The sequence below is a fragment of the Weizmannia sp. FSL W8-0676 genome (assembly GCF_038593015.1).
Taxonomy (GTDB): domain Bacteria; phylum Bacillota; class Bacilli; order Bacillales; family Bacillaceae_C; genus Weizmannia; species Weizmannia coagulans.
On record NZ_CP151954.1, the window covers coordinates 922741 to 980411 of the forward strand.

The following is a 57671-nucleotide window of genomic DNA, read 5'->3' on the forward strand; positions in this document are numbered from 1 at the left end:
CTCATATTGCCGAAGTTCAGCCCGAAAGAAGTGTTCCGGGTGGCAAGCCGGTACAAAGCAACGATATTTGCCGGCGTGCCGACGATGTACAATTATTTGTTCCAATATGAAGGCGGGGATCCGAAAGACTTCGCCACGCTCAGGCTGTGTATATCCGGCGGCGCTTCGATGCCGGTTGCGCTTCTGAAAAACTTTGAAAAAAAATTCAATGTGCTCATTTCGGAAGGATACGGATTGTCGGAAGCCTCCCCGGTTACCTGCTTCAATCCGCTTGACCGCCCGCGCAAACCGGGATCGATCGGCACCAATATTGTCCATGTTGAAAATAAAGTCGTGGATGAGCTTGGAAATGAGGTGCCTGTCGGCGAAGTCGGCGAACTCGTAGTACGCGGTCCGAACGTGATGAAAGGGTACTATAAAATGCCGGAAGAAACGGCGGCTGCGATCCGGAACGGCTGGCTGCATACCGGCGACATGGCGAAGATGGATGAAGAGGGTTACTTTTATATCGTGGACCGCAAGAAAGATATGGTTATTGTCGGCGGTTTTAATGTGTATCCGCGCGAAGTGGAAGAAGTGCTTTACGACCATCCGGATGTCGTGGAGGTAGCTGCAGTGGGCATCCCTGACCCAAATCAGGGGGAAGCCGTGAAAGTATACGTCGTATCGAAAAACAAAAATCTGACGGAACAGGAATTGCTCGATTACTGCAAAGAACGGCTTGCCAAATACAAAGTCCCGAAAGAAATTGAATTTCTGGAAGAGCTTCCGAAAAACACAACCGGGAAAATTTTGCGCAGGTCTTTAAAAGAACAGCTGCAAAAACAATCGGCCCGGCCATAAAAAACGGAGATACAGAAACTCGTGATTGGAAAACCGCGGCTTAACACTTGCTTCCCGGGAAAATCGCAATATGGAAGCAGGGATTGCAAAAACCCTTTTTAAACCTTCAGTAACCGGCAAAGAACGCTTGAAAGCCAATCAGATAAAATCCGCTCTCGGAGCGGGAAGCCGTTCGAAAGCCCGAAAGAAACGGCGGGACACCACCATCCATCGTGTCCCGCCGTTTTTTTATCCTGTATCTAAACACAACTTTATGAGTGCCCTCCGGAACGAATGGCGGGTTTTTGGCATCTTGTTAGAAAAACAGACAAGGCGTATAATAGGAAAATATAAGAATATTGATAATCATTTCAAAGCTGGGGGGATAAAAGTTGGAAGCAGCATCCATGGCGGAGGAAAAAACAGGCAGTTTCAAACCCGGGCTGCAGGCAGGCGCAAGCATTGCGATCGGATACTTTCCCATTGCGCTCACATTCGGCCTGTTGTCTAAAACAACCGGCCTGACATTGGTAGAGACTGTGCTGATGAGCCTGATTGTCTATGCCGGCGCCAGCCAGTATATGGGTTTAAGTTTGATTGCTGCCGGCACAAGCCCGTTTGTCATTATCCTGACCACCTTTGTCGTCAACATCCGCCATTTTCTCATGACTGCCGCTTTGAGCCAAAAAGTGGAAGAACAAAGCAAATGGAAACGCGGATTGTTTGCGTTCGGCATTACGGATGAAACTTTCTCGGTGCTCGCCACACGGAACGGAAAAATACCGATCGGTTACGGATTTGGCGTCACTTTTATCGCTTATGCCAGTTGGGTAGTGAGCTCCGGGATCGGGTATGTGATCGGAGCCAACCTGCCGCAATTTTTGCAGGCAAGCATGACGGTTGCCCTGTATGCGATGTTTATTGGCCTCCTTGTCCCGTCTTTGAAAAAAAGTGTGAAAGTCCTTTTCCTTGCCGCTCTTTCAGCAGTGTCAAACAGCATTTTTACCGGTTACGGCGTCATGGAGGAAGGCTGGTCCATCATCGTCTCCACTTTGTTGTCGGCTGTTTTGGTTGAAATAGCGGAAACATACAAACGGAAAAAGCGGGTGGAAGAAAAATGAGCACCATTATCCTCGTCATTATCGGCATGGGCATCGTGACGTTTTTGCCGCGGATACTGCCCCTCGTCCTCTTGCAAAACAAAACGCTGCCGCCCTTTTTGGAAGGCATTTTAAAAAATGTTCCGTATGCGATTTTAGGCGCCTTGATTTTTCCAAAAGTGTTTTTGATTCAAAAAGATCCGCTGTTCGGAGTGATCGGCGCGGGAACGGCCATCATCCTCGCGTTCATCGGCGCGAATGTCATCATTGTCGTGCTCGGGGCGATTGCGGTGTTGAGCTTTTATTCTTTTCTGTTTTGAAGGAGCAAAGCCGTATTGGCTGTTCTAAATGCCTTTTTCCTTGGCTACATATATAGAAGAGGACAAGGAAGGAGTGCATGTGGAGTGAAGATGAAGTGGGCGCTGCGGGCGATTGCGGCATACGTTTTGTTCGGCCTTTTGATGTACTGGTATTTGTTTCATTACGCCGATGCCGCCATTCCCGCCCAATATAAAGGGACAGCCGCCGATCCAGCTACTTTTATGAGCGGCCGCCAATTGTTTCTAAGCGAAGCATACTCAAAAATCAGGAATCTGCTTTTTTTCCTGTCCGTGCCATATGAGTGGTTGTTTTATTTTTTGGTGCTTGTGCTTGGTATTTCCAAAATGTTTGAAAAATGGGCAGCGGCAGTTTCACACATCCGCCTCATTCAAACCGCGGTTTATTTCTTTTGGTTTTCGCTTGCAGCCTTTTTGTTTACCTTTCCGTTCGATTATTTGTCCCATCGTTTTTCAAAAGCGTACGGCATTTCCGCCCAAAATTTTGCAGGATGGATGAAAGATGAACTGACCGATTTCTGGGTGAATTTTGCCATCATGTTTGCTGTCGTCGCAGTATTGTACGCCCTGATGAAAAAATTCCGGCGGAAATGGTGGCTCCCGGCCTGGCTGCTTTCCATTCCTTTTACGGTGTTTATGATGTTTATCCAGCCGGTCGTGATTGATCCGCTGTATAACGATTTTTATCCGTTAAAAGACAAGGCACTGGAGGCGAAAATTCTGGCGCTTGCGGAAAAAGCACAAATTCCTGCTGACCATGTGTACGAAGTGAATATGTCGGAAAAAACAAACGCCCTGAATGCTTACGTCACCGGCATCGGCTCCAACTCAAGAATCGTGCTCTGGGACACGACCCTCAACCGTATGGATGATAAAGAAATTTTATTCGTGATGGCACACGAGATGGGGCATTATGTGGAAAAACATATATATTTCGGCATCGCGGGTTATATGTTGATGATGCTCATCGGGCTGTGGCTGATTGCCAGATGGATGAATGCGGTTGGGCGTTGGAAAGGAAGCGGGCGGTGGATGTCCGGGGTTTCCAGCATCAGCTCGCTGCCTTTATTTCTGCTTATTTCCTCAGTTCTGCTCTTTGCGTCGAGCCCGCTTACCAATTGGGCATCGCGCTATCAGGAAATGCGGGCGGACCGTTATGCCGTACAGATGACGCATGATAAAAAGTCCGGCATTGAAACGTTCCAAATTTTAACAAAAGCAGGTTTAAGCGAAGTCAATCCGCCGCTTCTCGTCAAAATATTTCGCTATGACCATCCGACAATACTGGAGCGGATCCGCATGCTGGAAGAATAAGGAATACTGAAAGTGCAGCAGGCGCGGCCTGTTCCGGGCAAAAATCTTTTGGCCGCGCTCTGCACCTGCCATTTTTATGCAAAAGAAAAGCCATGCAAACGGGCCGAGCCTGTTTGCATGGCCTGTATTTATCCAAATTGCAGGTTGATTTTTTTAAGTTCGTTCGTTAAATGCATGAACTGCTCCTCATCGCGGAGATCAAGTACATGGTCAATTTTTCTTAATAACTCTTCTCTTTTTTTGTTCAGCAGGATCTCATTCAGCAACATGTCCGTGTAAATGTGTTCCACAAATTTCTCCATCTGAATCCGGGACTTCGGGCTTTCTTTCGGCACGTCAGAGAAAGATTTTTTGTTTTCCATGTATGATCACCTTTTTCGCTTTTTTTTATTATACAGAGCATTTCAATAAAAAGCAATGTAAAAATTGAATTTTTCTGAAACGATTAACAAAGAAAAAAATGCATATTTTTAAAAAAAGTACTAGAAATGTAGGAAGATTGTACTATAATAGAGAGTGGATCATGAGAAAAATAAAATGGGGGAATGCATTATGCAACATGGACAATTGGACATTCATCCAAACACGATTGCGCTGATTCCTTGTCAGGAGGGGGGAGAAAAAGGGACCAAAATATTGGAAGTGGATCGGGAACGATTTGTGCCGGAACTTCCCCTGAATATCGTGAAAAAAAGCTGCAAATACTTTGGAAGCGATTACGAAGGAAGAAAAAATGCGACAAAAAGCCTGATTCATGTCCGGCACAAGCCGCCGATCCTCGTCGATCCCCATACAGCTACCATACTTTTTCCAACAAAATCGCCCAGCCAGCCGGATTGTATTTGGCTGATCTCCGGGCATATTAAAGACCACACCCCAGAAGGCAAAAAAACTGAAGTGGTTTTTTCAAACAATCAATCACTCGTGTTGCCAATCAGCTATGGATCGTTTATCAATCAGTACCATAAAGCGGCTGCTTTGCAGGTTGCATATGAAATCAACATCCGACGCTCCCGGATGCAATTCTTGAAACAACAGGGATATAGGGCGATGGAAGACAGCGGGCTGTATTGGATTTAAGCCTGGCAGGGAAGGGGGGTCCCTGCCTTTTCGTCCAATAAAACGAACGCTGCACGGGAAATAAAAATGAAACATTGCGAACTGCAAGTCCGTATACAGGGGGAGTGCATTTTGAGGAGGTAGGGAAATGAACAACCACGATATTGATTTTAAACTGGTCGGGGACGACATGCAGTTTGTTGAAGTAGAACTCGACCCGCAGGAGACCGTCATTGCCGAGGCCGGCAGCTTGATGATGATGGAAGACGGCATCCGGATGGAAACGATTTTTGGCGACGGCTCGGGCGGCCAGGGCGGCGGCATTATGGGAAAACTGTTCTCTGCAGGAAAACGGCTGATCACCGGTGAGAGCCTGTTTATGACCGCCTTTACAAACGAAGCCCGTGATAAAAAGCATGCAGCGTTTGCAGCGCCGTATCCGGGCAAGATTGTGCCGATGGATTTAAGCGAACTGGGCGGGAAAATCATTTGCCAGAAAGATGCATTTTTGGCAGCGGCAAAAGGGGTCTCAGTCGGCATTGAATTTCAGCGGAAACTCGGAACCGGATTTTTCGGCGGGGAAGGGTTTATCATGCAGAAGCTTGAGGGAGACGGCTTTGCCTTTATCCACGCTGGCGGCACGATCCAGAAACGCGAGCTCGCACCCGGCGAAACATTGAGGGTGGATACAGGCTGTCTTGTCGCCATGTCAAAGACGGTAGATTATGACATTGAATTTGTCAAAGGGATCAAAACAGCCCTTTTTGGGGGAGAGGGCCTGTTCTTTGCCACTTTGCGCGGGCCGGGGTCGGTCTGGGTGCAGTCGCTGCCATTCAGCCGCCTGGCCAGCCGCGTATTTGCCGCAATGCCGGCAGCGGGCGGTTCAAAGGATGAAGGCAGCATGGCAAAAGGCTTGTTTGATTTGTTTGACGGGGATTAAGAGGTGTGAAAGCACTGCATTTTGCGGGACGTTTCCCGGAACAGGCAGTGCTTTTTTTTCGGCATTATACGGCCGGAAGCAGGAGCGCGCCCTGATGGCGGTTCGCGGCCCCGTCCGGACGGGAAGGGCATCCGGATTGGATAGGAAGGATTTTTCCGGGGGCGGGAACAGGCAGTGTTTTACGTGGAAGCGGGCATCCCCCGGCAGAAAAAAACAGGAAGCATATTTTTTAGGCAAAAATGCTTGATTCATAGCACAATATCCGTTACAATAAAAGAACAAATGTTCCTTGTCCGGCATCTTTCCGGATATGGGGGCCAATGAGCTCATCAAAAGGAAGTGAACCAATTGTCCCTTCGATTTATTACCGGGCGCCCCGGGACAGGAAAGACAACTTTCATCCAACGTGAAATCAGGCAGAAACTGCTTGGCGATCCGGGCGGGGCACCGCTCATTTACCTTGTTCCGGAGCAAATGACTTTTTTATCGGAAACACGGCTTGCGCATGAACCTGAACTGGGCGGGATGATCCGTGCCCAGGTGTACAGTTTTACGCGCCTTGCCTGGAAAATATTGCAGGAAGTCGGCGGGATCAGCCGTACCCATGTATCGAGCAGCGGATTAAATATGCTCATTCGGAAAATTTTGGAAGACCAAAAAGAAGAACTGTCGGTTTTCACGCGGGCGGCGGATAAGACGGGCTTTATTGACAATGTCGAACGCATTCTGACTGAGTTCAAACGGTTTTGCGTCTCGCCTGCACAGCTTCAGGAAAAACGCGCCTCAATCGGGGAAGCGGACGGGGGAAGAGTGCTTTCCGACAAGCTGCACGATTTGGAACGCGTATATCAGGCATATGAGCAAAAGCTGGAAGGCAAATACATTGATTCAGAAGATTACTTGAGGCTGCTTGCTTCTGCCGTTGAAAAATCGCGCTATCTCCAAGATGCGGAAATTTATATAGACGGGTTCCATACTTTTAACCCGCAGGAATACCTGGTGATCGGGGAACTCTTGAAAAAATGCCGCCGCGTTACGGTTGCGCTCACAACGGACCGGGCTTTCCGCGGGAGGCAGCCGGATGATTTATACTTGTTCCGGATGCCGGGAGAAGCCTATGCACATATCTATGAACTGGCGCGCGCCTTTCAAATTGAAACGGAAGAAGACGTGGCGCTGTATGAACCGGCCCGTTTCAGGCATGAAAGTTTGCGCTTTTTGCAGTCCCGGTTTGAAGAACTGCCGTTTCCTTCTTTTCCGGGGGAAAGCAGCATCGAGATCTGGCAGGCGAACAACCGGCGGGCGGAAATCGAAGGCGTTGCCCGTTCTATCCGTGAAGCCGTCATGGAAGGCAGCTGCCGTTACCGTGATATTGCCATCCTTGTCCGCAACGGGGAGGCCTATCAGGATTTAATCGAAACGGTTTTTTACGATTATGATGTGCCGTATTTTATCGACAGAAAACGGCCGATGCTGAACCATCCGCTCATTGAACTGATCCGTTCGACTTTGGAAATCATCCGCGGCAACTGGCGTTATGAACCGGTTTTCCGTGCCATCAAAACAGAATTGCTGTTTCCGCCTGGAGATGCCCGCACGTTGCGTGAAAAAATGGACCGGCTTGAAAACTATTGCCTAGCTTACGGCATCCAGGGAGAACGCTGGACGAGCAGAAAAAGATGGGAATATAGGCGGATCCGCGGCCTCGAACTGGAAAACCTTCCGCAAACGGATGAGGAAAGAAAAATCGAACAGGAACTGAATGAACTCAGGCTTCTGGTCACAGCGCCGATTTTGCGCCTGTCGCGGCGTTTGAAGCGCGCCCGCACCGGAAAAGCGCTTTGTGAAGCATTGTATCTTTATCTCGAAGAATTGGAGATTCCGGAAAAACTGGAAGCGCTCCGGCTTGAAAAGGAAGAAGCGGGGGATCTTGTTGCTGCCAGGGAACACGACCAGGCATGGGATGAAGTCATGGGCGTTTTGGACCAGTATGTTGAAATCCTTGGCGATGGACCTGCTGATGTTGGGAAATTCTCTGCCATTATGGAAACCGGGCTTGAGTCATTAAAATTTTCCATTGTTCCACCGGCTTTGGACCAGGTGCTCGTGGCGAATCTGGAACAGTCCCGGCTGTCCGATGTCAAACTGGCATTTATTATCGGGGCCAATGACGGGGTCATGCCGGCGAAAATTTCCGAAGATGGCGTTTTAAATGATGAAGAGCGTGAATATTTGCGGCTGGAAGGGCTTGAAATCATGCCCGGCAGCAAAAGGCGCCTGCTGGACGAAGAATTTATTTTCTACCGGGCATTGACGACGCCGTCTGAAAAACTGGTTCTCTCTTTTCCGCTTGCCGATGAGGAAGGGAAAGCATTGCTGCCGTCCCCGTTCATCAACCGGATAGAGGACATGTTCCCGGCCCGCGGCGGCGGATTATGGGTAAATGACCCGGCGGAACTGGAAGAGAAACAGCAAGCCGCATACATTTCCCATCCGGCGGCTGCTATTGCTTTTGTCACTTCGCAGCTGCAGCTGAAAAAAAGAGGGTATCCCATGGCCGCCTTCTGGTGGGATACGTATAACTTCTATATGGAGAACCCGGAATGGAAAAACCGGGCGGCCCATGCTTTTTCCAGTTTGTTTTACCAAAACAAAGCCCGGAAGCTCTCCGAAAAAACGAGCCGGGAACTGTACGGCGACCATATCCTTGCCAGCGTATCGAGAATGGAGCAGTTTTTCACCTGCCCGTTTTCCCATTTTTCGACATACGGGCTGAGGCTGCGGGAACGGGATGTGTTCCGCCTTGATGCGCCGAATATCGGGGATCTTTTCCACGGCGCATTGAAATGGATTTCCGATACCCTGCAGCGCGAAGGCATTCCGTGGTCAGAGATGACAAAGCAGCAAAGCATGGAGCTTGCAAAAGCGGCAGTGGACGACCTTGCCCCAAAATTGCAGCATCAAATCCTGCTCAGTTCGAAACGCTACCAATATATTAAAAGGAAACTGGAACAGGTTGTCGGAAGGGCTTCTTATATTTTAAGCGTCCATGCGAAACGAAGCGGCTTTGAACCGGTCGCGATGGAACTCGCTTTCGGGCCGAAAAAAGAGCTTCCGCCGCTTTCATTTACATTGAAAAACGGGGCGAAAATGGAGCTGCAGGGCCGGATTGACCGTGTCGACAAGGCAGAAAGCGAAAACGGTGTGTACGTCAGGATCATCGATTACAAATCAAGCGCGCACAAGCTTGATTTGACAAATGTGTATTACGGCCTTGACCTGCAAATGCTCACCTATCTGGATCTCATTATGACGTATTCGAAACAGCTGACAGGTGAAGAAACGATTCCGGCGGGCGTTTTGTATTTCCATCTTCATGATCCGCTGATTTCGGCGGAAAAAATGCTGACGGCTGAAGAAATTGAAGAAGAAATTTTAAAAGACTTCCGGATGCGGGGGCTGTTGCTGGACAGCCCGGAAGTGATCACATTGATGGACCAGTCGCTTGAATCCGGCAACAGTGCGATTGTGTCGGCAGGTTTGAAAAAGGACGGCCAATTAACGGCCCGGTCCGAAGTGGCAAGCAAAGAAGACTTTGAAGCGATCCGTAGCTATGTGCGCAACATTTACACAGAGGCCGGCAATGCGATCCTGTCCGGCACGACGGATATCGCGCCTTATAAAATAAAAAAACAGGCGGCGTGCACATTCTGCCCGTTCCGTTCAGTCTGCCAGTTTGACCAGTCGATGGAAGAGAACAATTACCGCCTCATTCACCCGGAAAAACCGGAAGAAATCCTCGCCAAAATGAGAAAGGAGCGCAGAACAGATGAAAACAGCCATTCCGGATAAACCGGCGAATGCCGTCTGGACGGATGACCAATGGAAAGCCGTCATGGCAAAAGGGCAGGACATCCTCGTCGCGGCGGCTGCCGGTTCAGGAAAAACAGCCGTGCTCGTGGAAAGAATTATCCAAAAAATATTGGATGATCACGATCCGCTCGACATTGATGAACTGCTCATTGTCACTTTTACCAATGCCGCGGCTGCGGAAATGCGCCACCGCATCGGTAAAGCGATCGAGGAGGCGATCAGCAGCCGCCCGGATTCGCATCATTTGCGGAAACAGCTGAGCCTGCTGAATAAAGCGCCGATTTCCACGCTGCACGCCTTCTGCCTTGAAGTGATCCGAAAATATTATTATTTGATTGACATCGACCCCGGATTCAGGATCGCCGATGATACAGAAGCCGAACTTCTGCGCGATGAAGTGCTGGATGACCTCTTTGAAGCGGAGTATGCGAAAGAGGGAAATGACCTGTTTTACCGCACAGTGGATACATTTTCAAACGACCGCAGTGATGACGAGCTCCAGCATCTGATCCGGAAGCTTTACGACTTTTCCCGTTCCCATCCGGATCCGTCTGCATGGCTTGATAAAATGGTCGAAATGTATGATGCCGGGGATGTGGAAGAGGTGGACAGCCTTCCGTTTATGGCAGCGGTGAAAGAAGATATCCACCTCCAGCTGCAGGCTGCAAAAGACATGCTGGAGGAAGCGTATGGGCTTGCTTTAGAGCCGGGCGGGCCTGCGCCAAGGGCGGAAAATTATCTCGATGACATAAAAATTGCAGACAGATTGCTTGCGGCCATTCACGGTCCCTGGCAGGGGCTTTATGAAGAAATGAATGCATGGCACTTTACACGCGCCAAAGCGTGCAAAGGGGAGGCATATGAAGAGGAACTCGTTAAAGCGGCCGATGATTTGCGGAAATCTGCAAAGAAAACACTTGAAGGTTTAAAAAAAGACTTTTTCTTAAGGAAGCCGGCGTCTTTCCTGAAAGACATGCAGGAAATGCGGCCGGTGATTGCGGAACTTAGAACGCTCGTGAAAAAATTTGCGGACGCATACGGCGCGGTAAAAGCGGAAAAAGGGATCGTCGATTTTTCGGACTTGGAGCATTTTTGCCTGGACATTCTTGCTAAAAAAAATGAAGACGGCGCCCTCATCCCATCAGAAGCGGCCAAAGCTTACCGGCAGCAATTTAAAGAAGTGCTGATTGACGAATATCAGGATTGTAATATGGTGCAGGAAACGATCATGAATCTTGTGGCAAAAGGGGCGGGATTTGACGGCAACCGGTTTATGGTCGGAGACGTAAAACAAAGCATCTACCGGTTCCGGCTTGCTGAGCCGAACCTGTTTTTAAAAAAGTACCGGGATTTTGATCCGGAAGGCCGGGATGCAGGCCTCAGAATCGACTTGTCGAAAAACTTCCGCAGCCGCAAAGAAATTCTCGACGGCACGAATTTTATTTTTAAACAAATTATGGGCCTAAAGGTGGGCGAGATTGTCTATGACAGCCAGGCTGCACTTGTGGCAGGCGCATCTTATCCGGAAGGGGATCATCCGGTCAAAGTGGCATTGATTGACCAGGCCGATGAAGCCATCGAGGAGGAAGACGCACCGGATGAAGAAACGCTGGACCGGGCCGAACTGGAACAATCCCAGCTTGAAGCCCGTTATCTTGCCCGTGAAATAAAAAAACTGATCGGCGAAGAACAGGTTTACAATCCGAAGACTGGCACATTCCGCCCGATCCGGTATAAAGATATCGTTATCCTGATGCGTTCCATGGCATGGGCGCCAGCTATAATGGAAGAATTGAAACAGGCGGGCATCCCGTTGTACACGGAACTTTCAACCGGTTATTTTGACGCGACGGAAGTATCCATCATGCTTTCTTTATTAAAAGTAATTGACAACCCGTATCAGGACATTCCGCTTGCAGTCGTGCTCCGTTCCCCGATTGTCGGGCTCGATGAAGAAGCGCTTGCCCTTATCCGCATTCATGAAAAGCGGGGTCCGTATTATGAAGCGGTGAAAAAATTTATAGCAGACCGGCCGGATCCTGAGGAAGAAGAAGCGCATGAGAAAGTGTCCAGATTCATGGAAAAATTGTCGGTGTGGCGGTCTATTGCAAGGCAGGGGGATTTGTCCTCCCTCATTTGGCAGCTGTACCGGGATACGCAGTTTTATGATTTTGCCGGCGGACTGTCCGGAGGAAAGCAGCGGCAGGCCAATTTGCGGGCTTTGTATGACCGGGCCCGGCAATATGAAGAAACGTCTTTCAGGGGGCTGTTCCGGTTTTTGCGTTTTATCGAACGCATGCAGGAGCGCGGGGATGACCTCGGAACAGCGAGGGCATTGAGTGAACAGGAAGATGTTGTCCGTCTGATGACCATCCATGCAAGCAAAGGGCTCGAGTTCCCGGTCGTGTTCGTGGCAGGCCTCAACAGGAAATTTAATATGCGCGATATCAGCCAGGCATTTCTTCTTGATAAAGATTTCGGGTTCGCCTCAAAGTACATTCATCCGGAAAAACGGATCACATATCCGTCCTTGCCGCAGCTTGCCTTTAAAAGAAAGAAAAAGCTGGAAATGCTGGCTGAAGAAATGCGCGTCTTGTATGTCGCGCTCACAAGGGCAAAAGAAAAACTGTATTTGGTCGGGACGGTGAAAAATCTGGGCAAGCGCCTGGAAAAATGGGGGAAAACGAGGCGGCAGGAAGGCTGGCTGATGCCAGACCATCTGCGCGCAGTGGCCGGCACTTATTTGGACTGGATCATCCCTTCGCTTAGCAGGCATGCGGACGGAACAGCGCTTTTCGGGGATGCCGGCCGGGTGGTGCTGGATGATCCGTCCAAATGGCAGATCGCCGTTTTGCCGAAAGAACAGTTTGCCGATATGCCGGAACCAGAACAAGTTGGGGAAGCAGACTGGCAGCATCAAGTGAAAGCCGGCCTCCCGGTTGCGGCGGAGTCCGCATATAAAGCGCAAGTTTTCGGGCGCTTAAGTTTCCGGTACCGTAATGAGCCGGCAACATTCCGGCGTGCCAAACAATCGGTATCGGAATTGAAACGGATGCATGAAGAGCATGATGAAACGAATGATACCCGGTTTATTCCGAATGCGGAAAAACATATCTTTGACCGCCCCCGTTTTATGCAGGAAAAATCGACTACGCCGGCCGAACGCGGGACAGCGATGCATATGGTGATGCAGCATATCCCGTTTGATGCGCCGCCGACTTATGCTTCCGTTGAAGCACTGGTTGAAGAGATGGTGAAACAGGAGCTGCTCACGGAAGAACAGGCGGATGCCATTGCGGCTGAACAGCTTGTCCGCTTTTTTGAAACGGATATTGGCCGCCGTGTCCTTGCAGCCGGCCGGGTGATGCGGGAAATGCCGTTCAGTTTATCCGTTCCCGCGTCGGAAATTTACCGGGATCCATCCCTTGCGGAAGAACATGTCCTTATCCAGGGTATATTTGATTGCGTGGCAGAGGAAAAAGACGGCCTCGTATTGCTCGATTTTAAGACAGACAATATCCACGGCAGGTTTAAAGGCGGATTTGAAGAAGCAGAGCCTGTCCTGCGCAAACGTTATGAAGTCCAGCTTGCCCTTTACTCAAGGGCGCTGGAAACCATTTTAAAGAAAAAGGTAAAAGAACAATACTTGTATTTCTTTGATGGCGGGCATCTTCTTCAAATTTAATCAAGAATGGGCCCCCCTTTAAGGGAGCCCATTCTTGCCATAGCTATAGCAACACATAAAAATTTATCTTTCCATTTATGAAGGCAGCGAGGTAGTGGAAAATTTGCCTGCCCTCTTTGCCTTTCTAGTGGTTTCCTGCAGATGGCTGGTCGACAACACTGCCGTTAGCCGTATTGTTTGCACTGAGCGCGTTGTTTGTAATGACAAATGCGGAAGTGGAAAGCGAACCGGAGCCGGTAGATGTTTTTGAACTTGTTTTCGATGAGATGACAGCTGTGTCTCCAAAATGGACAATGCCGCTTCCAACATTATAGATTTGTAACGGGCCTACAATGGCCGGCATTTTGATCACCTGCTTTCCGGATTAATCTGGCATAACATTGCTTTCCTGGCTGACGGCAACGGTGCGCGGGAGAACTCGGCCGCCAAGCTTCAGAATATTTGGGTCTAGCTGACGGGTATGGTGGACCCTTGCTTCAAGGGCGATTGATTTAGTGCTTCCGATTTGCATGACGGTTGAATTCGACATCCCGATGATATCTACATTCGAAACTTTTATGACCGGATTTTCTTGGTAAACCTGAAACCGGATTTGTTCTGTTACCGGCGGAATCGGAACGGCCAGGCTGAAAATGGGAAAAGTTTGAAACGGCGCTTCAAATCCGTAGTACAATTCCTGCTGGCGCTGGATCGCAAGGACGGTGGCAGACATCTGGATCCGCTCGGAGTCTCCAACAATGACGTTCGATCCAAATATGACGGTTTTGACCCGGAGCGTATCCACAAAGGAGTTTCTTTGCATCATACTATCCCCTCGGCACAAACGGCACGTACGGGCTGATAATCAGGGATTCCGGCGGCGTATCAAAGGCCGCTCCCTGCTGAATCGTTTCCGTATCGCCAATGAGGAAAACCGAGGCACTTGAAATTCCGATAATTTGGACATAATCCACACAGATTTCACGGTTTGTGACGTTCAGTTCCATCGCTGGCACCTCCGTTCATTTGCGGCGGCAGATGGGAAATAAACACTTGTACGGCATGCGCCATATCCGCCTTGATTTGCCCGAGCAATTTGTCAAACCATTCGCCTTCAACGGGTCCGGTTGAATTGAGCTGGTTGATATAATAATCAATGCGCTGCGGAAGTTGGTTTTTTAAGTCATTTTTTATAAAATTATGATATTCTTGATTTAGACGGACTTTGAATTGCCGCTCATTGTCGGTGATCGTTGTTGGGAGTTCTTTTTCCAAATATTCCACCAGTTTTTCGGTAAGCGCCTGTTTTAAAGCAGCACGGTGTTCATTGTTGGCATGGGGGATGCCCTGCGTTTGGGGGATGGCTGCATCCTCTATACTGGACAGGTCAGACGGATTAATGCCGATATTCAAGGTGCCATCCAGTGTTTCGATTTTCAGCTGGTCAAATGCATATTCGATCCGGTCCACCCGGACAGGCGGCCTTGCTTTCAGCTGCTCAATCTCCTCCATGAGGGAGGCAAGCGTCTTTTCCATTTTCGCCAACTTCGCTTCATGGTGTTGAAAGTATTGGTAAAGCTGCCGGAGTTCGGCAAAAAGGTCTGGCATTCAAAAACCCCCTTCTGGCTTAAAGCCCGACAGTGACCGCCGGCTTGGATCGGAACGAAACCTGAGCTTAAAGCAAAGCATCGGTGTGCAGCGTCAATGCTGAACCTGGCGCAGGGTCCGGAAAGAACATGCAGGTTCAGCACACGTGTACATACCTGAAGTTGCTGCCGTCTAAATGTGGCCGGAAAGAAATACCGGTTTCAGCACAACGCCGGGAAAACCGGGACCGCGCTTTCTGTAGCCGGACTAACTACATCAGGGCCGCGGCTTTTAGGGCGAAACCCAAAACAAAGCGGAGCTACAGGCCGAACCTGGCGCAGGGTCCGGAAAGAACATGCCGGCTTCATGATCAGGCACAACGCCGGGAAAACCGGTCCAGTGCTTTCTATCTTGAACTTGAAGTGGCAGCGCCGGACTGCATGGGAACTGTAACATTCGGATTGTAAGGCTGGTCTGCAGCGGCAGAAGGAGCCGGCCCGGAAAAATTTCCGGTATTATACAAATAAGCTGCCGGCTTGATGATGCCGGACGTGCCGATTTGGAAGACCGAAGAATTTGTAATTCCGCCGATCTTGATCATGCGGATGTGGATGCTTTGCTGCACGTAGAGATTCATTTGTTTTCACCCGTTACAAATTAAAATAGTTTCCCTGGTCAATGGCATCAAAATCATACGTATTTGTATTTGACTGGTAGTTTGTAATGGACAGGTTTTCACCCGTGTTAAAGGACCCCGCCCCGGCAAACGTTTTGGAACTGGCAACCGGCTGAATCAGGAATACGTCACCGACATTAAAGACGCCGCTTGATCCGATACTGATAATTTGGACGGCGCCGACAAAACCGGGCATGGCGCGCACATCCTTCCCTGGTCAGTGGCAATTGGCTTTTTCATGCTTTATTGTATGAAGAAAATGAAAAAAGGGTGATTCATCCGCCTAACGGGCAAAAACAAAAAGGAGCGTTGCAATGGCTGAATGGGCGCCAATCCATGAAAAACGGCGGAATTCTGCAATTGACATACTGAGGGGATTTTCCCTTTTCGGCATTCTCATGGTAAATATGCTTTCTTTTCTGTCTCCTTATCTTTATATTAATCCGTATGACTGGTTCAAAGCGGGGGACCGGGCAATCGTGGCGTGGATTGAGGTGTTTTTCCAGTCCAGTTTTTATCCCATTTTTGCGTTTCTTTTCGGATATGGGCTGATGGTGCAGAAACAGCGGGCGGAAAGGGCAGGGGTCGAGGTTTATAAGTTTCTTTTCCGGCGCCTTTCCGTTTTGCTCGTTCTCGGCCTTGCCCATGCATGGTTCATCTGGCCGGGGGACATTTTAGCGGCTTATGCGGTCTTTGGCATGATCCTTTTGCCCTTTCTGAAACAGGGAGGGAAAACTTTGATTTTTGGCGGGGCTGCCCTCTTTTTTATCCCGCATTTGCTGATAAGCTTTTATCTGATGGTGATGGCCATCCGGTCGCCGGACGCTTCACTCCTGTATACCGACTGGCGCAATGCCGCCGCTTCATTGCAGGTGTATGCAAACGGGAGCTTTATCGACATTACGAAAAGAAGGTGGCTGGACTGGTATGCGGTATACGGCCCTCCCGGCACATGGCATGCTTTTCTGTCAGTTTTTCCGCTGATGATGGCGGGGGCGGGCGTTTGCAGGGAAGGCTGGCTTACAAAGGGGAGGATTCCGGCAAAAAAATGGCTGCTGTTTTTTTGCTGCTGCTTTGTTTTTGGCCTGTTTTGCAAACTGTTGCCGCTTATTGCCGCCCCCATCCTGCCTTTTCTGTATATCCGGGAGACGATCGGCGGCGCCGTTTTAAGCGGTGCTTATGTTGCACTCGTTGAGCTCTGTGTGAAGCACCGGCTGGCGGATTTTCTCAGGCCGGTTGCAATGGCCGGGAGGATGCCGCTTTCCAATTACATCAGCCAGTCTGGTTTAGGCTCTTTGATCTTTTACGCTTATGGACTCGGGCTTTACGGAAAGTTGTCTGTGCCAAGCGGGGTATTGCTTGTTGTTTTGTTTTTTCTTATTCAAGTGCTGGTTTCCGACATTTGGCTGCATCGCTTCCGCTACGGGCCGCTTGAATGGGGCTGGCGGCAACTCAGTTATCGAAATGACAAAAAAGGATGAGGTGTATACGATGAAATTCATGAGCTTTGTTTGGCAAGACCAGGTACAATACGGTGTGCTTTATAATGAAACAACGATTTTAAATTTACGGGCTTTGGATAATGATTTTCCGCCATCTTTGCTTGAAGGGATCCAGGCGGGCGAGGCGTTTACCGGCCGTGTCCGGGAAGAATTGAAAAAACCGGAAGCAACCCTTGAAGGCGCACTCGTTCCGCTTCGCGAGGTTTCCTATCTTCCTCCGATTCCGGACCCGGTGAGAAACATGTTGTGTGTCGGCAAAAATTACCGGGAACATGCGATTGAAATGGGGAGCGCGGAAGATATTCCTGAACATATTATCGTGTTTACAAAAGCGACGACAACTGTCAATGCACATGAAGCGCCGGTTGATTCGCACCGGGCGGTTACCCGCGAATTGGATTACGAAGGGGAGCTGGCAGTCGTGATCGGGAGGGAAGGGAAGCAGATTGCAAAAGAAAATGCCCTTTCCCATGTGTTCGGATATACCATTTTAAACGATATAACAGCGAGGGATCTTCAACGGAAGCATAAACAATATTTTATCGGGAAAAGCCTGGACGGATCCTGCCCGGTTGGCCCGTGGATTGTCGACCGTTCCGAAATTGAAAATCCGAATGCGCTTGATATCGTGACAAAAGTTAACGGGGAAGTCCGCCAGCAGTCCAATACATCCCGCTTTATTTTCCCAGTTGAGGAGATCCTGTCCGAATTGTCGAAAGGGATGACGCTTTTACCCGGGGATATCATTGCAACGGGCACCCCTGCCGGCGTTGGCAACGGGTTTCATCCGCCGCGTTTCTTGAATCCGGGTGATGAGGTTGAAATTACGGTTGAAAAGGTGGGAACTTTGCGAAACACCATCAAATAAAGTAAGATGGGTATAAGACAGATAAAGAAGCAAAGGAGAAGATCGAACGATGTTAACCCGGACAGATGCGCATGTAACAACATGGGTCATTGCGATCCTTTTGTTTATTTTGGCCTTGTTCCTCCATCGCGCAGGAAGAGAAAAGGCGTTTAAAACGGTCCAGATGGTTTTAAGGCTGTTTTACATACTCGTCATCGTGACAGGCGCGCTGCTCTTTTTCCATAACCAGCGTCTCGATCCTGCCCTGTACGGCCTTAAACTGCTCGGCGGGATTCTCGTGATCGGGATGATGGAAATGATTACGCTGCGGCTTGCTAAAAGAAAAAGGACGGGGATGCTCTGGGTTTTGCTGATCCTCTTTTTCGCCGCCGTCCTGTATCTCGGGCTGCGCCTGCCGATGGGATGGCATCCTTTTTATTAGAATGTAAATGGGAGGCAAGGGTTGTCTTGCCTTCCTTTTTACATTTTTTTCAAAAGCATACGCCTTCCGTCACTCCATGTGCAATCGAACCATTCGTCCGCCGTTTCGCCCAGCCGGAAATGGTGGTGGACAGATAAAATGGCCTCCCCGTTATCAAACAGCATGAAATTCACGCCTTCTTTTTTCTCCCGGCTGGCGAGAAATGACAATACGTTATGGCAATAGATGCAATCATAAATGGAAAAGCCTGCCCCGTTTAAGAAAGAGACGAAGCGGTGAAACAGGCCGTCCTCCCATTCTCCGAGCAGCATCTCAAGCGAAAAATTGACAGGCTTCGGAATCCGCAAGCTTGCTTTTTCTTCAAGAAGAAGCGTTTCTCCGTCCGACATGACGGTTTCATCCGCTGTTAATAGGCCTTTTTTCCAACGCCCGGAATGGAAGATTTCAATTTTTTGGCCAACAAACTCCTCCAGCATCGATGCCTCATCCGATACATCATCAAAAAATACCCATTCTTCATTCAGCTTCTCGATTGAACCGGTTAAAAAAGCGCGGGACTGGCATTCCATGATTTTTAATCTGAACTGTCCGTCCATTTGCGGCCCTCCTTCCCGAGCATCATTTCCTTATTTGTTTTTGACAAGGGGAGGGGTTTTCATACCTTTTTAAGCAGAAAGAAAACAGGGCCCGAAGCTTTTGGTTTAGGCGGTAAACATCTGCACCATCCCGGTTACCCCCTTGGACTTTGCATCCGTTTTAAGCAAAAGAATTTGTGATAACCGGCAGGCTTTGGGCCGGAAACACGGGCCCCGGTGCCGTGTGCTCTGTTTTAAGCAAAAAGAAAACCGGAAAGGGCTGTGCCCTTCCGGTGCGCGTCACCCGTTGATCACGGTGCCGCCGTTTACGTGGATGACCTGCCCGGTCACATAGCTTGAGTCGTCGAATGCAAGATTTCCGGCTGCGGGTTCATTTCCGTTTCTGTGCCGGGCTGCCTGTTCTGGTGCTGGGCGGGCAAAGTTTTCTTGGAAGCATTTTGTTCGTTCGCCACTTTTACCACTCCTCGTTCAATTTTTAAACGGAACGGCAATCCGAAATTTGGATTGGCCGGCCATCACCATTCGTCTATACCCGTCCAAAATTTCTATTAACCGGTATGCCCGGAAAAAAGTTGGAAGACATTACGGCAGCTCATTCAGGAAAAAGACGGATAATGTGCCCGGCCCGGCGTGCGACCCGATCACGGCGCCGATCGTGTTGATTAAAAATTGTTTTGTGCCGAAACGCGCTTCAATCAGCTGTTTCATTTCTTCCGCAGCCGCTTCATCATCGCCGTGGCAGATGCCGACCAGCTGGTGTTCAAGGTCCGTGCCGCGTTCTTCCATGATATCGAGCATACGGTGCAGCAGTTTTTTCCGCCCGCGGATTTTTTCAATCGGAATGAGCTTCCCGTCTTCTACATCGAGGATCGGTTTAATATTCAGCAGGCCGCCGAAAAATGCGCTTGTTTTCGATAGCCTGCCGCCTCTGGCAAGAAAATCAAGATCGGCGACTGTGAAAATATGCTCCATATGCTTGCTGCGGAATGTGGCATCACGGACGATTTCCTCTTTTCCTGCCCCTTTTTTTCGTAAATCGGCGGCTGCTTTTACAACGAGGCCGTAACCGATCGAAGCACATTTCGTATCGAGTACCGTTAAATCAAGATCGGGACAGGCTTCTTTCACTTGTTCGGCGATCATGGCCGCGGTTTGGTACGTTCCGGACAGCTCGGACGAAAAAGCCAGGTAAATGCCGGTGTCCCCCGATTTGGCAAGATCGGTAAAAAGTTTTTCAAAATATTGCGGTGACGGTTGCGAAGTTTTTGTAACCACCCCCGCACGGATCAAACGGAACACTTCTTTCGGGTCAATGCCGACTAGGTCGTCATAGGATTTGTCCTCTACATAAACGGTCAACGGAATCAAGTGTACATGGTTTTCTTTGAAAAAAGACAGCGGCAAGTCGCTGGCACTGTCAGCAAAAATTTGAATGCCCATCGTTTTCACCCTCACAATCAGTTCTGTCTTTAGTTTACCGATTTTCCTCGTTTTGCACAATTTCCAAAAGAAAATAGCTGCCGGGTTTCGGCAGCTATTCCAATTTTCCAAGTTCCTGTTGCATATCGCGCAGCTGTGCTTTTTCTGCAAGTGTCGTGTTGGCATATGCACTGGATAAAGCATTTTTCGCTTTTTGAACCATTTTATTCTTTTCTTGTTCCGTTCCGAAAGCAGCCGTCTCTTTCGCCAGTTCGACAAATTGCCTGGCCTCTTGAAACAGTCGGTTCGCCATTATAAAATGCCTCCCGGAATGCCTTCTTCGCTCCTGTTCGCTTCTGCTTCGGCCAATGTGGAGTGATACGGGAAACGCTCGCTATACTTCTTCACTGCATCTTTTCCCTGATGGACAAAACGTTTCGATTTGCTGCTTCTGCCCAAACGAAACACCGCCTTTACGGGAAGGGTGCACGGGGGTGCCGCGCCCGTTTATAGTGTTGGAATTCCCGGCGCTGATTATGCGTTTTTCATGAGATGGCTTTCAAATTCAGCGCTTCTTCAAGAAAAATGCCAATGCCGTCTTCCGTATTGGAAAGGGTGATTTCATTTGCGATTGTTTTTAAGGCCGGAATGGCATTTCCCATCGCAACCCCCGTCCCCGCGTATTCAATCATTTCCAGGTCGTTGTCTTCATCCCCGAAGGCAATGATCCTTTCTTTCGGAATCCCGTATGCGTCGGCGACTTTTTTCACGCCGGCCGCTTTATTCAGCCCGGCTTTAATGATCTCGATGATATGCCACGGAGCCCCCCAACGCCTGTGGTCGATCACTTCGGCATGGACGTCGCTTAAGTAGCTGCGGATCGACGGCACGTCTTCCTTTGCTGCATGGATCAGCATGGACGTCGGTTCATCTCTTAAAAAGCGCATTAAATTTCCGGTTGTGACATGCGGGTTTCCAATTTGAAAAATGCCGAGCAGTTTTTCGTCGTGATAATGGAGGTACACCTCATCTTTCACTTCTGCTACAATATTATACAGCCGGAAATCGCCGCATGTTTCAACGATCGATTTTGCCACTTGAAGCGGCATCGGTTCATGGTAGATGCCAAAGCCCGTATTTTTCGGATGGTGGACAAATGCGCCGTTGAAATTGACAATCGGCGTATCGAGTCCAAGTTCTTCATAATACGGCTGGCTGGAGCGGAAAGGGCGGCCGGTGGAAATGATGACCTTATGGCCGGCGTTGATTGTTTTTTGCAGAACGGATTTTGTTTTCGGGGAAATGGTCTTTTCATCATTTAACAATGTGCCGTCAAGATCCAATGCAATTAAATAAGGTTGAGGCATTTGGCTTTTCTCCTTTTTCTCAAAATGATTCAGTTTACATGCAATTTTCGTGACGATCCATTATACTAAATAATATAACATTTTCACAGCTTAAAAACCTGTTGTAAAGCATTTTTATCTTGTATGCCGTTTTGTTATGATAGTTATTAGGGAGGTTTGAAAACCATGGATGAAGCTTTGAAAGAAAATATTATGGGCGCGCTTGAACAAGTGATTGACCCGGAAATTGGCATAGATATTGTAAACCTCGGTCTTGTTTATGATCTTGACCTGGATGAGGAAGGCTGCCTGACGGTGACCATGACCCTGACCGCAATGGGCTGTCCGCTCGCGGGAATTCTCGTTGACCAGGTGCAAATGGCGGTACAGGACATTCCGGAAGTAAAGGACACCCATGTCAATATCGTCTGGAACCCGCCGTGGACAAAAGACCGCATGTCGCGTTATGCCAAAATTGCGCTCGGGATTAACTGATCCAGCGCTCCCCTCTTTGCCGTTTTCATTTTTTGGCTGGCAAAAATAAGCGCTCATGCTTTAAAAAGATTAGCCCAAACGAATGCTGACGATGAAAAAAGGGGGCGTTACTTTGGGGCAAAGCAACCTGTTTCACCCCGGAAGCAAAGCACCGAATAACGGGGTGTATGTAGAAGTTGGCGAAAATGGCGACCCGGTCGTAAACCCGAAAAGCGCCCATCTCCACAGAGGCGACCGCTTTCCGGAAACAACGAACGATGCCCGCCATTGGAGGCGCAAACGCAAACCTTAAAATCCAAACGGGGAGAAATCTCCGTTTTTTTTGCTGCCGTCAAAGGAAAACGGTAAAATAAGGATAGGCGCCCGCGCTGCGATAAACGGCACGCGCCATAGCGGAGGTGGAATGGATGGATATCAACCGCATGACTTTTACGGTACAGGAAGGTTTGGTGGAAGCCCAGCAGCTGGCCGCCCAAAAACATCACCCGGAACTGGATATTGCCCATTTATGGAAAACGTTGATGGAAAAGCCGGACAGCCTGCTTCCCGAGATATATAACGGCCTTGGGTTAAGTAAGGAAGAAATTGGAAAAATTGCAGATGAGATTCTCGCGAAAAAACCGGAAGTGGCCGGGCAAAGCGCCCCGTATTTGTCCGCGGCGCTTTTGGAACTGTTCCGGCTCGCGGAAGAAGAAATGCGCGCGCTAAAGGACGAGTACATTTCGGTTGAACATTTGGTCCTGGCTGTAATGGATGTTGAACATGATGACCTGTCCCGCTATTTGAAAAGCAGGACCACAAAACAGCAACTGCTTCAGGCGATCAAAAACATAAGGGGGAATCAAAAAGTGGCCTCGCAAAACCCGGAAGCAACCTACAACGTTTTAAAAAAATACGGCACCGACCTTGTTGAAGCCGTTAAAGCCGGAAAGCTCGATCCTGTTATCGGCCGGGATGCGGAAATCCGGAACGTCATCCGGATTTTATCCCGGAAGACAAAAAACAACCCTGTCCTGATCGGCGAACCCGGCGTTGGCAAAACGGCCATTGTCGAAGGGCTTGCCCAGCGGATCGTCAGGAAAGATGTCCCGGAAGGCTTAAAAGACAAAACCATTTTTTCGCTCGACCTCGGGGCGCTTGTTGCAGGCGCCAAGTTCAGGGGGGAATTTGAAGAACGGCTGAAGGCGGTATTGCAGGAAATCAAAAAAAGCAACGGGCAGATTTTGCTGTTTATCGATGAACTGCACACGATTGTCGGCGCCGGCAAAACGGAAGGGGCAATGGACGCCGGCAATATGCTAAAACCGATGCTTGCCCGCGGTGAACTGCACTGTATCGGCGCGACGACCCTGAACGAATACCGGCAGTATATTGAAAAAGATGCGGCCCTCGAACGCCGTTTCCAGCAGGTGCTCGTCCAGGAGCCGGATGTGGAGGATACGATTTCGATTTTAAGAGGGTTAAGGGAACGTTTTGAAATCCACCACGGCGTCCGCATCCATGACAAAGCGCTCGTCGCCGCGGCCACGTTATCAAACCGCTATATTACCGACCGCTTTTTGCCGGATAAAGCGATTGATCTTGTCGATGAAGCCTGCGCCAACATCCGTGTGGAAATGGATTCCATGCCCACGGAGCTCGATGAAGTGACAAGGCGCGTCATGCAGCTGGAAATTGAAGAAGCCGCCCTGCAAAAAGAAACGGATGAAGCAAGCAAAGCCCGTCTTGGCATTTTGCAAAAAGAGCTTGCTGATTTGAAAGAAGAAGCGAACCGGATGCGCGCCAAATGGCAGGCTGAAAAAGCGGAATTGCAAAAAGTACAGGAAAAACGGGAATTGCTTGAAAAATACCGGCGCGACCTTGAAGAAGCGGAAAACCGGTATGATTTGAACAAAGCGGCCGAACTCCGGCACGGCAGGATTCCGGCCGTTGAAAAAGAATTAAAACAGCTTGAACAGCAAATGGCGGAAAAAGAAGGGAGCGGCCGGATATTGCGCGAAGAGGTCACAGAAGAAGAAATTGCAGCGATTGTCGCGCGCTGGACGGGGATCCCCGTTGCAAAACTTGTGCAAAGCGAACGCGAAAAACTGTTAAAGCTGGAAAGCATTTTACATGAACGCGTCATCGGCCAGGATGAAGCTGTCCGCCTTGTCAGCGATGCGGTTTTAAGAGCCAGAGCCGGCATGAAAGACCCAAACCGCCCGATCGGATCCTTTATTTTTCTCGGCCCTACCGGCGTCGGGAAGACGGAACTTGCCAAAGCGCTGGCACAGCATTTATTTGACGATGAAAATCATATGATCCGGATCGACATGAGTGAATATATGGAAAAATTTGCGGTCTCGCGGCTGATCGGGGCGCCGCCGGGATATGTCGGCTATGAAGAAGGCGGCCAGCTCACAGAAGCGGTACGGCGGAAACCGTATTCCGTCATTTTACTGGATGAAATTGAAAAAGCCCACCCGGAAGTGTTCAATATTTTACTCCAGGTGCTCGATGACGGCCGTATCACCGATTCGCAGGGACGGACGGTTGATTTTAAAAATACGATCATTATCATGACTTCGAATATCGGGTCGTCCTATTTGCTCGATATTAAAGGCGAGGAAATCAGTGAAGAGACGAAAAATAAAGTAATGGCACAGTTACGCGCGTCGTTCCGGCCCGAATTTTTAAACCGGATTGACGATATCATCTTATTCAAGCCGCTCACGCTGGAAAATATGATGGGTATCGTGGATAAAATGATGCACGAATTGGCTGCACGCCTCGCTGAACAATCGGTCGAGCTTCAGCTGTCCGATGAGGCGAAAAAATGGATTGCGGAATCGGCCTATGATCCGGTGTACGGGGCACGGCCGCTGAAACGGTTTATCCAGCATCAAATTGAAACGAGGCTTGCAAAAGAAATCATTGCAGGAAAGGTCAAGCCGCATCAAACCGTCACGCTTGATGTGAAAGACGGCGCGCTTCAAGTGACAACCGGATAATGATGAAAAAAAACCGGGAGACACTGCGAATCAGCGCCTCCCGGTTTCCGGTGAGGGGTGTTTTGATTTAATGTTCGGGACTTGTGTTTTTCGGCAATGCTGCATTAACAATAAATGCAGCAGCGGAAATGACAAGCGACATAATGGCCATCGTTTTCATGCTGTAATGCGAATTTGACATGGCGCTCCCAACGTAGCCGAGCATTTGGCTCAGTAAAAACACCCAAAAAATCGTTACGATGTATTTCATACTTTCACCCCGATTGAAAAACACTTTTTAAATCACCCTTTATCTTATCACAGCTGTATCGATTGGAAAAGGGAAACCCGGTTGCCGCGGGTGAATTTTTTTCCCGAAGGATGGAACGGATTCCGGGAAAATGGGCACAGCGGCCTTTTGTCCGTTTCGGATCGTCCGGAAGTATCTTTACGGCGGGAAAAGCATATGCTTGAAGAAAGACGATTGGAGGGCCGGCCATGAATCAAGCACTTGTCATTGGTGCCGGGGCGTTTTTCGGATTTGAGCTGTGCAAGGCACTGCTTGATGCGGGGTATCCGGTTATAGCGGCTGATCAAGAAACGGATCCCGGTTTTTTGATGGAAGAAAGATGGATGGAAATCGGCAGGAATGCCAATTTGGAATACCAGCCTCTGAGCCGGTTGTCGCCGGAAAAATGCACATGCTGCATTCCGGTATACGATTATTATGTCCGGGATGCCCGTGAAGATTTACAGGATGCGTGCCGCTTTTTAGAGCCGATTAAAGCGCAAATCGAATGTGTGGCGCTCATTCTTCCAAACCATCTGGCTGGTGCGGAACAGACAGAGTGGGTTCCCGGCGTGCTAGGCGATTGTGCGCGCGTTACCTTTTTTGTCCCGGCACTGTTCGGCCCCGGCCAGCCCGGGAGCCTTGCTTTTTCCCAAATGATCAACGGGAATCCGGAACCGGACTTAAAATATGACGACCGCGATGCCCTTTTTGCAGCAGATGCCGCAGGGGCCATTGTCTCCGGGCTTGAAAAAAGGGAAACGGGGAAAGTCTTTTATTTAAAAAGCCCTGACGGAAACGGATGGGAGCCTATCGCCCGGTTTTTAACGCAGGATACAGGCAGCCGCCCGCTTCCTTCGTGCAGGCTTGATGCAAGAGACGAATGGGAACCGATGATCGTCCGGCCGTCCGTTTCCTGGCAGGCCGCAATTCAACAGCAAATCGCCTGCCAACGGAAGAACAGCTAAAGAAGGCTAATCTTCCTTTTCAAAATGGGAAAGCCACTTCTCAAAAACCGGCGTGATTTTCCGGAACAACGGCTTAAACTCCTCGAAAACGCCAACGACTTTGTCAGCTTGGTCCAGCAATGCTTCAATATCCACATTCCGGAAAAAAGCAAGGTCAAACAGGCCGCCGCTTATTTCTTCATCTGCTTCTTCCTGCCCGGGCCCGTGTGGCTCTTGCCGCTTTTGCGGGAAAAACATCCGGTCAAAAGGGTGGATTTTTTCATGTTCTTCCATTTTCTCACTTCCTTTCTTCCTTTTTTGCCAGGATGGGGGCGGTCCGGATCTATAATCAGCATATGACAGAAAAACGCATCGGCTTGCATCAATGGCCCGGATCGCTGCCGGAGGAAAACTGCACCATGTGATCCGCGCAGCCTGGCCCTTTTGGCAGCGCGTTTTTTCCTCCCGCCATTGTGGGCATGTGCAGCATTTTCCTCTATTCGTGACAAGCAAACAGTGCTTTGTTATAATTAGGAGCAGGTCATAATATTGTGCGATAAGGAATTGTGCCGCTTTGACTATTTTAGTGAAAGAAGGAATGCAAAATGAATGCTGGCATTATCGGTGTCGGAAAATATAATCCTGAAAAGGTTTTAACAAATGCGGACTTTGAAAAAATGATGGACACGTCGGATGAATGGATTCGGACGAGGACCGGGATTGAAGAACGGCGGATTGCAGCGGATGATATGGAGACTTCCGATATGGCATATGAGGCGGCTGTAAAAGCGGTGAAACATGCAGGCATTTCCGCGGAAGAACTCGACTTAATCCTTGTTGCGACCGTGACGCCGGACCAGCCGTTTCCGACGGTCTCCAATATTCTGCAGGACCGCCTCGGTGCAAAAAAAGCTGCCGCGATGGATATCAGTGCGGCCTGTTCCGGCTTTATGTACGGGCTTGCGACGGCCAAGCAATTTATTGAGACGAAAACGTATAAATATGTTTTAATTGTAGGTGTTGAGAAATTATCCAAGATCACGAACTGGGAAGACCGCAGTACGGCGGTGCTGTTCGGAGACGGCGCGGGCGCAGCGGTTGTCGGCCCGGTCTCGGAAGGCAGGGGCATCCTTGCTTTTGAACTCGGTTCGGACGGTTCAGGCGGAAAATATTTGTATGAAGATAAAGATGGGCATCTTGTTATGAACGGCCGTGAAGTGTTTAAATTTGCCGTCCGCCAAATGGGCGAATCGAGCTTGCGCGTGATCGAAAAGGCCGGCGTCAGGAAAGAAGACGTCGATTTCTTAATCCCGCACCAGGCCAATATCCGGATCATGGAATCTGCGAGGGAAAGGCTCGGCCTGCCGGTGGAAAAAATGTCGAAAACGATCCACAAATACGGGAATACTTCGGCAGCATCGATACCGATTTCATTGGTGGATGAACTGGAAGAAGGAAAGATCAAAGAGGATGACCTCATCCTGATGGTTGGCTTCGGCGGCGGACTGACCTGGGGAGCCGTACTGGTCAGATGGGGAAGATAACGCTCTTAAATGCAGCATACAGATTGTAAGACATATGGTCTTCTTATACCAGGAAAAGGAGATGGCATAATGGAAAAAAGAAGAGTGGTTGTTACGGGAATCGGGGCTGTCACGCCGGTCGGAAATGACGCGCGGACAGCCTGGGAAACGGTGCTGGACGGGAAATCCGGCATCGGCCCGCTGACAAGGCTGGATGCGGATCAGTTTCCGGCAAAAGTGGCAGCTGAAGTGAGAGACTTTAACATCGAAGAATTTATTGAACGAAGAGAAGCCCGCAAAATGGACCGTTTTACCCATTATGCGGTTGCATCTGCACTGATGGCGGTAAAAGATGCCGGACTTACGATCAACGAAGAAAATGCAACCCGTGTCGGCGTCTGGATCGGTTCCGGCATCGGCGGCATGGAAACATTCGAAAACCAGTTTGAAGTATTCCAAAAGCGCGGATATCGGCGTGTAAGCCCTTTCTTTGTGCCGATGATGATTCCGGATATGGCAGCAGGCCAGGTCTCAATCATTCTTGGCGCAAAAGGGATTAACTCCTGTACCGTCACTGCGTGTGCAACGGGAACAAACTCCATCGGTGACGCCTTTAAAGCGATCCAGCGCGGCGATTGCGATGCCATGATTGCAGGCGGGACGGAAGCGCCGATTACAAGAATGGCATTTGCGGGATTTTGTGCCAATACAGCGCTGTCCACCAATCCGGATCCGGAAACGGCAAGCCGCCCGTTTGATTTAAACCGGGACGGGTTTGTCATCGGCGAAGGTGCAGGCATTTTGGTGCTTGAAGACTTAGAGCATGCTTTAAAACGCGGGGCTAACATTTATGCGGAAGTGGTTGGCTACGGGTCAACCGGGGATGCCTATCATATTACCGCGCCAGCGCCCGGCGGGGAAGGCGGCGCGCGCTCGATGCAAATGGCGCTTGATGATGCCGGCCTTGCCCCGGATGAAGTCGGCTATATTAATGCCCATGGGACAAGCACGCCGTATAATGATAAATACGAGACAATGGCGATTAAAGAGGTTTTCGGCGACCATGCTTACAAACTGGCCGTCAGCTCGACAAAATCGATGACAGGCCATCTGCTCGGGGCAGCAGGCAGCGTGGAAGCCATTTTTACTGTGCTTGCGATCAAAGAAGGCATTGTTCCGCCAACCATCAATATTCAAACGCCTGATCCGGAATGCGATTTGGACTATGTTCCGGATAAAGCGCGCAAACAGGAGCTGAACGCAGCGATCAGCAACTCGCTCGGTTTCGGCGGGCACAACGCAACCCTTGCTTTTAAAAAATACGAAGCCTGATCCAAAAGGGGTATCCCGGTTAAATGGGGGGTACCCTTTTTGCATTGAAATGAAACCCGCTACTGCGAAATCACTTATTAAGTGAACGCTGTGGCGAAAATGTTATTAAAAATAACAAGTCGCTCTGAAAAGGGACCCCGTTTTGTTTTTTGCATGGGGATCAAACCGGCTGCATCGAATGCCATTCCATCGGTTTTGGCATTGCCTGAGTAGTTCGGGGATGCTTTTTTGCATGCGGAAAGATGGATTTAACAGTTGAAAAAACGCGTTCCGGGACGTGCGGCAGCCTGCCCCGGATTTTGAAAAATTTATTTTCTAAAATCCGGCCTCCCGCAATAAAATAAAGCAACGGGAGGGGGAAACGGCGATGGGGGTTATTCGGACGGATGCGTGGATGGAAGAAGCTTTCTCAAAACCGGAGCTGTTTTTACAAAACATTAAACAGGGAAGGGAAGATCCCGAAGATTTTTACCGCTATTTGCAGCGTTTTGGCATGTACCGCCCTTCAAGGCAGGCGGAACAGGTTTTTGCCGGATTAAAAAAAGCGGGCGCCTGGGAGGAAATCGGGGAGTATCACGCAAAATACAAAAAGCTTTGGAACGGGCCAGATCCGGACATTTATATTTTTCCAGCCCGGAATGGAAACGGTTTCAAATTTGGCCGCAGCCGCGGAAAATCGGGTGTGGCACTGCCGGATGCCGTTTTTTTGTTTCTTGCGCCGGTACGGGACCGGAAAGAATGGGAAGCGCTGTTTGTCCATGAATACCATCATGCGGCAAGAATGGGCAGGCTGAAAAAACCGCCGCGCGGCTATACGCTGCTCGATTCCCTCGTATTTGAAGGCCTCGCCGAACATGCTGTGCTCGAGTATGTCGGAGAAGCATATGTATCGGAAACCTCAACACGTTATTCTGAAGAACAGAAAAAACATGCATGGCAACAGTTTTTCAAAAAAAATCTTGCAGCCGGAAAAGAAGAAAAAATCCATGATGACCTTCTTTTCGGCAGAAAATACGTCCCGCCGATGATGGGGTATGCGCTCGGATACCATTTGATAGAGAGATATAAAACGGCCCATTCCTTTTCTACAATAGCAACTCTCGGCCGCCGTTCCGAAATATTTGCAGAAGGAATGTTTACCAACCCGGCGGAATCCTGAATCCATAAAGCACCAAAAAAATACAAATATAATTTTAATTGAAAAAAGCTATTGCGTTTTTTTTAGTTTTGTAATATTATTTAAACAATAAATTAATAAGATTTTAACCTATTTTCAATGTTTTCTACTTTCAAGAAGGGAGGTTTGCATATTGGAAAAACCGCCGCTTTTGCAAATTGAGGATTTGACTGTTTCTTTCCAAATCCAGGATACATACTATCCGGCGGTCGATCACGTTTCCTTAACCGTCAAGGAAAATGAAGTGGTGGCGATTGTCGGGGAGTCCGGCTGCGGAAAAAGCGCGCTTGCCCTGGCGGTGATGGGGCTGCATCCGGAAGAAAAGACAAAAATTGAAGGCCGCATTCTCTTTAAAGGGCAGGATCTCGCGCCGCTCGAGACAGGGAAACTGAATGAAATCCGCGGGGCGGAAATGGGCATTATTTTCCAGGATCCATTGACTGCGCTGAACCCGCTGATGACAGTTGGGCGGCAAATAGAAGAAAGCATGGATTACCACACCAGGCTATCCGGTTCCGAAAAGAAAAAACGGACGCTTGAATTGTTAAGCCGGGTCGGGATCCCTTATCCCGAAAGGACATATAAGCAATACCCGCATGAGCTTTCCGGCGGCATGAGGCAGCGGGTGGTGATTGCCATTGCCATTGCCTGCCAGCCGTCGCTTGTCATTGCGGATGAACCGACAACAGCGCTCGATGTCACGATCCAGGCACAAATTATGGATTTACTGAAAGATTTGCAGCGCCAGATGAAGACGGGCATTATTTTAATTACCCACGATCTTGGCGTCGTTGCTGAAATGGCCGACAGAGTGGCTGTCATGTATGCAGGCGAAATTGTCGAAATTGCGGATGTTACAACACTCTTCAAAAATCCGTTACATCCTTATACCCGTTCTTTGCTGAATTCAATCCCGTCCGCAACGGAATCGAAAGAAAGGCTGCATGTCATCCAGGGCATCGTTCCTTCACTGAAGAACCTGCCGCGCTCGGGATGCCGCTTTAAGTCAAGGATTGGCTGGATCAGCGATGCGGCGCATGAAGAAAATCCGGTTCTCCGCGAAGTGGAAAACGGACACTGGGTGCGCTGTACCTGTTATAAACATTTTTATTTCCCGGACGAAAAGAACACGGAGACAGGGGATATGTATCATGCCACTTCTTAAGGTTGAAAATCTGAAAGTCTATTATCCGGTACGGGGCGGGTTTTTCCGCCGGGTGGTCGACCATGTAAAAGCGGTCCATGACATCAGTTTCGAACTGCAGCCTGGAGAAACGTACGGGCTTGTCGGGGAATCGGGCTGCGGCAAAACGACAACGGGCAGGACGATCGTCGGGCTTAACAGGGCAACTGAGGGCAAAATTGTGTTTGAAGGCACCGATTTGGCGCGGCTCAGCCGCAAGGAATTTCAACATTACCGGAAAGATATCCAAATGATCTTCCAGGATCCGTATTCTTCCCTGAATCCGAAAAAGCGCGTGGCGGATATTATTGCCGAACCGATTCGCAATTTTGAGAAACTGCCCCGCGAACAAGAGCGGGAAAAAGTCCGCGAAGTCATGGAAAAAGTCGGCCTGAGCCCGGACTCCATGTTTAAATACCCGCATGAATTTTCAGGCGGGCAGCGCCAGCGGATCGGAATTGCCCGGGCGCTGACATTGAACCCGAAACTGATTATTGCGGATGAGCCGGTCTCCGCCCTTGATGTTTCTGTCCAGGCCCAGGTGCTCAATTTTATGAAAGACATCCAAAAAGAATTCGGGCTCACCTACCTGTTTATCAGCCATGACCTTGGCATTATCCGTCATATGTGCGACCGGATCGGCATCATGTACCGGGGGCGTTTTGTGGAAGAAGGGACGAGCGATGAAATTTACGAGAATCCGCAACATATCTACACAAAACGGCTGCTGTCCGCGATTCCAAACGGAGATCCGGAAAAAAGAACAGCACAAAAACAGTATCGGGAAAAAATCAACAATGAATTCCGGCAGGCTTTCAGGGATTATTTTGACGAGGAAGGGAAGCCGTACCATCTCAAGCCGGTTTCGCCGACCCATTCCGTTGCACTGCCGTAAAGAGGGGACACAGTTATGATTAAATTTATATTGCGTAGAATTCTCATCATGATCCCTCAATTAATTATTTTGAGTATTTTAATTTTCATGCTTGCAAAGGCCATGCCCGGCGATGCGCTGACCGGCCAGCTGTCGAGCAATCCGAAAATGGATGCCCATACGCTCCATGAAATGAAGGACAAGTTGGGGCTGAATGATCCGGTTTATGTGCAGTACGCCCGCTGGTTGAAAAATCTCTTCAAAGGCGATCTCGGCATCTCTTACATCCACCAGCAGCCTGTAACAGAACTGCTTACCGGGCGGTTATGGAACACGATTTTGCTGTCGGCGGTGATTCTGATCCTGACGTATTTGATCGCCATTCCGCTTGGGATCGTGGCCGGGAGATGGACGGATTCATGGGCGGATAAGCTGATAACCGGTTATAACTATCTCAGTTATGCAACCCCGTTGTTTATCTTTGCATTGATTATGCTGTTTGTGTTCGGTTTTGTCCTGTCATGGTTTCCGACAAGCGGCAGCGTCAACATCCAGGCCCGTGACGGCACGTTTGAATATTACATGAGCAAACTGTACCATCTGATTTTGCCGGCCTTATCCGGATCCCTGCTCGCAACGGTGGGCACGATCCAGTATTTGCGGAATGAAATCATCGATACAAAAATCAAAGATTTTGTAAAAACAGCACGGGCAAAAGGCGTGCCTGAGTCCAAAGTGTATACGCGCCATATTTTGAGAAACTCGCTTTTACCGATTGCCACTTTTTTCGGTTATGAGATTACCGGATTAATCGGCGGGTCCGTCATTTTGGAATCGATATTCGGTTATCCGGGGATCGGGCAGCTGTTTTTGCAATCCATTATGCAGCGTGATTACAGCGTGGTCACGGCGCTCGTGATGATTTCCGGCGTGGCGACTTTGTTCGGCACATTATTATCAGACATTATTTTAAGCGCTGTGGATCCGCGTATCCGGATTGAGTAACGGGGGTGAGAGGATGAAAGCAGTCATTTCAACACAACAGCCCGCAACCGCCGGAACAGAAAAAAGCCCGTCTGGATTTTCGATTATCTGGCGGGAACTGATCAAAGATAAAATGGCCGTTATCTCAATGATCGTGCTGGGGCTTATTCTGATTACGGTTTACGGCATATCGCTGTTATTAAACGAAGATGAGATTGTAAAGGTTGACCTTTTATCCATTTACGCGCCGCCCTCAGCTGAACACTGGCTCGGCACCGATTACGGCGGCCGGGATATACTCGGGCAACTGATTATCGGCGCAAAAAATTCGTTTACAATCGGGCTTGCGATTACATTGATTACCGGTGCGATCGGGCTTGCGGTCGGATTAATTGCCGGTTACTTCGGCGGGGTCATTGACAATATCATCATGAGAATCATTGACTTTATTCTTGTCCTGCCGTTTTTAATGCTGATCATTGTCCTCGTGACAATCGTGCCGAAATATAATGTGTTTTCTTTTATTCTCATTATGAGTGCATTCCTTTGGGTCGGAAAAGCGAGGTTGATTCGCTCCAAGACACTGGCGGAAAGGGAACTAGACTATGTCAGTGCTTCCAAGACGCTCGGCACGCCGGACTGGAAAATTATCCTTTTCCAGGTCCTGCCGAATTTGAGCTCGATTATTATCGTAAACTTGACGATTAATCTGGCAAGCAATATTGGCATTGAATCGAGCCTGACCTATCTCGGCTTTGGGTTGCCGGAAAGCACACCGAGCCTTGGGACGTTGGTCAGTTACGCCACAAACCCGGATGTGCTCCAGCATAAATGGTGGATTTGGTTACCTGCATCGCTCCTGATTCTGGTGATGATGCTGTGTATAAATTTTATCGGCCAGGCGTTAAAACGCGCAGCTGATGCAAGACAAAGACAAGGATAAAAAAGAGGGGGCTTAGCAATGAGGAAAAGAAAATGGTCAAGCATATTCAGTTTGCTGGTGATGCTCGTATTGGTGCTGTCAGCCTGCAACAATTCACAGAGTAGCGGAAGCAAGAAAGACAAGGCAGTGAAAACGGAAGATTTAGCAAGCAAGTTTCCGACTACCGTCAAAAACAATAAAAAAGCCATTGACGGTGGGGTTCTGAATTACGGCATCGTTTCCGATACGCCGATTGAAGGCACATTCAACTCTGCTTTCTACGAAGGGGCACCGGATGCTGAAGTCATTCAATTTTTTGAAGATTCGCTGTTAAAAACAGACAAAAACTATGAATTTACGAATGACGGCGCCGCTACGTACAAATTGTCCAATGACAACAAAACAATGACGATTAAAATCAAAGACAATGTCAACTGGTCTGATGGGAAGCCGGTAACCGCCGAAGACCTCGAATTTGCATACCTGGTCATCGGCAATAAAGACTATACCGGCGTGCGTTATGGCGATGCCCTGTTTCAAAACATCGTCGGCATGGATGAATACCATAAAGGAAAAGCCAAGAACATTTCCGGTGTTAAAGTGATTGATGATAAAACAATTTCCATTACCTGGAAGAGCGCCAACCCTTCCGAAAAAACAGGCGTCTGGACAACACCGCTTCCGAAACATTACTTAAAAGATGTGCCGATCGCAAAAATGGCACAGTCGGATAAAATTCGGTTACATCCCTTAGGCTTCGGTCCGTTTAAAGTGAAAAAAGTGGTTCCGGGCGAGTCTGTTGAACTTGTCAGAAACGACCATTACTGGGCAGGAAAACCGAAACTGAAAGGTGTCGTCATCAAAGTGGTCAATCCGAAAGTGGTATTGGAAGCCTTGAAAAAAGGCGAGATTGACTATGCTGCCTTCCCGGTAGACCAATACGAATCCGCTAAAAGCGCGAAAAACTTCCAGCTGCTCGGCACGATCGATCTGGCTTACAGCTATATCGGATTTAAGCTTGGCCACTGGGATGCAAAGAAACAGGAAAACGTCATGGATAACCCGAAATTCCAAAATAAAAAACTGCGCCAGGCGATGGCGTATGCGCTCGATAACAAGTCTGTCGGCGAGAAAATCTACCACGGGTTGCGTTTTCCGGCGACCACTTTAATTCCGCCATCTTTCCCGGAATGGCATGACAAGTCCGCAAAAGGGTACACGTATGATCCGAAAAAAGCAAAGAAACTGCTTGATGAAGCCGGTTATAAAGATGTCGACAAAGACGGGTACCGTGAAGATCCAAACGGCAAAAAATTCGTCATTCATTTCCTTTCCATGAGCGGCGGGGATACGGCCGAGCCGCTGGCAAAATTCTATATGCAGTGCTGGAAAGATGTCGGCTTAAATGTGAAGCTTGTTAACGGTCGTCTTGCCGAGTTCAACTCCTTCTATGATATGGTGCAAAAAGATGATCCGAAAGTGGATATCTATTCAGGTGCCTGGGGAACAGGTACAAATGTGGATCCGTATGGCTTGTACGGACGGAACGTCATGTTTAACTACACCCGCTTTGTCAGCAAGAAAAATGATGGATTGCTGGAAAAAGGGCATTCTCCGAAAGCTTTTGACACAGCATACCGCAAAAAGGTTTACAATGAATGGCAGAAGTATATGAATGAGGAAGCGGCAGTCATTCCGACCCTTTACCGTTATCAATTGTATGCGGTGAACAACCGCGTGAAAAACTTGGCTATATATCCACATACGGATTGGGAAAAGGTGAGTGTCACATCCGAAAAAGCGGACACCCAGGAATAATCTATAAAGGCCCTGTCTTTGGCAGGGCCTTTTCCTTTCCGGCTTGCCGGGATCAGGAGAGCAGAGCGTCTTTTTAAAGCAGAGCCTTTATCCTTTCCGACTCGCCGGGGGTGGGAAAACGAAGCGTCTTTTAAAGCGGGCCTTTTCCTTTTCGACGCGGTGGGATTGGGGTTCTTCTTTTTACGAGCGAAGCGCAATCTTCATTTTCTACACAGCGGAATCCGGAAAAGAAGGAATAATTTAACTGCCCCCTGCCTATACTGAATGACAAACAGAGTATACGGGGGGTTATCCATGCTGTATCTTCACGATATATGGGTCAACTGGTTCGAGGGGGAGGAAAACAGTTATAATGTCTGTCCGTTCCATGAGTGGCGGAGGGACGATGTGATCGAACTGCTGGACCAGGTGCCGCTTTTATTTGTGGACACGCTTTTATACGAGTACATTGAAAATGATTTGGCTGAACTGCCGCAAACTTTGCTGAATGATGTTTTCCAGAAGGCGGTTTTGCGCAAAAACCATGAACGAATCCAGCTGGAATATTGTTTTGTCGTGACGGACGGAAAAGGGATTTTGGCGGTTGATACGATCGGCTATACGCTGCCGATCCGAAAAAGCAGGCTGATTCCGAGGCAGGAACAACTTGTCTATGAAATGATTGAAGGGCATGAACCGGTGTCCTATCCGTTTGAAAACCGCAGCCATCCGAAAGAACATCATATTTTATCCCCGTCGCCGGAATGCATGCAGGGGCTGACAAGAAGGGAACGGCAATTAAAGCAGTTGTTATTTATGGCGCTCGATCAGCTTTATTCCTCGAAAAATACGGCGGAAGTGCGGTACTGGTATACAGAATGGCGTCCGGAGCAGTATGAACACATCCAGTTTATGCCATTTGAAGATGCATGGGAGCGGCTTTATGCAGAAACAAAAACAGGCTGGTCCAAAAAGCATGAACAGTTGTGCGAAAACATGATCAAAGGGCAGCCCTTTTTTGAAAAGCTATGGGAACTGGAACACAATGAAAAAAGCGAACTGATGTAAAAACGAGTTGCGAAACGATCCGCAACTCGCTTTTTTTAGTGGCGGTTTTTTCTGCCCAGCCCCATCGCGTTTTCCATTTTCCTCAGCATTTTTCCGGCTACAATATTGGCCTTTTCCGCGCCTTTATCCAGGATCCGGTCCAGTTCCTCCGATTCAATCAGTTCATAATACCGTTTTTGGATCGGGGCAAGCCCTTCATTCACCACATCAACGAGATCCGCTTTAAACGCACCGTAGCCGGCGCCGTCATATTTCCGTTCCAGCTCTTCAATGGACAGGCCGCTGAAGTTGGAATAGATGTCGAGCAAATTGGAAATGCCCGGTTTCCGTTCTTTGTCGTATTTGACTACGCCTTCTGAATCCGTAACCGCGCTTTTAATCTTTTTGTCGACCAGTTTCGGGTCGTCAAGCAGCGAGATAAATGCCTTTTGATTCGGATCGGATTTGCTCATTTTTTTCGTCGGATCCTGCAGCGACATAATCCTTGCTCCGGAGTTGGAAAGCTTGATGTCCGGCAGCGTAAATATTTCAAGATAACGTTTATTGAACCTTTCCGCCAAATCCCTCGTCAGCTCGAGATGCTGTTTCTGGTCCTCGCCGACCGGCACAAGATCCGTGCTGTACAGCAGAATATCGGCGGCCATGAGCGGCGGATATGTGAGAAGCCCGGCTGATACGCTTTCTTTTCCTGCAGATTTGTCTTTAAACTGCGTCATTCTTTCCAATTCGCCGACATAGGCAACGCATTGGAGCATCCATCCGGCCTGGGCGTGCGCCGGCACTTCCGACTGGATAAAGAGCGTTGCTTTGTCCGGATCAATGCCGACTGCCAAATAAAAAGCGGCAAGGCTCCTGATGTTTTTGCGGAGTTCAAGGCGGTCTTGCGGCACAGTAATGGCATGCTCGTCAACAATGCAAAAATAGCAATTAAAGCTGTTCTGCAATTCCACAAACTGCTTCATTGCCCCAAGATAGTTCCCGATGTGGATCGTTCCACTCGGCTGAATGCCTGAAAAAATCGTCCTCATTTTCTTTCTTCCTCCTAGAACACTGATATTTTTCCGGAAAATAAAAAACCATTCATCCAAAATTAGGGACGAATGGGATAAATCCGCGGTGCCACCCTAAGTGCCCTGGTATGGGCCGCTTAGTTCCAATGCCAATTGGAGCCTGGTTAACGCAAGGCGTACGCCGGAAACTAATGAGGTAGCCGCCCGTTCATCTCCGGAGCTCGAAAGCCCATTCCATCTGCAGGCATGTTTGTTCCCACCAGCCACAAACTCTCTGAAATGCCATAAACAGATGTACTCTTCTTTCTCATCGCTTCTATATACCAGTTTCATTATAATGAAAAGAAGGAAAAATGTCAAAAACCGCTGTCCGCTAGAGGGCCCGTTTGTATGCAAGACTCAGCCTTTATTCAGCCTTTATATGTCCGGCATTTCAGGACGAACTTTGCAGAAAAAGGGCGATCGCCATCAGTACCATCATGAAGACCCCGGTAAGAAGAGGCACGGAAACACGCAGGGTAACCAGCTTCGACAGCGGGCGGACGTCCTCCTCGTTAAATTTGGAAGACATTCTTTGAAACCCGTAAATAAACGCATCAAAAAAACCGGTCCGCGCCATTAAAACCGACGCGGCAAAAAGAATCAAAAGCGCCCCGATCGTAAACGAAGTATTAATATAGCTAAGCAAATCGATTCGCTTATACACCAAAAAAGAAAAAAGTAAAACAAGTAACTGGGAGGCCAAGAACCAACAGACAAGCTTTTTGAACATACGCTCACCTACAAAATGATTTTCATCCATTATACAGGAACAGAAGAAAAGATGAAATACTGGAAGATCTGAAGCTAAATTAAAGTTAAATCAAATTTATTAAAATTAATTTAATTTTTGTTAAAAAACCTACCAAAGTTTTCTCGTTATTATAGTTTTATTAAAAAATTTCAACCTTTTGTAAGGGTTTACAATATTGAAATGTCAACACCTTTTTGGTTTATTAGCCTTTTTATGTAATTAAAAAAGATTAAAAAATATGTACAAGCCCGTGAAATGTTAGTATAATTAAATTCGAAAAGTCGCTCGCTTTTCAGAAAAATAAAAAAAGGGTGGTTAGCTGATGAAGAAGTCAAAATTTTATGTGTTTATGACGCTGACTTTTGCCCTGTCGCTCGTCCTCGGCGCATGCGGCGGCGGAAGCAAAAACAGCAGTTCAGGCTCAAGCGGCGGTTCATCCAAAACCAAGCAAGTGCTGAATATGGATGAGACGGCTGAACTTCCGACAGGGGATCCGACACTTGCAACGGATGTCGCAAGTTTTACCGTTTTCGGTAATACAATGGAAGGCCTTTATGTCGTTGGGAAAAACGATGAGCTGAAGCTCGGGATTGCGAAAGCAGAACCGACAGTCAGCAAAGACGGCAAAACGTATACGTTTAAGCTCCGTGAAGACGCGAAATGGTCCAACGGCGATCCGGTTACGGCAAAAGACTTTGTTTACTCCTGGCAAAGGGCCGTGAATCCGAAGACAGGCTCACAATATGCCTATATTTTCGGAGGTGTCATTAAAAACGCCTCAGATATCATTGCCGGCAAAAAAGATCCAAGCACTTTAGGGGTAAAAGCGATTGATGACCACACATTGCAAGTCCAGCTTGAAAAACCGGTCCCTTACTTAAAATCATTGCTGGCTTTCGGCACGTATCTGCCGCTCAACCAAAAATTTGTTGAGTCAAAAGGCAGCAAGTTCGGGACAAATAGCGACAATATGTTGTTCAACGGCCCGTTCGTGCTGAAAGACTGGAACGGCACAGGCCTGAAATGGAAATACGTGAAAAACCCGAATTACTATGACAAGAAACATGTGAAACTGAAACAGATCAATGTCCAGGTTGTGAAATCGCCAAGTACCGGGGTCAACTTGTACAATACGGGCAAAATCGACCGGACTGTTTTGAGCGCCGAATATGCGAAACAATATAAAAAGAACAAAGAAGCTGTGACAAATCCGGAATCAAATGTTTTCTACTTCAAATACAATGAAGTCAGAAACGGCCAGAAAACCGCTTTGGCAAACAAAAATATCCGGATGGCGCTTTCAATGGCTTATGATAAAAAAGCATTTGTTAATACAGTGCTATCTAACGGGTCTTTCCCTGCAAACGGCTTAGTACCAAAAGACTTTGCAAAAGATCCGAAAAATGGCAAAGATTTCCGTACGGAATCCGGTTCTTACCTCCAATATAATCCGACAGAAGCAAAGAAATATTGGGAAAAAGGGTTGAAAGAACTCGGCAAGAAGAACTTAACGCTTGAAATTCTCGGTGATGATACAGATAACGCAAAAACAACAGGCGAATTCTTCCAAAACCAATTGGAAAAGAATCTTCCTGGGTTAACGATCAAACTGAAAAACGTACCATTCAAAAACCGTTTGCAATTGGATACAAACCAAGATTATGACATCCAGGTTTCCGGTTGGGGTCCTGACTACAAAGACCCGATGACCTTCCTCGACTTGTTTGTCACAAACGGCGATAACAACAAATCCGGCTACTCGAATAAAGAATACGATAAGCTGATTGATGAAGCGAAGAACAAATACGGCAACGATCCGGAAAAACGTTGGCAAATCATGCTGCAAGCTGAAAAAATCCTGATGGACGATGCGGCAATCGGGCCGATTTATCAACGTGCTACATTACGCCTTGTTAAACCGTATGTAAAAGGAATCGAATACCATATATTCGGGCCGGATTACACATTTAAAGATGCATATGTGCAAAAGTAAGAAAACTGCATGACTTCAATTAAAAAGGTAAAAGAGAGTATTTTCTTTCCGAAATACTCTCTTTTCACCGTTAAGCGGATTTTTATGTGAAAAATTTAAACATTCCTTTTCTTTGGGAGGTGTCACGTGTGACGAAGTATATTGTGCAAAGGATTATTTATTTGTGCATTACCTTATTGATTATTGCTTCTTTTACGTTTTTCCTGATGAAATTTTTGCCGGGGACCCCGTTCCGGAACCAGCAAAAATTATCACCGGAACAGGTTCATATCCTGAACCAGAAATATGGGCTGAATGAATCTTTGCCTGTCCAGTATAAAAACTATATGGTGAATTTGCTGAAAGGGGATCTCGGCGTTTCTTTCCAGTTTGACAACCAGCCGGTTGCACAGCTGATTGTGGAAAGGATGGGACCGTCCTTGCAGTTGGGGATTCAGGCCATGATTGTCGGCACGTTAATTGGCATATTACTAGGCGTACTGGCGGCAATGTTTCAAAACACATGGATTGACTACGGAAGCACATTTCTTTCGGTCCTCGGTATATCCATTCCCTCGTTTGTATTTGCCGCAGTCCTGCAATATGTGATAGGCGCGAAACTGCAATGGCTGCCGGTTGCAGCTTGGGATGGGTTCGCCTCTTCCATATTGCCCACCATTGCGCTCGCTATTTTTCCGGTTGCAACAGCTGCACGGTTTATGAGAACGGAGCTGATTGAAGTGTTCGGTTCCGATTACATTACGCTGGCGAGAGCAAAAGGGAATTCTTACGGGCAAATCGCCTTTAAGCACGCGATCCGGAACGCGCTGATTCCGCTTATTACGGTGCTTGGGCCGCTTGCCGTTAACTTGATGACCGGATCGATGGTTGTGGAACAAATTTTTGCTGTTCCCGGGATTGGCGAACAATTTGTTAAATCCATTCAAATGAATGATTACCCGATTATTATGGGGACAACCCTCTTTTTCTCATTCCTGTTAGTCCTGATTACATTAGTTGTCGACATTTTATACGGTATCATTGACCCGAGAATTCGATTGGCCGGGGGGAATAAATCATGAACAACAACATAGAGTCATTGCCGAAAGAATTATTTGAACCCGCAGCGCCGGATCGTGAACAAAGTGAATTGATTGCCAAACCGCAACTGTCCTTTATGCAGGATGCATGGATGCGCATCCGCAAAAACAAAGGCGCAGTTGTCAGTTTGTTTATTATCATTATTTTAATTCTGATGGCGATCATTGGGCCGCATCTTTCCAAATCGGGTCCGTACGCGCAAGATACATCCAGGGCGAATTTGCCGCCAAGAATTCCTGTGATTGAAAAGCTCGGCATTTTTGACGGATCCCAGACGGTTGGCGGGCAAAAAGTGAACATGTATGAACAGAACCATATTCAAACGTATTACTGGTTCGGCACGGATGCCCTCGGCCGCGACTTGTTTGCAAGGGCATGGCAAGGGACGAGAATTTCCTTATATATCGCCTTCCTTGCGGCGGTGATCGATATGCTCATCGGCGTTTCTTACGGCCTCATATCCGGATACAAAGGTGGGCAGGTCGATAACGTGATGCAGCGGATTATTGAAGTTTTGTCCGGTATTCCGAACTTGATTGTCGTGATTTTAATGCTTTTGATCTTTAAACCGGGGATCTTTTCCATCACGATTGCGATGGTGATCACCGGCTGGCTAAATATGGCGCGGGTCGTCCGCGGCCAGGTGTTAAAGCTGAAAAATATGGAGTACGTATTGGCAGCAAAGACACTTGGCGCTTCGAACATGCGGATTTTATTTAAACATCTGCTCCCGAATTTAACCGGGGTGATTATTATCAATACAATGTTCACCATTCCAAGTGCGATTTTCTTCGAAGCCTTTTTAAGTTTCATCGGGATCGGGCTCCAGTCCCCGGCTGCATCGCTCGGGACATTGATTGAAGACGGTTATAAGACATTCCAGTTCCTGCCGTATTTGATGGCAGTGCCGGGCACGATTATTTGTCTGCTGCTCGTCGCCTTCAACCTGCTGGCAGACGGTTTGCGTGATGCATTTGACCCGAAAATGCGCGATTAAGAAATGAGGTGAAGCCGAATGGAAAAGATTTTGCAAGTGAAAGACCTGAATATATCCTTTCACACTTTTGGCGGTGAAGTAAAAGCGATCCGCGGTGTGAGTTTTGATTTATATAAAGGGGAAACATTGGCCATCGTAGGGGAATCCGGTTCAGGGAAATCGGTGACGACGAAATCGATTATGCGGCTGTTGCCCCCGAACAATTCGGAAATCAAGTCGGGGCAAATCCTGTTCGGCGACGTCGACATTGCCAAAGCGTCAGAAAGAAAGATGCAATCGATCCGTGGGAAAGAGATTTCGATGATTTTCCAGGATCCGATGACGTCTTTAAATCCGACCATGACAATCGGGAAGCAGATTATGGAGCCACTTTTGAAACACCAGAAAATGCATAAAAATGAAGCGAAAAAACGCGCAATCGAACTGTTAAAACTGGTCGGCATCCCAAATGCGGAAATCCGTGTCAAACAGTATCCCCACCAGTTTTCCGGCGGGATGCGGCAAAGGGTCGTCATTGCGATTGCCTTGGCGTGCAACCCGAAAATTTTAATTGCAGATGAACCGACAACGGCGCTTGATGTTACGATTCAGGCGCAAATTCTGGAACTGATGAAAAAACTGCAGTCCAAAATTGATACCTCCATTATTTTTATTACGCACGATTTGGGCGTGGTTGCCAATGTGGCAGACCGTGTTGCCGTCATGTACGGCGGGAAAATTGTCGAGATCGGAACCGTGGATGAAATTTTTTATAATCCAAAACATCCGTACACATGGGGACTGATTAGTTCGATGCCGAGCCTTGATGTCAAGGATGAAGAACTGTACGCGATACCGGGCACCCCGCCGGATTTATTGAACCCGCCAAAAGGGGATGCCTTTGCGCCGCGCAATCCGTACGCACTTAAAATCGATTTGGAGCAGGAGCCGCCGATGTTTAAAGTGTCGGACACGCATTATGCCGCGACATGGCTTTTGCATCCGGATGCCCCGAAAGTAGAGCCGCCGGAAGCCGTGAAAAAGCGGATGTACAAGTTTAAAGGGAATGTGCGCCCGGTACCGGCTGAGGAGGGGAAGTAAAATGGCAGTGAAAGAAAAACTGATCGAAGTCAAACATTTAAAACAATATTTCAATGTTGGAAGGGCAAATGAAGTCCGTGCTGTCGATGATCTCACATTTGATATTTACAAAGGCGAAACCCTCGGGCTTGTCGGCGAATCCGGCTGCGGCAAATCGACAACCGGGCGGACGATTATCCGCCTTTACAATGCAACGGCAGGGGAAGTTTTGTATGGCGGCAAAAATGTCCATGACAAAATGTCCCATAAAGAGCTGAAACAGTTCCGCCGGAAAATGCAAATGATTTTCCAGGATCCGTATGCTTCGCTCAATCCGCGCTTGAAAGTGGCCGATGTCATTGCGGAAGGAATTGATATCCACGGGCTTGCAAAATCAAATGAAGAACGGATGCACCGGGTTTATGAACTGCTGGAAACGGTCGGCTTAAGCAAAGAACACGCCAACCGTTATCCGCACGAATTCTCGGGCGGGCAGCGGCAGCGGATCGGGATCGCCAGGGCACTTGCGGTCGATCCTGAATTTATTATTGCTGACGAACCGATTTCAGCGCTGGACGTCTCAATTCAGGCGCAAGTTGTGAACCTGTTGAAAAAACTGCAGAAAGAACATCATTTAACGTATCTGTTCATTGCCCACGATTTGTCGATGGTGAAATATATCAGCGACCGGATCGGCGTCATGTATTTCGGCAAGCTTGTGGAACTGGCCGATGCCGATGATTTGTATAACCATCCGCTTCATCCGTACACGCAGTCCTTGCTATCCGCCATCCCGCTTCCGGACCCTGACTATGAACGGACACGGCAACGGAAAATTTACGACCCGTCCGTCCATCAATATAAGGAAGGCGAAGAAGTAAAAATGCGCGAAGTGGCGCCGCACCATTTTGTCTACTGTTCGGAAAGGGAACTCGAGCAGTACAAAAAAGCTTATAATGGCTGACCATTCTCAAGTGGGAAGAAGAACGCATGCCGGTTGAAGTGCGTTCTTCTTTTCGCTTTTTTATAAAAAAATGAAGAATAAGGGTTTAAATAGAGAGAATTGGGGAAAAAGAAGACTATTAAACCGGGGAAAAATACAACAAACTATTTTTCAAAAAAATATATTCAATAACGCGGATATAGTGTATAATACATAATAGAGATTGTTTGATTAAACTTATTTTAATGTGAGAATCAAATGGGAATCCAAATATGAAAATTTAGGAGTGTGAATGCTAGATGGTCACATTATACACTTCGCCAAGTTGCACATCATGCAGAAAAGCACGGAACTGGCTTGAAGAAAACCATATTGAGTATAAAGAGCGCAACATTTTTTCTGAACCGCTTTCACTGGATGAAATTAAAGGGATATTGCGGATGACGGAAGACGGGACGGACGAAATTATTTCCACCCGTTCGAAAACATTCCAAAAATTAAACGTTGATCTGGATGCCCTGCCGCTGCAGGAATTATACACTTTGATCCAGCAAAACCCTGGTTTATTAAGACGGCCGATTATCGTGGACGAAAAACGGCTGCAGGTCGGCTATAACGAAGATGAAATCCGCCGCTTCCTGCCGCGGAAAGTGCGGACATTCCAGCTCAGGGAAGCACAAAGGCTTGTGAATTGACAACTTTTATCATTTCTTTTGCCGGATGCCTTTCATACGAATCCTAAACCGGCAAATCACCTCCCAGGTTCCGGCCCGGGAGGTTTTCTTCACCTTTTTGTCATAAAATTGTCAAATAATGAATATGTATTTAGGGCTTGCTGAACGAATCCGATTATGGCTTGTATCTGATTTGTCAGCAAGCTCTACCTCAATATCATAGGAGAATGCATCTGCGAAAATGCTTTATTCTGTCCTCTCTGTATGTTGAATCAGCTTTAGAGTGCAAAGTTTTTCCTGCATTTTTTATAAAACCCTTGCATTTAAAGTTCGGCCAAAGCTGTCAGTATCCTTACCAAGTCTAGGACTTTTGCTTATTCAGCAAGCCCTATTTAGAAAATTTTGTCTTGAATTTCTGCAGCAAATCGGATACAATACAAAAAAGATGCAAATGATCTTTTTTTGCCGGATGTTTAAGAATGGGCCGGCGTGGAATTTTAAAAAGGAAAGTTTTTTTATTTCCATTTGCCAGTATTTTATCATAAAATAAAAGTACAAGGTTACCTATACCTGAATGGGGGAACATGTCCCTTCACTACACCTGCAAGAAGGGAGAGCTGATGTATGGAAATCGAAAGAATCAATGAGAACACGGTGAAGTTTTATATTTCGTACGTTGATATAGAGAAACGCGGGTTTAATCGTGAAGAAATCTGGTATGATCGGGAAAGAAGCGAAGAATTGTTCTGGGAAATGATGGATGAGATTCACACGGATGACGATGTATTTGACCCGGAAGGCCCGCTTTGGATACAGGTGCAGGCGCTCGAAAAAGGGCTGGAAGTGCTTGTCACAAAAGCGCAGTTGTCGAAAGACGGACAGCGTTTTGAGCTGCCGATTCCGGACGAAAAGCTGAAAGAACTGCCAATCGGCGACCAGCTTGAAGAATTCTTCAGTGAGAACTTCCAAACGCCGATGCAGCAGGTTTTCACGGACGGCGATCCGCTCGAACAGGTCTTGTATTTCAAGGACTTTGAAGATTTGCTGGCGCTGGCCAAAAACGTTCGGATGGAAGACGTCAGCACGAAGCTGTACGCCTTTGAAGGCAAATATTATCTGTATGTCCGCTTCCCGGAAGAGGAAACGGAAGAAGCCAATGACTTTAAGTTAAGCCAGCTGCTGGAGTATTCCGACCTTTCCTCTGTCACAAGCCACCGTCTCCTGGAATACGGAAAGCTGATCATTGACAGCAATGTATTTGCGAAATTAAACTCGTACTTTTAATCGATAAAAAATCGGTGCCGCAAACGCATCGATTTTTTTGTTTATCCGGAAAAATGCCGTCCGGGCAAACAGGATTTTTCGCCCCGAGCGGTGAATGTATTCAATACGGCTGTGCATTGCGTTTATACAGCGGTTGCCATAAGGGCCCGGAGATGCAGGCCGGCCAATATGGGGCTTGCAGAGAGGCCGGCAACTGCATACGGCCGAATGCCGCCGGCCCAACAAAAGCGGGGATGGTGTTTAAAACGGGCCCCGATACGTTAAAAAAGGAGAGGATGCTGTTGCTTTCTGCGCTGAACGAGCGGGGGGAGCTGATCATGCTGACGGAACGCTTTACAAGATTGAATCTCCAGCAGTTAAAAACCTCCCATACGTTTTACTGCCGGGATTGCCGTGAACCCCTCATTTTAAAAATTGGCAGCCATGTCACCCCCCATTTTTCCCATTACCGCCATTCCACTTGTGCCACATTTTCCGAACCGGAAAGCCCGATGCATTTGCAAGGCAAGAAAGACCTGTTTTTATGGTTGAGGGGGCAGGGCCTCGATGTTTCCCTCGAACAATATTTTCCTTCTATCCGGCAAAGGGCGGATCTTGTGGTGCGCAAATACCGGCAGCTTTTTGCCATTGAATACCAGTGTTCCCCGATCCCGTTCGGGCGGCTGATGGAGAGGACGGCAGGGTACAGGCGCCTCGGCATTTTGCCTGTTTGGATACTGGGCGGCATGCCTTTCCGGTCCCCAGGGAAAGAGGCGGAAAGAGTGTACCGTTGCAGTGATTTTCAATTGTCTTTTTTGCGCCATACCCGGCACCACTTTTATTTATTCAGCTACGCTCCCGGCAAAAGAAAGGTCTGCCTCTTGTCCCACATGATGCCCGTATCTGCCAAAACATTCCGCGCATGTTACGCGGAAAAGCCGTTGTCTGCCTTTTCTTTTCCGTTTACAGATGATCAGTTTTCACTTGTTTCCGCCCCTGTTCCGCTCCCTGAATGGTTTGTGGAAAGGCGGCGCTGGATCGGCCTGAAGATCCAGTTTGGAAAAGCCTTTCAAGACCCGTTTTTGCGGCACGTTTATGAAGCGGGAATGCACCCTGTGTCCCTGCCGCCGTTTATCGGCCTGCCGCTTTTGCACATGGCCGCCTGTAAACAGCACCCGGTCGAGTGGCAATTTTATGTATGGCTGGATGCCCTTTTCGCATTGCGGACAAATGCGGCGGTTTCACTGGATGAACTGCTGCGGCTGTTTACCGTGAGGATGGAAAAAAAGGAAATTGAATTCAGAAAATCACCGTATGTGCGCGAAAGGAACGCGGCAAAGGCGATGATTTATGAGTATGCGCAGCTGCTCGTACAATTGGGGCTCTGGTCAAAAGGAAAAGCAGGTTACCATATGAATAAAAATGTTTTTGCGCCAAAAAATACAGAAGAACTTGAACATATGGAGCGCCATCTGTCGTCAGCATTGCGGGCGGGTGTTTCAAATGGGAAAGCGGAACAGTAGCGGGATTGGGGGAGTTACGCTAAAATGAAAAAAGAAGAAATTTTTTGAGAAGAATGGAGGAAAATTGATGGAAAACGGGAAAAAAGTACACGCGTTGCCAAGCCGGAACGAGGTCCATGAAGAATTAACCTGGAGGCTTGAGGATATTTTTCCGAGTGACGATGACTGGAATAAAGAATATGAAGCCGTAAAAGAAAAGCTGGCCGGTGCCGCTTCTTATCAGGGGAAACTTGGCGAAAGCGCGGAACAGCTTTATCATGCGCTAAAGTTCCAGGATGAAGTGACGGAAAGGTTCGGCAAGCTGTATACATACGCGCATATGCGTTATGACCAGGACACAACGAATGCCTTTTACCAGGGGATGGACAGCAAAGCGAAAAGCCTTGCCGCCCAGGTTGAGAGCGCGTTTGCGTTTGTGGTGCCGGAAATTCTGTCGATTGAGGAAGCGAAACTGAACCAATTCCTGGAAGCTTATGTGCCGCTTCAGCTGTACCGGCATGCATTGGAAGAAATTAATGAAATGCGCCCGCATATTTTATCTAAGGAAGAAGAAGCATTGCTCGCACAGGTTTCGGAAGTGCTGAATATTTCCAGCACCACTTTCGGCATGCTCAACAATGCAGACCTTGAGTTCCCGACAGTAATCGATGAAAACGGCAATGAAGTGCAGATCACGCACGGCCGCTTTACACGCCTGCTGGAAAGCAAAGACCGCCGCGTGCGCAAAGAGGCATTCCAAAAATTGTACGCGACCTACAAAAAATTCACCAACACGTTTGCGAGCACGCTCAGCGGCCAGGTGAAAAAGAACAATGTTGTAGCGCAAATCCGCCATTACCATTCGGCGCGTGAAGCTGCCCTTGCGGCAAACCACATTCCGGAAAAAGTGTACGACCAGCTCGTGGAGACGGTGAACCGAAATCTCGGTTTGCTGCAGCGGTATGTTGCTTTGCGCAAAAAAGTGCTGCAGCTTGATGAAGTGCATATGTACGATCTGTATACGCCGCTTGTCCAGGACGCCGATATGGAAGTGACCTATGAAAAAGCGAAAGAGATCGTGCTTGACGGACTCCATCCGCTCGGCGGGGAATACCAGGGCATTTTACAGCAGGCGTTTGAAAACCGCTGGATTGACGTGGTGGAAAACAAAGGCAAGCGGAGCGGGGCCTATTCTTCGGGCGCTTACGGGACCAATCCGTACATTTTGCTGAACTGGCAGGACAATATTGACAATGTGTTCACCCTCGCGCATGAGCTCGGCCACAGCGTCCACAGCTATTACACGCGGAAGAACCAGCCGTATCCGTACGGGGATTATTCCATTTTTGTGGCGGAAGTGGCTTCCACGTGCAATGAGGCGCTGTTGAATGACTATCTGTTAAAAACGATCAAAGACGAGAAACAGCGGATTTACTTATTGAATCATTATCTGGAAGGTTTCCGCGGGACGGTCTTCCGCCAGACGATGTTTGCCGAATTTGAGCATCTGATCCATCAAAAAGCGCAACATGGCGAAGCGCTGACAGCGGAACTTTTGACAGATGAGTATTATAAGCTGAACCAAAAATACTTTGGCACGGATATCGCCATCGATCAGGAAATCGGGCTTGAGTGGGCACGCATTCCGCATTTTTATTACAATTATTATGTATATCAGTATGCGACCGGCTTCAGCGCCGCGACCGCGTTAAGCAAACAAATCCTCGAAGAAGGGGAACCGGCTGTCAAACGTTACATCGGCTATTTAAGCGCCGGCAGCTCGGAATATCCGATTGAAATATTGAAAAAAGCAGGCGTCGATATGGCGTCGCCCCAGCCGGTCGAAGATGCGTTAAAAGTATTTGAAGAAAAATTAACGGAAATGGAAAACTTGCTTGGATAAAGAAACAGCGGCGGAATTTTTCCGCCGCTGTTTGACGTATGGGGCCTTTTTTCGAAAGAAGCCAGCGGAAATTTTGCACTGTTTCCGCCGTATGTTTTGAAAAAAGTTGGCGGGTATGGAAAATTTATTTGCCGGCATTCTAAGAACGGGGCTGCCTTTCATATGATAGGCGGGTGGCGGTACAGTTTCTGCGCCGGATGGTGTGCTTTGAAAAAGTGAGGATATGGAAAATTTGCTTGCTGGATAAAAGAATGGCGGCGCCATTACGATTATGGGTCGATTAAATGGCGGCAGCACTGTTTCCTCCGCCGCACGGCTGTAGGGGACCGGAAATAAATGAAAATGGGACACTTTTTATAGATGTAGGCCCGCAGCGCTGTTTTTTAAGCCACTACAAGTGGCGCCTGTTGTTAAATCCTTTAAAACGGTTGCGGCGGTTAACATGCAAAAGCAGCGCGAAGATGGCCGCGAACAAAAGCGGGGACGTGAGAAAAAGGGGGAGAAGCTTCATCAGCCCGAGCAGATTCAGGCAGAACAAAGCGAAGAAACCGGCGGCAAGGGCCGTAAGTTTGCATTTTTTCATATCCAGTCTCCTTTCATCAAGTTTATACAGGTTCAGTGCTATTTTATGAACAGGCTGCCGCGGTATGCAAAATTTAAATTTGACAGATATGTGAACACTTTAACAAGTACTTGCATTCTGTATAGGGGGGTGCTATTATATAGATGTGAGGTTGATCACAAGCAAACATACCCCTTTGTTTGACCGTGAAAAATTTCTCCCATCCCCTTTGTTCGTGTTGAAAGAGGCCTTGCAAACGCAAGGTCTCTTTCCTATTTTTACATATAAAAATCCCCTGCCAGAGACAAGGGTCAGTTGATATATTTCCAAAATGAGCCGTGCTTTCCTTCGATTTTCCGAATCTTTTGCTGAAGAACGAGCTTTTTCAATTCTTTTTCGGCTTCATGGACCGGCATATCGTACACCACCGCAATTTCCTTTGATGCCACAAACCCGAAATACTTTAGAAATTCCTCCAATGGGGGAAGCGGCAATGGAGAAGGCTCTTTGCCCAGCATCTCCTGAAGAACTTGTACATAAATGTCATAAGAATAAAGTCCAGAAATTTTTAATCCTTCATCTTCGATATGTTCATTAAAGAAAACAAGCGACGGGCTTTCGGTTACTTCCATTTCCGAAGTAATTTTCAAATCGCACTGAAAAGCCTTCGCTGCGCTTTCGGAATGGATGTCTTGCAAAAATTCGTCTACATCGAGGGAAACGTCTTCTGCACAATCCACTAAAATTTGGATATCCGATATGTTCCGTTTTTCAAGAAAGACGAGTTCCTGCACTTTCCGCAAAAAGCGCAACCCCTGTTTTTTTCCTTGCAGTTCGGCCGCTTTTATTGCAATCGACACGATATAAGGCGACGTAATCGGGTTTTCGATCCATAAACTGCCGTCGCAGGACATGCCGGTGCGGCTCGCCGTTTTTTCCCAGTAATCCGCAACGGCTTCCCGTTTTTTCGGAATGTCGTTCAGATTGGATAATTTTCCGATCAGTACATGGCGGAGGCGGAAATAGACGCCGTACTCGAGGCGCAACTTTTTTAAAACCGGTTCCAGCGCCCAGCATTCCGGGCAAAGCGGATCGATAAAAACATAGATTTCCAGCGGCTTTTTTGAAAAACAGCTGGAATGTTTCATCAAATCAATCATATTTTTCAATTTGCGTCACCTGGCACATCATCCGAAGTATTGACCATATGCTGTGCGGTCAGGACAAGCCTTTGAAAAAAGAAGTCGCGGAATTCGCCGTCAATCCCTGTTTCGTCCATTGCGGCGCTCATGCAGGACAGCCATGCCTTTGCACGTTTAGGCGTGATTTCATGAGGAAGGTGCCGTGCCCGCAGCATCGGATGCCCGTGCTCTTCCGTGTACAACGGGGGGCCGCCCAAAAACTGCGTTAAAAACTGCTTCTGCTTCCTGGCAACTTCCGTTAAATCATCAGGAAAAATCGGGATTAAATCCGGATGTTTAGCGACCCGCTTGTAAAATGCATCAACAAGCCGGCCAAGTTTTTCTCCCCCAATGATCTCATATGGCACAGTTTTCTTTTCCACCATAGAATAACTGCTCCTTTATCTCGTTTTTATCTTGCGTATATTTGAAATCGACGGAAAGGTTTGCTCATTAAAATTTTTGTCGACATATCTGCCATTTGTTCTTTATTTTATCAAGGGGGCCGCAATAACTCAAACAATCCGCTTTATTAGTATGTGTCAAGTTTTTCTCGACAAGGTTTAAATATCGGGTATTCCAAGACACTCTTTTTGTACACTTTCGGCTACCGTGCTTCACTTGCTCGGTGTAATTTTCGGAAAAGATGTAATATTTCCGTATAAAGATGGATAACGGGGATGTTGAGGCGCGCGAAATTCACTCGCTTTCCGCGGGCGGCCGGCGAGCCTCCTCGCTCGTACCTCGCTGCGGGGTCTCTCCTGGCTCGCTTTTCCCGCAGGAGTCTCGTAAATTTCGCGCGCCTCAACGATCAGTCCCCACTGAGCCAAGCTTAAAACGAAAGCTCTAATATTTTGCTTAAATGTCCCATTGCCGATGAACTGCTTGAATGCAGGGCAACTGATCCGTGCTTTACGCCCACTGACGGGCGTACAGGCTGCTTGAGTAGTTGAGACATCCTGATTAATTGTTTCAAGTTCCGTTGCTTTCTCTCGCTTCTTGAACGGTGTTTCAGATAGACTTCTCTCAATGTCCCATTGAGTATGCCTTGTTTGATTTTCACCATGGCTTCTGCGCCAAGTTCACTCCAATGCATGCCCCTTTTTTTCATCCTGAAGGAGATATGCCTTTGATTCGATTCCATCGCTCCTAGGCCTCTCGCACCTTCCGGCACGTTTTTCACCCTGTCTCTCCAGTCAAAAATGCGGTCCCAGTTTTTCAAGATATACGAACGGAATTCCTTGATTTTCTTGAGAGCCTTTTTATCCGTCAAGGTGCTTTCGTGCGTATCCAAATATAACGTGAATTGGTCCAGGTCATGCGTTCTAATCGCTTTTCTAATTTGCTCCTTGATCTCGCTCTTTCCGCCCCCAAATGTCCTTATGATGGCTTGTGCAACGTGGTAGGTATCCAGCTGGTTGAGCACCGGAAATTCCGACTGTGAGAAAGCTGTTTGAAACCGTTCAGCTGTGTATCCCGCACCTCCATCACTGTTTGTAATGACATGCGTTTTTTCGAGGGAGTAGGTGTTGGCAGCTGTGGCTTGGACTTCATCCCAAAATGTCTGGATGGCTTCCGTTGTCATGATGACTGTGGGCTGACGCAGGGAGACCCTTTTACCATTGGTTTGCCATCCCTCATAGAGAATGGCGTGGTGGACTTCCATACTCTGTTTCTTTTTTAGTCCCCGAACGAATACACCATCTGCTTCAGAAAACAGGTAGTCTACCTTCTTCCCCTCAGGCAGGGAAACAGCTATTTCTAGCTCTTCTACAAGTGCCTTATCGGCTTCCGCCTGAGTTTTCCCTACGTGTTTTACCATGTTCCCTACAGTTGTGTGACTAAGACTCACTGCTGTCCACTCTTTTAAAATATCAGCTACTTCCCGATAGGTGTTCTCACTTGCCAACTCTGCCACCTTTAATTCCACTAACGGGCTGTATCGTTGGTATGGTAAAAGCCCTAACCATTCATCCAGAGGATAATGTGAATTCCCTTTCTGGTCATGCATTAGTGAACGTTTAAAGGTCACATTTCCAAATAAAAACTGAATGCTTCTGTTATCACTCCGGCAGTACTTCCAGCCATCCTCCAGCTTTTTCTGCTTAATTGTTTTATCTAACGTCTCAAATATTTCCCCAACCCATTGCGTAAAGGCATTCTGGATCAGAATTTTAACTTGTTCTTCAAATTCAATAAGACTTTTTGTATCCTTTAATAATCTAGCAATTATTGATATAATATCCATAGGAAGACCTCTTTCTAAATGTATTCGCCCACAAGCGTACATTTAAATGATAGAGCGTCTTCCCATTTTTTTCCACTCATCTGCCCTTCGAGTAAAATTTTACACATACGCTTTATTTGGCAAACTTTCATAGCTTCCTATGACCTGCAGCAACAGGTGTCATAATATTTATTTAGAAAACCTGCGCGATCGGCCTGATGAAAGACAATTCATTGGGATGTAAACGTGGTAATGATATTTATCGGGGCGGGGAAGGACAAAATGTATGCGTGTGACCGGGGAAATGTCCTTCATTGCGGCGGGATGAACAAGAGGTATGCGTGTGAGGCGGCGAACTGTCCTTTTGAACCTGTCAAAAGGACAAAACAGGATGCCCCCGGGCCCGAAATGTCTTTTTAAAGCCGCCAAAAGGACAAAAGGAGTGGCGATTGGGCTCGAAATGTCTTTTTAGGGCTGTCAAAAGGACAAAACAGGCTGCATTCGGGCTCGAAATGTCTTTTTGAGCTTGTCAAAAGGACAAAACAGGCTGCGTCTGGGTTCAAACTGTCTTTTTGAACCTGTCAAAAAGACAAAACAGGCTGCGTCCGGGTTCAAACTGTCTTTTTGATGCCGCCAAAAGGACAAAAGGAGTGACGTTTGAGCCCGAAATGTCTTTTTGAGCTTGTCAAAAGGACAAAACAGGCTGGATCAGGGGTCAAACTGTCTTTTTGAAGCCGTCAAAAGGACAAAAGGAGTCGCGATTGGGCTCGAACTGTCTTTTTGGGGCTGTCAAAAGGACAAAACATGTTGCGTCCGGGGCCAAACTGTCTTTTTGAACCTGTCAAAAAGACAAAACAGGCTGCGTCCGGGTTCAAACTGTCTTTTTGATGCCGCCAAAAGGACAAAAGGAGTGACGTTTGAGCCCGAAATGTCTTTTTGAGCTTGTCAAAAGGACAAAACAGGCTGGATCAGGGGTCAAACTGTCTTTTTGAAACCGTCAAAAGGACAAAACAGGCTGCACCCGGGCCCCAACTGTCTTTTTAAAGCCGCTAAAAGGATAAAAGGAGTAGCGATTGGGCCCGAACTGTCTTTTTAAAGCTGTCAAAAGAACAAAAGGAGTGACGATTGGGTCCAAAATGTCCTTTTGAAACCGTCAAAAGGACAAATTGACTTCCACCCAGGCCCGAACTGTCTTTTTGAACTTGTCAAAAGGACAGAACACGCTGCATACAGGCCCGAAATGTTCTTTTGAATCTGTAAAAGGGAAAAAAACGCGGGCCCGAGACCGGGGAAATGTCCTTCATCGGGGTGATGAAGGACAAAACGCAGGTCGCCGAACATAGAAATGTCCTTCATCGGGCCAATGAAGGACAAAACGCGAGCCCGAGACCATGGAAATGTCCCTCATAGGGCAGATGAAGGACAAAATGTTGGCCGCCAAACATTGAAATGTCTTTCATAGGGTAGATGAAAGATAAAACACGGGCCGCCAACCATTAAAATGTCCTTCATCGGGATGATGAAAGACAAAAAATATGCCCCAAAATATTAAAATGTCCTTCATACGGCAAATGAAAGACAAAGACAAAAAAGTGGAGCCTTGACCGGGCAATGCCCCTCATCAGTTTCAGAAATTTCCCCGTAAAAAAAATGCCGCACAGGGCGGCGGGTTTCAATCGTTATGCCAAATGATTCATAATCGATGAGACGTATTGCTGTGTTTCTTTGAATGGCGGAATACCGCCGTACCGGTCGACATTGCCGGGGCCTGCATTATAGGCGGCCAATGCAAGCCGGGCATTGTGACCGTATTTTCCCAGCAAAGATTTTAAATACTTTGTGCCGGCGTCCACGTTTTGTTCCGGGTCAAGTACATTGCTTACACCGAGCGAGGCCGCTGTTTCCGGCATCAGCTGCATCAAGCCTGCTGCGCCAGCCGGACTGACTGCATCCGGACGATAACCGGATTCTTGTTTGATGACAGCTTGAATGAGCTTTTCCGGGACACCGTATTTTGCGGATGCTTGCTGGATCGCCTGGCTGATTTTCGCCGGGATTCCGCCACTGACGGAAGCGGCTGTTGTCTGCGTGCTTTCTGAAGCTGAGCTTTGGGCAGAAGCCGAAAGGGCCGCGGTCCCTGTCTGCGCCGCAGCTGGCGTTTCCTTACCCGACAGCGTGCCGAATCCCGTTGAGGCGGGCAACGCGTCAAGCGCCGGATTTTCCCCCGTTAAAGAAGAAAATGGATTGAACGCCAGGTTGAAAGCTGCTGCCAGGGCCGATAACGATCCGGACGCGTCTTTACCGCTTCCGCCAGAAGCCGTTGCATTTTCCATAAAGCTTGACAGCATCTCCTGAAAAAGAGAGGTGCTGTTGCCCGTTTGAGCAGCATTGCTGCCGGGAGAAAGCGACTGCAGCGCCTCCAGTTCCATTAAAAACGCGATTTGGCTGATTGTACTCATCTCTCATTGCTCCTTTTTGCCTCATAAAAGCGGAGAACCTTGTTTTTTGCCGGATGGTGCGGGATGCCGTATGTTTCCAGCAATTTTAAAAATTGTTTTGTGCCTGTTTCCAGTTCACTTACTTCATATTCTATCTCAAAATCTTCCTTGTTTAAATAAAAATTATGGTCAAACACGAGCAGCCCGCCTTCATATGCAATTTCAGCCCGCTTCGTTACAAGCTTTCCAAAATACACCAATTTACTTGGTGCCACCTGCAGTTCCATTAATTTTTCCATGACTTCGCCTTCCGGAAACCAGCCCTCGTTTTTGAGCTTTTGAAAAACTTTTTCGCCGATCATCTGGCTTGTTTCCAGCAGCCCGGTTTTTTCCGGCGTTTTCAGGGTGAGCTGGAAGCGTCCTGTCTTTTTCCGGACACGCAGGGCCGATTTTCTACGCTTTAAAGCAAAATCAGGCGTATCAAAATAAAAGTTTTTCTGCTGTTTAAAATCATGTTCCGCGATGCCAAAAGCCCGGGCAAGGCGGCAGAAATCACGGCGGGTGACCATATTTTTACATTCAATTTCAATTTCTTTGCTCATGATAAGCCCTCACTTCCATCATCATTATACTAAAGCGAATCCTTTCCTTAAAGTGTCTATTCTCTGTGGAGATATGGTAAAATAAAATGGGATTGAAACTTGTTCTCCGATGGGAAGGAGAGGGAGGGAAAACGGATTGCGAAAGATTATTGAACTGGGGCAGCCTGAATGGAAAGACGGGATTCTCGAACTGTATGCTGAGCGCCCGGATGTTTCCATGCGGAGCCTGAAGCCGGCAGGGCAAATGATCGTCGATTCGGATGCCTGTGCGTTTATCTATCTGGCTGAAGACGACGGCTGTGAGGATTATACATATTTATATTTGCCTGTTCCGGTTTGGAAAGAGATTCGGACGGCGG

The 57671-nt window shown here is 48.0% G+C and carries 57 protein-coding genes and 1 other annotated feature (2 of these 58 only partly in view); of the genes, 34 read left to right on the forward strand and 23 right to left on the reverse strand.

The window, feature by feature from the left end; genetic code table 11:
* From NST20_RS04330 to NST20_RS04345, 4 genes are all read left to right on the forward strand, one after another.
* Nucleotides 1-843, forward strand: the 3' portion of a protein-coding gene (locus tag NST20_RS04330) for a fatty acid--CoA ligase family protein (RefSeq protein ID WP_342400146.1). Its footprint begins 705 nt before the window's first position; only the last 843 of its 1548 coding nucleotides appear in the window; the start codon falls outside the window, past its left edge; its stop codon occupies nt 841-843.
* 386 nt (nt 844-1229) lie between these two features.
* Nucleotides 1230-1943, forward strand: coding sequence for an AzlC family ABC transporter permease (locus NST20_RS04335; RefSeq protein WP_342400407.1), 714 nt, complete (start codon nt 1230-1232; stop codon nt 1941-1943).
* Complete coding sequence (locus tag NST20_RS04340; protein ID WP_017553325.1) at nt 1940-2242, forward strand: AzlD domain-containing protein; 303 nt, start codon at nt 1940-1942, stop codon at nt 2240-2242. The genes NST20_RS04335 and NST20_RS04340 overlap by 4 nt, the downstream gene beginning before the upstream one ends.
* 84 nt (nt 2243-2326) lie before the next feature.
* Entirely contained in the window at nt 2327-3574 is a 1248-nt protein-coding gene (locus NST20_RS04345) for a M48 family metallopeptidase (protein ID WP_342400147.1), read from the forward strand.
* Nucleotides 3575-3702: 128 nt separating this feature from the next.
* On the opposite strand, the gene NST20_RS04350 is transcribed toward NST20_RS04345, so the two are convergent.
* Complete coding sequence (locus tag NST20_RS04350; protein WP_013858750.1) at nt 3703-3936, reverse strand: IDEAL domain-containing protein; 234 nt, start codon at nt 3934-3936, stop codon at nt 3703-3705.
* Nucleotides 3937-4126: 190 nt separating this feature from the next.
* Between NST20_RS04350 and NST20_RS04355 the strand changes: the two genes are divergently transcribed.
* The 4 genes from NST20_RS04355 (at nt 4127) to addA (ending at nt 13131) form a co-directional block, all read left to right on the forward strand.
* Complete coding sequence (locus tag NST20_RS04355; protein ID WP_019721794.1) at nt 4127-4654, forward strand: competence protein ComK; 528 nt, start codon at nt 4127-4129, stop codon at nt 4652-4654.
* A gap of 127 nt (nt 4655-4781) precedes the next feature.
* Entirely contained in the window at nt 4782-5573 is a 792-nt protein-coding gene (locus NST20_RS04360) for a TIGR00266 family protein (protein WP_029142338.1), read from the forward strand.
* A gap of 348 nt (nt 5574-5921) precedes the next feature.
* Complete coding sequence (addB, locus tag NST20_RS04365; RefSeq protein WP_342400148.1) at nt 5922-9425, forward strand: helicase-exonuclease AddAB subunit AddB; 3504 nt, start codon at nt 5922-5924, stop codon at nt 9423-9425.
* The gene (gene addA, locus NST20_RS04370) at nt 9403-13131 is read left to right on the forward strand and encodes a helicase-exonuclease AddAB subunit AddA (protein WP_342400149.1); all 3729 of its coding nucleotides are present in this window, start codon (nt 9403-9405) and stop codon (nt 13129-13131) included. The genes addB and addA overlap by 23 nt, the downstream gene beginning before the upstream one ends.
* A 124-nt stretch (nt 13132-13255) precedes the next feature.
* Here addA and NST20_RS04375 read toward each other — a convergent pair whose 3' ends face one another.
* The 6 genes from NST20_RS04375 to NST20_RS04400 form a co-directional block, all read right to left on the reverse strand.
* Nucleotides 13256-13474: a spore germination protein gene (locus NST20_RS04375; protein WP_342400150.1), complete on the reverse strand. Its 219-nt coding sequence runs from the start codon at nt 13472-13474 to the stop codon at nt 13256-13258.
* 21 nt (nt 13475-13495) lie between these two features.
* Nucleotides 13496-13933, reverse strand: a complete 438-nt coding sequence (locus NST20_RS04380) for a spore germination protein GerPE (protein WP_342400151.1) — start codon at nt 13931-13933, stop codon at nt 13496-13498.
* A 4-nt stretch (nt 13934-13937) separates the two neighbouring features.
* Complete coding sequence (locus NST20_RS04385; protein WP_014095760.1) at nt 13938-14117, reverse strand: hypothetical protein; 180 nt, start codon at nt 14115-14117, stop codon at nt 13938-13940.
* Nucleotides 14092-14718: a spore germination protein GerPC gene (locus NST20_RS04390; RefSeq protein WP_017553335.1), complete on the reverse strand. Its 627-nt coding sequence runs from the start codon at nt 14716-14718 to the stop codon at nt 14092-14094. Before NST20_RS04390 ends, NST20_RS04385 begins: the two co-directional genes overlap by 26 nt.
* A 385-nt stretch (nt 14719-15103) precedes the next feature.
* Entirely contained in the window at nt 15104-15334 is a 231-nt protein-coding gene (locus NST20_RS04395; protein ID WP_118500417.1) for a spore germination protein GerPB, read from the reverse strand.
* A gap of 13 nt (nt 15335-15347) precedes the next feature.
* Nucleotides 15348-15569 (reverse strand): spore germination protein, encoded by a 222-nt coding sequence (locus NST20_RS04400; RefSeq protein ID WP_013858760.1) that lies wholly within the window; start codon nt 15567-15569, stop codon nt 15348-15350.
* Between the two features lie 118 nt (nt 15570-15687).
* On the opposite strand from NST20_RS04400, the gene NST20_RS04405 reads away from it, so the two are divergent.
* Genes NST20_RS04405 through NST20_RS04415 form a run of 3 tightly spaced genes read left to right on the forward strand, consistent with a single transcriptional unit; the run spans nt 15688 to nt 18164 of the window.
* Nucleotides 15688-16854 (forward strand): DUF418 domain-containing protein, encoded by a 1167-nt coding sequence (locus NST20_RS04405; RefSeq protein ID WP_342400152.1) that lies wholly within the window; start codon nt 15688-15690, stop codon nt 16852-16854.
* A 10-nt stretch (nt 16855-16864) separates the two neighbouring features.
* Complete coding sequence (locus NST20_RS04410) at nt 16865-17743, forward strand: fumarylacetoacetate hydrolase family protein (RefSeq protein WP_342400153.1); 879 nt, start codon at nt 16865-16867, stop codon at nt 17741-17743.
* A gap of 49 nt (nt 17744-17792) precedes the next feature.
* Nucleotides 17793-18164 carry a YisL family protein gene (locus tag NST20_RS04415; RefSeq protein WP_019721802.1) on the forward strand — a complete coding sequence of 124 codons (372 nt, stop codon included), beginning with the start codon at nt 17793-17795 and terminating at the stop codon, nt 18162-18164.
* Nucleotides 18165-18202: 38 nt separating this feature from the next.
* On the opposite strand, the gene NST20_RS04420 is transcribed toward NST20_RS04415, so the two are convergent.
* The 6 genes from NST20_RS04420 to NST20_RS04445 all read right to left on the reverse strand — a co-directional run bounded on the left by NST20_RS04420 (nt 18203) and on the right by NST20_RS04445 (nt 21546).
* A complete protein-coding gene (locus NST20_RS04420) occupies nt 18203-18760 on the reverse strand; it encodes a DUF2777 domain-containing protein (protein ID WP_017553338.1) in 558 nt (185 codons plus the stop codon).
* Nucleotides 18761-19086: 326 nt separating this feature from the next.
* A complete protein-coding gene (locus NST20_RS04425) occupies nt 19087-19212 on the reverse strand; it encodes a hypothetical protein (protein ID WP_272907880.1) in 126 nt (41 codons plus the stop codon).
* A 130-nt stretch (nt 19213-19342) separates the two neighbouring features.
* Nucleotides 19343-20200: a DegV family protein gene (locus NST20_RS04430; protein WP_342400154.1), complete on the reverse strand. Its 858-nt coding sequence runs from the start codon at nt 20198-20200 to the stop codon at nt 19343-19345.
* Nucleotides 20201-20294: 94 nt separating this feature from the next.
* Nucleotides 20295-20492 carry a DUF3813 domain-containing protein gene (locus NST20_RS04435; protein ID WP_029142328.1) on the reverse strand — a complete coding sequence of 66 codons (198 nt, stop codon included), beginning with the start codon at nt 20490-20492 and terminating at the stop codon, nt 20295-20297.
* Nucleotides 20492-20638, reverse strand: a complete 147-nt coding sequence (locus NST20_RS04440; RefSeq protein ID WP_019721806.1) for a hypothetical protein — start codon at nt 20636-20638, stop codon at nt 20492-20494. The genes NST20_RS04435 and NST20_RS04440 overlap by 1 nt, the downstream gene beginning before the upstream one ends.
* An 86-nt stretch (nt 20639-20724) precedes the next feature.
* Nucleotides 20725-21546, reverse strand: coding sequence for a Cof-type HAD-IIB family hydrolase (locus NST20_RS04445; protein ID WP_342400155.1), 822 nt, complete (start codon nt 21544-21546; stop codon nt 20725-20727).
* A 165-nt stretch (nt 21547-21711) separates the two neighbouring features.
* Here NST20_RS04445 and NST20_RS04450 point away from each other — a divergent pair, with 165 nt between their 5' ends.
* The 3 genes from NST20_RS04450 (at nt 21712) to clpB (ending at nt 25010) form a co-directional block, all read left to right on the forward strand.
* The gene (locus NST20_RS04450; protein ID WP_014095750.1) at nt 21712-22020 is read left to right on the forward strand and encodes a metal-sulfur cluster assembly factor; all 309 of its coding nucleotides are present in this window, start codon (nt 21712-21714) and stop codon (nt 22018-22020) included.
* Between the two features lie 112 nt (nt 22021-22132).
* Complete coding sequence (locus tag NST20_RS04455) at nt 22133-22312, forward strand: YjzC family protein (protein ID WP_017550192.1); 180 nt, start codon at nt 22133-22135, stop codon at nt 22310-22312.
* Nucleotides 22313-22427: 115 nt separating this feature from the next.
* Nucleotides 22428-25010 carry an ATP-dependent chaperone ClpB gene (gene clpB / locus NST20_RS04460; RefSeq protein WP_342400156.1) on the forward strand — a complete coding sequence of 861 codons (2583 nt, stop codon included), beginning with the start codon at nt 22428-22430 and terminating at the stop codon, nt 25008-25010.
* 67 nt (nt 25011-25077) lie between these two features.
* Here clpB and NST20_RS04465 read toward each other — a convergent pair whose 3' ends face one another.
* Complete coding sequence (locus tag NST20_RS04465; RefSeq protein WP_017550190.1) at nt 25078-25260, reverse strand: YjzD family protein; 183 nt, start codon at nt 25258-25260, stop codon at nt 25078-25080.
* Nucleotides 25261-25487: 227 nt separating this feature from the next.
* Between NST20_RS04465 and NST20_RS04470 the strand changes: the two genes are divergently transcribed.
* Nucleotides 25488-26246 carry an NADP-binding protein gene (locus NST20_RS04470; RefSeq protein WP_342400157.1) on the forward strand — a complete coding sequence of 253 codons (759 nt, stop codon included), beginning with the start codon at nt 25488-25490 and terminating at the stop codon, nt 26244-26246.
* Between the two features lie 6 nt (nt 26247-26252).
* Here the strand turns inward: NST20_RS04470 and NST20_RS04475 are convergent, their stop codons facing one another.
* Complete coding sequence (locus NST20_RS04475; protein WP_013858772.1) at nt 26253-26519, reverse strand: hypothetical protein; 267 nt, start codon at nt 26517-26519, stop codon at nt 26253-26255.
* Between the two features lie 311 nt (nt 26520-26830).
* Between NST20_RS04475 and NST20_RS04480 the strand changes: the two genes are divergently transcribed.
* The 9 genes from NST20_RS04480 (at nt 26831) to NST20_RS04520 (ending at nt 37085) form a co-directional block, all read left to right on the forward strand.
* Nucleotides 26831-27769, forward strand: coding sequence for a beta-ketoacyl-ACP synthase III (locus tag NST20_RS04480; RefSeq protein WP_013858773.1), 939 nt, complete (start codon nt 26831-26833; stop codon nt 27767-27769).
* A gap of 69 nt (nt 27770-27838) precedes the next feature.
* Nucleotides 27839-29080, forward strand: coding sequence for a beta-ketoacyl-ACP synthase II (fabF, locus tag NST20_RS04485; protein WP_342400158.1), 1242 nt, complete (start codon nt 27839-27841; stop codon nt 29078-29080).
* Nucleotides 29081-29447: 367 nt separating this feature from the next.
* Nucleotides 29448-30239 carry a DUF2268 domain-containing putative Zn-dependent protease gene (locus NST20_RS04490; RefSeq protein ID WP_342400159.1) on the forward strand — a complete coding sequence of 264 codons (792 nt, stop codon included), beginning with the start codon at nt 29448-29450 and terminating at the stop codon, nt 30237-30239.
* 151 nt (nt 30240-30390) lie between these two features.
* Nucleotides 30391-31422 (forward strand): ABC transporter ATP-binding protein, encoded by a 1032-nt coding sequence (locus NST20_RS04495; protein ID WP_019721817.1) that lies wholly within the window; start codon nt 30391-30393, stop codon nt 31420-31422.
* On the forward strand, nt 31409-32335 hold the full coding sequence (locus tag NST20_RS04500) for an ATP-binding cassette domain-containing protein (protein ID WP_013858777.1): 927 nt from the start codon (nt 31409-31411) through the stop codon (nt 32333-32335). The genes NST20_RS04495 and NST20_RS04500 overlap by 14 nt, the downstream gene beginning before the upstream one ends.
* Before the next feature lie 15 nt (nt 32336-32350).
* Nucleotides 32351-33319 (forward strand): oligopeptide ABC transporter permease, encoded by a 969-nt coding sequence (gene opp4B / locus NST20_RS04505; RefSeq protein WP_327076429.1) that lies wholly within the window; start codon nt 32351-32353, stop codon nt 33317-33319.
* Between the two features lie 13 nt (nt 33320-33332).
* Nucleotides 33333-34241, forward strand: a complete 909-nt coding sequence (locus NST20_RS04510; protein ID WP_013858779.1) for an ABC transporter permease — start codon at nt 33333-33335, stop codon at nt 34239-34241.
* Nucleotides 34242-34259: 18 nt separating this feature from the next.
* Nucleotides 34260-36038 carry an oligopeptide ABC transporter substrate-binding protein gene (gene opp4A / locus NST20_RS04515; protein WP_342400160.1) on the forward strand — a complete coding sequence of 593 codons (1779 nt, stop codon included), beginning with the start codon at nt 34260-34262 and terminating at the stop codon, nt 36036-36038.
* Between the two features lie 294 nt (nt 36039-36332).
* Nucleotides 36333-37085 (forward strand): YjbA family protein, encoded by a 753-nt coding sequence (locus tag NST20_RS04520; RefSeq protein WP_017553948.1) that lies wholly within the window; start codon nt 36333-36335, stop codon nt 37083-37085.
* A 35-nt stretch (nt 37086-37120) separates the two neighbouring features.
* Here NST20_RS04520 and trpS read toward each other — a convergent pair whose 3' ends face one another.
* On the reverse strand, nt 37121-38113 hold the full coding sequence (trpS, locus tag NST20_RS04525; protein WP_017553949.1) for a tryptophan--tRNA ligase: 993 nt from the start codon (nt 38111-38113) through the stop codon (nt 37121-37123).
* Nucleotides 38114-38174: 61 nt separating this feature from the next.
* Nucleotides 38175-38415, reverse strand: a binding site (T-box leader).
* Between the two features lie 113 nt (nt 38416-38528).
* Complete coding sequence (locus NST20_RS04530; protein WP_342400161.1) at nt 38529-38783, reverse strand: DUF3899 domain-containing protein; 255 nt, start codon at nt 38781-38783, stop codon at nt 38529-38531.
* Between the two features lie 427 nt (nt 38784-39210).
* Here NST20_RS04530 and NST20_RS04535 point away from each other — a divergent pair, with 427 nt between their 5' ends.
* The 9 genes from NST20_RS04535 to pepF all read left to right on the forward strand — a co-directional run bounded on the left by NST20_RS04535 (nt 39211) and on the right by pepF (nt 50302).
* Entirely contained in the window at nt 39211-40881 is a 1671-nt protein-coding gene (locus NST20_RS04535) for a peptide ABC transporter substrate-binding protein (protein WP_342400162.1), read from the forward strand.
* A 128-nt stretch (nt 40882-41009) separates the two neighbouring features.
* The gene (opp3b, locus tag NST20_RS04540) at nt 41010-41942 is read left to right on the forward strand and encodes an oligopeptide ABC transporter permease (RefSeq protein WP_019721823.1); all 933 of its coding nucleotides are present in this window, start codon (nt 41010-41012) and stop codon (nt 41940-41942) included.
* Nucleotides 41939-42958 (forward strand): oligopeptide ABC transporter permease, encoded by a 1020-nt coding sequence (gene opp3C / locus NST20_RS04545; RefSeq protein ID WP_061566776.1) that lies wholly within the window; start codon nt 41939-41941, stop codon nt 42956-42958. Before opp3b ends, opp3C begins: the two co-directional genes overlap by 4 nt.
* A gap of 18 nt (nt 42959-42976) precedes the next feature.
* Entirely contained in the window at nt 42977-44038 is a 1062-nt protein-coding gene (locus NST20_RS04550) for an ABC transporter ATP-binding protein (protein ID WP_328004944.1), read from the forward strand.
* A gap of 1 nt (nt 44039) precedes the next feature.
* Nucleotides 44040-44981, forward strand: coding sequence for an ATP-binding cassette domain-containing protein (locus NST20_RS04555; RefSeq protein WP_029141810.1), 942 nt, complete (start codon nt 44040-44042; stop codon nt 44979-44981).
* A 278-nt stretch (nt 44982-45259) separates the two neighbouring features.
* A complete protein-coding gene (gene spxA / locus NST20_RS04560) occupies nt 45260-45655 on the forward strand; it encodes a transcriptional regulator SpxA (RefSeq protein ID WP_013858789.1) in 396 nt (131 codons plus the stop codon).
* A 603-nt stretch (nt 45656-46258) separates the two neighbouring features.
* Entirely contained in the window at nt 46259-46918 is a 660-nt protein-coding gene (mecA, locus tag NST20_RS04565; protein WP_017553957.1) for an adaptor protein MecA, read from the forward strand.
* Nucleotides 46919-47151: 233 nt separating this feature from the next.
* Complete coding sequence (locus NST20_RS04570; RefSeq protein WP_235920019.1) at nt 47152-48420, forward strand: competence protein CoiA family protein; 1269 nt, start codon at nt 47152-47154, stop codon at nt 48418-48420.
* 67 nt (nt 48421-48487) lie between these two features.
* Nucleotides 48488-50302, forward strand: coding sequence for an oligoendopeptidase F (gene pepF, locus NST20_RS04575; protein ID WP_342400163.1), 1815 nt, complete (start codon nt 48488-48490; stop codon nt 50300-50302).
* 391 nt (nt 50303-50693) lie between these two features.
* On the opposite strand, the gene NST20_RS04580 is transcribed toward pepF, so the two are convergent.
* The 6 genes from NST20_RS04580 to NST20_RS04605 all read right to left on the reverse strand — a co-directional run bounded on the left by NST20_RS04580 (nt 50694) and on the right by NST20_RS04605 (nt 57312).
* Entirely contained in the window at nt 50694-50885 is a 192-nt protein-coding gene (locus NST20_RS04580) for a hypothetical protein (RefSeq protein ID WP_017553961.1), read from the reverse strand.
* Nucleotides 50886-51175: 290 nt separating this feature from the next.
* A complete protein-coding gene (locus NST20_RS04585; RefSeq protein WP_019721832.1) occupies nt 51176-52033 on the reverse strand; it encodes a ClpXP adapter SpxH family protein in 858 nt (285 codons plus the stop codon).
* The gene (locus NST20_RS04590) at nt 52030-52431 is read right to left on the reverse strand and encodes a globin (protein WP_019721833.1); all 402 of its coding nucleotides are present in this window, start codon (nt 52429-52431) and stop codon (nt 52030-52032) included. Before NST20_RS04590 ends, NST20_RS04585 begins: the two co-directional genes overlap by 4 nt.
* 446 nt (nt 52432-52877) lie before the next feature.
* Nucleotides 52878-54293 carry an ISLre2 family transposase gene (locus NST20_RS04595; protein ID WP_342399446.1) on the reverse strand — a complete coding sequence of 472 codons (1416 nt, stop codon included), beginning with the start codon at nt 54291-54293 and terminating at the stop codon, nt 52878-52880.
* A 1658-nt stretch (nt 54294-55951) separates the two neighbouring features.
* Nucleotides 55952-56731, reverse strand: a complete 780-nt coding sequence (locus tag NST20_RS04600; RefSeq protein ID WP_342400164.1) for a lytic transglycosylase domain-containing protein — start codon at nt 56729-56731, stop codon at nt 55952-55954.
* Complete coding sequence (locus NST20_RS04605) at nt 56728-57312, reverse strand: CYTH domain-containing protein (protein ID WP_328195774.1); 585 nt, start codon at nt 57310-57312, stop codon at nt 56728-56730. The genes NST20_RS04600 and NST20_RS04605 overlap by 4 nt, the downstream gene beginning before the upstream one ends.
* Nucleotides 57313-57448: 136 nt before the next feature.
* Here NST20_RS04605 and NST20_RS04610 point away from each other — a divergent pair, with 136 nt between their 5' ends.
* On the forward strand, nt 57449-57671 hold the 5' portion of the coding sequence (locus tag NST20_RS04610) for a hypothetical protein (protein ID WP_237349093.1). The gene runs 161 nt beyond the window's last position; only the first 223 of its 384 coding nucleotides appear in the window; the start codon lies at nt 57449-57451; its stop codon lies off the right edge, out of view.

Bases quoted from the DNA above. Each gene is read 5' to 3' on its own strand.
- NST20_RS04490 (WP_342400159.1), top strand. From the start codon at position 29,448: ATGGGGGTTATTCGGACGGATGCGTGGATGGAAGAAGCTTTCTCAAAA.
- NST20_RS04340 (WP_017553325.1), top strand. From the start codon at position 1,940: ATGAGCACCATTATCCTCGTCATTATCGGCATGGGCATCGTGACGTTT.
- NST20_RS04500 (WP_013858777.1), top strand. From the start codon at position 31,409: ATGCCACTTCTTAAGGTTGAAAATCTGAAAGTCTATTATCCGGTACGG.
- NST20_RS04465 (WP_017550190.1), bottom strand. From the start codon at position 25,260: ATGAAATACATCGTAACGATTTTTTGGGTGTTTTTACTGAGCCAAATG.
- NST20_RS04510 (WP_013858779.1), top strand. From the start codon at position 33,333: ATGAAAGCAGTCATTTCAACACAACAGCCCGCAACCGCCGGAACAGAA.
- NST20_RS04480 (WP_013858773.1), top strand. From the start codon at position 26,831: ATGAATGCTGGCATTATCGGTGTCGGAAAATATAATCCTGAAAAGGTT.
- opp4A (WP_342400160.1), top strand. From the start codon at position 34,260: ATGAGGAAAAGAAAATGGTCAAGCATATTCAGTTTGCTGGTGATGCTC.
- spxA (WP_013858789.1), top strand. From the start codon at position 45,260: ATGGTCACATTATACACTTCGCCAAGTTGCACATCATGCAGAAAAGCA.
- NST20_RS04360 (WP_029142338.1), top strand. From the start codon at position 4,782: ATGAACAACCACGATATTGATTTTAAACTGGTCGGGGACGACATGCAG.
- NST20_RS04570 (WP_235920019.1), top strand. From the start codon at position 47,152: ATGGTGTTTAAAACGGGCCCCGATACGTTAAAAAAGGAGAGGATGCTG.
- NST20_RS04415 (WP_019721802.1), top strand. From the start codon at position 17,793: ATGTTAACCCGGACAGATGCGCATGTAACAACATGGGTCATTGCGATC.
- NST20_RS04555 (WP_029141810.1), top strand. From the start codon at position 44,040: ATGGCAGTGAAAGAAAAACTGATCGAAGTCAAACATTTAAAACAATAT.
- pepF (WP_342400163.1), top strand. From the start codon at position 48,488: ATGGAAAACGGGAAAAAAGTACACGCGTTGCCAAGCCGGAACGAGGTC.
- NST20_RS04400 (WP_013858760.1), bottom strand. From the start codon at position 15,569: ATGCCCGGTTTTGTCGGCGCCGTCCAAATTATCAGTATCGGATCAAGC.
- NST20_RS04605 (WP_328195774.1), bottom strand. From the start codon at position 57,312: ATGAGCAAAGAAATTGAAATTGAATGTAAAAATATGGTCACCCGCCGT.
- NST20_RS04410 (WP_342400153.1), top strand. From the start codon at position 16,865: ATGAAATTCATGAGCTTTGTTTGGCAAGACCAGGTACAATACGGTGTG.
- NST20_RS04385 (WP_014095760.1), bottom strand. From the start codon at position 14,117: ATGGAACTGAACGTCACAAACCGTGAAATCTGTGTGGATTATGTCCAA.
- NST20_RS04535 (WP_342400162.1), top strand. From the start codon at position 39,211: ATGAAGAAGTCAAAATTTTATGTGTTTATGACGCTGACTTTTGCCCTG.
- trpS (WP_017553949.1), bottom strand. From the start codon at position 38,113: ATGAGGACGATTTTTTCAGGCATTCAGCCGAGTGGAACGATCCACATC.
- NST20_RS04445 (WP_342400155.1), bottom strand. From the start codon at position 21,546: ATGCCTCAACCTTATTTAATTGCATTGGATCTTGACGGCACATTGTTA.
- NST20_RS04430 (WP_342400154.1), bottom strand. From the start codon at position 20,200: ATGGGCATTCAAATTTTTGCTGACAGTGCCAGCGACTTGCCGCTGTCT.
- NST20_RS04600 (WP_342400164.1), bottom strand. From the start codon at position 56,731: ATGAGTACAATCAGCCAAATCGCGTTTTTAATGGAACTGGAGGCGCTG.
- NST20_RS04380 (WP_342400151.1), bottom strand. From the start codon at position 13,933: ATGCAAAGAAACTCCTTTGTGGATACGCTCCGGGTCAAAACCGTCATA.
- clpB (WP_342400156.1), top strand. From the start codon at position 22,428: ATGGATATCAACCGCATGACTTTTACGGTACAGGAAGGTTTGGTGGAA.
- NST20_RS04470 (WP_342400157.1), top strand. From the start codon at position 25,488: ATGAATCAAGCACTTGTCATTGGTGCCGGGGCGTTTTTCGGATTTGAG.
- NST20_RS04520 (WP_017553948.1), top strand. From the start codon at position 36,333: ATGCTGTATCTTCACGATATATGGGTCAACTGGTTCGAGGGGGAGGAA.
- fabF (WP_342400158.1), top strand. From the start codon at position 27,839: ATGGAAAAAAGAAGAGTGGTTGTTACGGGAATCGGGGCTGTCACGCCG.
- NST20_RS04580 (WP_017553961.1), bottom strand. From the start codon at position 50,885: ATGAAAAAATGCAAACTTACGGCCCTTGCCGCCGGTTTCTTCGCTTTG.
- NST20_RS04590 (WP_019721833.1), bottom strand. From the start codon at position 52,431: ATGGTGGAAAAGAAAACTGTGCCATATGAGATCATTGGGGGAGAAAAA.
- NST20_RS04375 (WP_342400150.1), bottom strand. From the start codon at position 13,474: ATGCCGGCCATTGTAGGCCCGTTACAAATCTATAATGTTGGAAGCGGC.
- NST20_RS04405 (WP_342400152.1), top strand. From the start codon at position 15,688: ATGGCTGAATGGGCGCCAATCCATGAAAAACGGCGGAATTCTGCAATT.
- addA (WP_342400149.1), top strand. From the start codon at position 9,403: ATGAAAACAGCCATTCCGGATAAACCGGCGAATGCCGTCTGGACGGAT.
- NST20_RS04475 (WP_013858772.1), bottom strand. From the start codon at position 26,519: ATGGAAGAACATGAAAAAATCCACCCTTTTGACCGGATGTTTTTCCCG.
- NST20_RS04335 (WP_342400407.1), top strand. From the start codon at position 1,230: ATGGCGGAGGAAAAAACAGGCAGTTTCAAACCCGGGCTGCAGGCAGGC.
- NST20_RS04550 (WP_328004944.1), top strand. From the start codon at position 42,977: ATGGAAAAGATTTTGCAAGTGAAAGACCTGAATATATCCTTTCACACT.
- NST20_RS04350 (WP_013858750.1), bottom strand. From the start codon at position 3,936: ATGGAAAACAAAAAATCTTTCTCTGACGTGCCGAAAGAAAGCCCGAAG.
- NST20_RS04390 (WP_017553335.1), bottom strand. From the start codon at position 14,718: ATGCCAGACCTTTTTGCCGAACTCCGGCAGCTTTACCAATACTTTCAA.
- NST20_RS04595 (WP_342399446.1), bottom strand. From the start codon at position 54,293: ATGGATATTATATCAATAATTGCTAGATTATTAAAGGATACAAAAAGT.
- NST20_RS04420 (WP_017553338.1), bottom strand. From the start codon at position 18,760: ATGGACGGACAGTTCAGATTAAAAATCATGGAATGCCAGTCCCGCGCT.
- NST20_RS04395 (WP_118500417.1), bottom strand. From the start codon at position 15,334: ATGAATCTCTACGTGCAGCAAAGCATCCACATCCGCATGATCAAGATC.
- mecA (WP_017553957.1), top strand. From the start codon at position 46,259: ATGGAAATCGAAAGAATCAATGAGAACACGGTGAAGTTTTATATTTCG.
- NST20_RS04355 (WP_019721794.1), top strand. From the start codon at position 4,127: ATGCAACATGGACAATTGGACATTCATCCAAACACGATTGCGCTGATT.
- opp3C (WP_061566776.1), top strand. From the start codon at position 41,939: ATGAACAACAACATAGAGTCATTGCCGAAAGAATTATTTGAACCCGCA.
- NST20_RS04450 (WP_014095750.1), top strand. From the start codon at position 21,712: ATGGATGAAGCTTTGAAAGAAAATATTATGGGCGCGCTTGAACAAGTG.
- NST20_RS04435 (WP_029142328.1), bottom strand. From the start codon at position 20,492: ATGGCGAACCGACTGTTTCAAGAGGCCAGGCAATTTGTCGAACTGGCG.
- opp4B (WP_327076429.1), top strand. From the start codon at position 32,351: ATGATTAAATTTATATTGCGTAGAATTCTCATCATGATCCCTCAATTA.